We start from the raw sequence: 40,938 nt of genomic DNA, 5'->3' as shown, positions 1-40,938 counted from the left end.
GTTACAGTTCTGTAACGCTTTTTTTATATGCTTACCTTTGCAGTATGATACAGATAGGAGAGTTTAATACACTTGAGATTTTAAGAGACACAGAACCTGGATTGTTTTTAGGTGATGCAGATAATAATGAAGTTTTATTACCAAACAGATACGTACCAGAACATTTTGAAATTGGTGATGATATAGAGGTCTTTATTTATTTAGACAATGAAGAGCGAATGATTGCAACAACTGACGAACCTTATATTATTAAAGGTGAATTTGCGATGTTGCGTTGTAATGCTGTTTCTAAAATAGGTGCCTTTTTAGATTTTGGTTTAGTAAAAGAATTATTTTGTCCTTTTAAAGAGCAAGCTTTTCCAATGAAAAAAGGAGGTTGGTATCTTGTACATTGTTATTTAGACGAAGTTACAGAGCGTTTAGTAGCTTCTAGTAAAACAAATCGTTTTTTAGATAATAAAGAATTGACTGTAGATCAGTTTGATCAAGTAGATTTAATTGTTTCTCATCCAAGTGATTTAGGTATGAATGTTATTGTTAATAATAAGCATATTGGTCTAATATACAAAGACAATATTTTTCAAGATATTAGTGTAGGAGACCGTTTAAAAGGTATTGTAAAAAAAGTACGTCCAGGAAATAAGTTAGATATTAGCTTAGGTGATATTGGTTACAGAAATATAGAGCCTAATGCAGATAAAATCATGCAAGAATTAACAGATGGCAATGGTTTTTTAGCTTTAACAGATAAGTCAAATCCTGAAGCAATCAAAGATCAATTGCAGATGAGTAAAAAAACGTTTAAAAAAGCAATTGGTACATTGTATAAGCAAAAGCTTATAGATTTAAAACCAGATGGCATTTACCTTAAGACGCAAGACTAGTTTTGTTGTTAATAGCTGCGTTTTGTTCCTTAGCCCATTCAATTGCTTTGTAAAGGTTATCAAATCTTATAATATCTGTTTTACAAAATAAGCGTTCCATTAAAGCGTTAAACCAACTGTTTTCGCTTTTTGTAATTACAGCGTATCCATTTAATTGATTACTAGTGTTTCTGAAAAATTTTAACCAATCTGATGGTTTTAAAGAGTAGTTATTAACACGATTTGATAGGTAACAAACACTTATGTTTGGTCCGTAAAAATCATGAGCAGCTTGTATTACTTTTGAAGCTTCATTAAAGGTGTAGGTAATCCCTTCGTTAATTTCAGAAATAACCATACCTTCTAAAAAGTAAAAATTACCTTGTTTAGTTATGTGAATATCTAAAATGGAATCTGCTAGTGTAGAGTCAACTATTTTCATTTGGGAGGATTTTATTACAAATTTAATAGATAGAAAAACGCTATTAATGAACAGAAAATGATATTCGATAACCGTTTTAATAAAACAGTCAAAAGGTTGTGTTTTTTGATGTAAAATCTATCTATTCAGTATTTTATTGTTTTTTTAACTAGACATTATTAAATGTAGTTGTGCTTTTAAGCACTAATATGTTTTTTGTTAAGAAATTGATTTGCAAAGTTGTAGGCTTTGTTTATGGTTGGAAAACTTTTATAAGGTACTTTGCAAAATTGTTTTTCAATATAAATATTCATTTTGTCAAAATGTGAGTAGCTTATAATGGCAAATAATTCTAGGTTAGGAACTATTTGTTTTATTTTGGGATAGTCTAAAACTTCAATTGAGTATTTATTTACTCGATTAGAGATGTAAGCAAACTTTTTATTTTTACCATAATAATTATAAATATAGCTCAAAAGTCCTTGAGCATTTTCGATTGTTAAATGTTCTCCTTCGTTAATTTCAGATATAATAACATCTTCTAAAATGTAAAATGTTCCGAGTTTAGAAATAAAGACATCTTTAACTTGATCTGCTAGTTTACTGTTGATGGTTTTCATAAATTTAATAGCGTTTACACAAATTTATGTTTCTATTGTCTATTTAAATAATTGATAGTCTGTGTGATATGAGTTTTCGATTAAACTCCAATTAGTGTCGATTAAATACAAAATAAGCTATCAAAATAAGGTTAGGGCTTATTAAGATAGCTTATAAGGTTTCTAATTTTGAACTTGGTTAGTATATCAAAGTAATCACGCTATAATTATTTTTAATTAAATTAACACTTTAGGTCTAATATAATTAAAGGCTTCATTTAGACTTTTAAATGTTTTGGACTTTGTATTACCAAAATTGTTTTGTTGAAACTGTTTAGTTTCATTTAAATTAGAATAGTCAACAATACCATAAAAGTGTAAATTTGAAAACAGATTAGTGTACTTGTAACAATCTGAATAATCAATAGTATACACATTAATATTATTAGAAATTAAAGCGAAATTTTGCTGTTTTAGTTCGTAAAACATATAAAGTTCCATCAAAATATCTTCAATTGAATCTTTAGTTATGTGTTGACCTTTATTAACTTGTAAAACAGCTACATCTTGAAGCATATATAAATCTCCTAAGCTGTAATTAATTTCTTTTAATACCAAATGGTAAAATGTTGAGTCAATAATATTCATTACTCATAATATTATAAAAATTTAATAGCGAATTAAAACGTAAATATAATAAAATTTATCAAATAGACAAAAAGCATATTTTATAGATAAAGTGTTTTGTTGTGTTTTGTTATTATAGGCTCAATTTACTGTTATTCAATAAGTATCGATGGATTTGTTGATTTTTTGTCAATTTATTATATAATTAAAATTTTAAATCATTCTATATATTGAAAGTTAATTATTGTTAGTTAAAAACTAATAATTCCGTATTTTTATACTTTAAAAATTAGATAATAATATGAGTGAAATAAAATGGCAAAAAGCCAAGGATTATGAAGATATAACCTATTCTAAAAGCAATGGTGTAGCACGTATAGCATTTAACAGACCAAATGTTAGAAATGCATTTAGACCAAAAACTACTAAAGAGCTATATGACGCATTTTATGATGCAGGTGAGGATACGTCAATTGGTGTTGTTTTATTATCAGCCGAAGGTCCATCTACTAAAGATGGTGTTTATAGTTTTTGTTCAGGAGGAGATCAAAAAGCAAGAGGTCATCAAGGTTATGTAGGAGAGGATGGTTACCACAGACTTAATATACTTGAAGTTCAGCGTTTAATACGTTTTATGCCTAAAGCAGTTATTGCAGTTGTACCTGGTTGGGCTGTTGGTGGAGGACATAGTTTACATGTCGTTTGTGATTTAACATTAGCTAGTAAAGAACACGCTATTTTTAAGCAAACAGATGCAGATGTAACTAGTTTTGATGGTGGATATGGATCTGCTTATTTAGCTAAAATGGTTGGTCAGAAAAAAGCTAGAGAAATTTTCTTTTTAGGAAGAAATTATTCTGCTCAAGAAGCTTATGAAATGGGAATGGTTAATGCTGTTATACCTCATGATGAGCTTGAAAGTACTGCTTATGAATGGGCTCAAGAGATTTTAGAAAAATCGCCAACGTCAATTAAAATGTTAAAATTTGCAATGAATTTAACAGATGATGGTATGGTTGGTCAGCAAGTTTTTGCAGGAGAAGCAACACGTTTAGCCTATATGACAGATGAAGCTAAAGAAGGTAGAGATGCGTTTCTAGAAAAACGTAAACCTAACTTTCCAAAACAATGGATACCATAGTCTATGAATAATACTAAAAAATGGTTGTCAGCAATGCGTTTGCGTACATTACCATTATCAATTTCTGGTATTATTTTAGGATCTTGTTTAGCTAAACTTAATGGTTCTTTTGATATCACAATATTTGTATTTGCAATACTAACAACTTTAAGTTTTCAGATTTTATCAAATCTTGCTAACGATTATGGTGATGGAGTTAAAGGTACAGATAATGACGATAGGATAGGACCAACTCGTGCTTTACAATCTGGAGCAATTACACAAAAACAAATGTATAATGCCATAAGGTTCAATGTAATAGTTAGTATTATTTTGACTATTATACTAATATATGTGTCTTTTGGCGCAGACAGTGTTTTATTAGGAATACTATTTTTAATAATTGCTGGTTTTTCTATCTATGCAGCTATAAAATATACTGTTGGAGACAACGCTTATGGATATAAAGGGAAAGGAGATTTTTTTGTATTCGTGTTTTTTGGTTTAATTAGTGTGATTGGTTCATATATGTTGTATGCTAAACACGTAGATGTAATAACATTGCTACCAGCCATTAGTATTGGCTTATTAAGTACAGCAGTGCTTAATTTAAATAATATGCGTGATATTGTGTCTGATAAAACCTCTAATAAAATTACATTAGCGGTTAAGTTAGGCGCTGTTAAGGCAAAACAATATCATTATGTTTTGATAATTACAGCTATTATTTTAACTGTTGTATTTGGACTTATTTATTATAAAACACCATTTAATTTAATCTATTTTATTGCTTATTTACCTTTATTTTTACATTTAAAAAAGGTAAACGCTGTTACAAATCTTAAAGATTTTGATCCAGAATTAAAAAAATTAGCATTAACCACAGTTTTGTTAAGTATTTTAATAGGTATAGGACAATTATTATAAAACCCATTTTTAAAATGAAAATCACTTTTTACGGTCATGCAAGTTTAGGAATTCAAATAGAGGATACACATCTTTTGGTAGATCCATACATAACAGTTAATCCAAAAGCCAGTCATATAGATATTAACACAATAAAAGCAGATTACATTTTACTAACACATGCACATCAAGACCATATTTTGGATGTTGAGGCTATTGCAAAACTAACAAATGCTGTGATTGTATCTAATTTTGAAATTGTTGCACATTTTCAAAATTTAGGATTTGAAGGTCATCCTATGAATTTTGGTGGAACTTGGGATTTTGATTTTGGTAGCTTAAAATATGTTAATGCTGTACATACATCTTCTTTTCCTGATGGAAGTTATGGTGGACAACCTGGTGGATTTGTTTTGGAAGGAGAACATAAAAATATTTATATAGCTGGTGATACTGCTTTGACTTTTGATATGAAATTAATACCTATGCAAACCAAATTAGATTTGGCTATTTTACCAATAGGAGACAATTTTACAATGGGAATTGATGATGCTATTCTTGCTAGCGATTTTGTAAATTGTGATAAAGTTTTAGGATATCATTTTGATACATTTGGTTACATCGAAATTGATCATGAAGTGGCTAAACGTAAGTTTTTTGATAAAAATAAAGACTTAATGCTTTTAGAAATTGGTGAAAGTATAGATTTATAAAATTTAATTATTTTAATGAAAGCAACTTACCACAAACATATTTTAAACTTCAAAACACCAAGCGGAACGTCAAGAGGCGTTTTAAAAACTAAAGAAACTTGGTTTGTTATAATTGAAAAAGATGGTAAACAAGGCATTGGAGAATGTGGAATTTTAAGAGGCTTAAGTGCAGATGATACTCCAGATTACGAAGCGCAATTACATTATACCTGTCAAAATATTAATTTAGGTTTAGAGGTTTTATATGCCAAAAACCATGAGTATCCAAGTATTCAAATTGGTCTAGAGATGGCTTTTAATAGCCTAAAAAGTCAAGATCCATTTATTTTATATCCTTCACAGTTTACTAATGGTAAAGCTTCAATAGATATAAACGGTTTGATTTGGATGGGTGACCAAGCTTTTATGACAGCTCAAATAAAAGATAAAATTGCGTCTGGCTTCAGTTGTATAAAACTTAAAATTGGTGCTATAGATTTTCAAACGGAACTTGATATTTTAAAAGGTATTAGGCAAAACTTCAGCGAAAGCGATATTGAATTACGTGTCGATGCTAATGGTGCTTTTAATCCAAATGAAGCTTTAGAAAAACTAAAGCAACTTTCAGAGTATAACTTACACTCTATAGAGCAGCCTATCAAAGCTGGTCAATTTGAAGCTATGTCTAATTTATGTCAACAAACGCCTTTACCAATAGCTTTAGATGAAGAGTTAATTGGTGTGTTTGATGATAGTAAAAAAGAAACCTTATTGCAAGCTATTAATCCACAATATATAATATTAAAACCTAGTTTTATTGGTGGTTTTAAAGGTAGTGATACTTGGATTGATTTAGCAGAACAACAAAAAATTGGTTGGTGGATTACTAGTGCTTTAGAAAGTAATGTTGGCTTAAATGCTATTGCACAATATACATTTACTAAACACAGTAAATTACCTCAAGGTTTGGGTACTGGTAGCTTATTTACAAATAATATTAATTCGCCTTTACAGGTTAAAAACGGTACATTGCAGTACAATATTAATACAAATTGGGATTTTAAATTTTAAAATATGGATTTTATAAAACAGGCATTTAAAGTTAAGCACGAATTTTGGCGCTACTTAATTGGGTCTTTAATTATTGCAATATTTGCTGTAATCGGACAAGTGCCTTTTACCATTGCAGCTATTATAAAACATGTTGCTGAAGGTGGTTCTGTTTATGCTGTGGATGAGCAGCGCTTAATGACAATATTAGAGCCAAATTTAAATTTATTTTTACTGTTGTTGTCCTTCGCTTTTGGTTTTTTAGGTTTAATAATAGTTGTTAAATATTTACATAAACAAACCATGTTGTCTGTAACTACAGCTAGATTAAAGGTAGACTGGAAGCGTGTTATGTTTGCGTTTTTGTTTTGGGGTTTAATAAGTTCTGGAATGATTATTATTGATTACTTTGCTTCGCCAGAAAATTATGTATGGAATTTCGAGCTAGAACGTTTTTTAATTTTATTGGTAATAGCTATACTTTTAATACCAATTCAAACCAGTTTAGAAGAATATATTTTCAGAGGTTATCTAATGCAAGGTTTTGGTTTATTAGCAAAAAACAGATGGTTTCCGCTATTAATGACGTCAGTTATTTTTGGAGGAATGCACGTCTTTAATCCTGAGGTTGCAAAACTAGGTTATGGTGTTATGGTCTATTATATTGGTACAGGATTGTTTTTGGGTATTTTAACTTTAATGGACGAAGGTATGGAGTTGGCTTTAGGGTTTCATGCAGCTAATAATTTATTTGGAGCTTTATTGTTAACTAGTGATTGGACTGTTTTACAAACGCACTCTGTTTTAAAAGATGTTGCAGAGCCTGGAGCAGGATTTGGAGACATTATTATACCTGTTTTTGTGGTATTTCCTATTTTGTTATTCATTTTTGCTAAGGTTTATAAATGGACTAATTGGAAGGACAAATTATTTGGGAAAATTGAAGAACCAGTAGAAAACGACTACACAATTTTAGATTAAGTTATGACACCTACCTTTAATAAAATTCATAATAGGTTTAAGCTAAACGGAAACTACTTTTCTTTTGATAGCTTAAAAGAAGTTGCTTATAGTTATATTAAGGAAGGTGAAACTTTTGAACAAGAAATTGGTGTATTTTTATTAGATTGGTTAGATGATAACGAGTTTTTATCAGTCAATACTTCAGGATCAACAGGTCAACCTAAAAGCATTACATTAAGTAAGCAAGCTATGGTTAATTCGGCTATTGCTACAGGAGATTATTTTAATTTAAAACCAGGAAACACAGCATTATTATGCTTGCCAGCAAGTTATATTGCAGGAAAAATGATGTTAGTTCGCGCTTTAATTTTAGGCTTAGAAATAGACAACGTACAGCCAACAACAACACCTAAAATTAATCAGAATAAGCATTATGGTTTTTGTGCAATGATTCCTGCGCAAGCAGAAAAATCTTTAGATCAATTAGATGCTATTAAAACGCTAATTGTTGGAGGAGCTCAAGTATCTAAAGCATTAAAACAACAATTTTCAGGATTAAAAACTCAGGTTTTTGAGACCTACGGAATGACCGAAACTATTACGCATATTGCTGTTAAGCAAATAAATAATACCACAACTAATATTTTTACTACGCTTCCAGGTATTACAATTAGCCAAAACAAAAAAGAGTGTTTAGTTATTGATGCTCCACAATTAACAGCTAATCAAATCATTACTAATGACGTTGTAAAATTGCACAGTAACACTACATTTGAATGGTTAGGTCGCATAGATAATGTTATAAATTCAGGAGGAGTAAAGCTGTTTCCAGAGCAAATAGAAGCAAAACTTCAGTCTAAAATTAAAGGTCGCTTTTTTATAACAGCTCAAAAAGATGATACTTTTGGAGAAGTCCCAGTTTTGGTACTAGAAGCAAAAGATAACCAAGTTAATCCAGACACTTTTACAGATTTATCAAACATACAAACGCCTAAAGTTATATTAGCTATTAACGCTTTCGCGGAAACTTCCTCAGGTAAAGTTAATAGGCTAAAAACAATGCAGTTGCTTAAAAAGTAAAGTTCCCTAACCCAAAATGATACTTCACTCATTATTGGTTTTAAAATCCTAAGTATGGTTATAGGTTTGTTTTAAACAAAAAACAACCATTATGAAAACAGGATTAAACTTACTAGTTGTATTATTTATGATGATGCAAGTACAAGCACAACAAAAAACAATTTCAGGAACAATAAGTGATGAAAACGGTTCACCACTTCCATCAGCCAACGTGCTTATAAAAGGTAGCACTATTGGAGTAAATTCTAATTTTGATGGGTATTATAGCTTACAAGTAAATGTTGGAGACGTACTAGTCTTTAGTTATGTTGGTTATTCAAGTCAAGATATTACTGTAGGATCATCAAATACAATCAATGTGACATTGCAACCAGACAATAGTTTGGATGAAGTAGTGGTTACAGCTTATGCAATTAGAAAGCAAAAAAAGACTTTAAGTAACAGCGTTAGTAAGATTAGTGCAGAATATTTGTCAGTGCCTCAGAGTTATTCTAATCAATTAGCAGGACGAGTGTCTGGTGTTAAAGTAGCAGATTCAAAAACCAAATCAAATAACAATTCTAATATAGTTATTAGAGGTTATACTTCTGCGTCAGGTAATAATACACCTTTATATGTGGTAGATGGTAAAATAGTTTCAAAGTCAAAAATAGACCAAATTAAATCTAAAAAAGTAGAAGAAATACAAGTTGTAAAAAAGTATGCAGGACAAGCATTATATGGTAGTCAAGGTGCTAATGGCGTAATTTTAATAAAGACTAAACGTAGTAATTATCAGTTTCCTAATATTAATAAAATTGAAAATGAATCTTACACTAAAATTCATGAAAATAAATTTAAGTTAGCCAATGCAAACCCATTGTCAACATTCTCAATAGACGTAGATAAAGCAGGCTACAGTAACATTAGACGTATGCTTAATAATGGACAAGCAATACCTTCTAACGCTGTAAAAATTGAAGAGATGGTTAATTATTTTAATTATGATTATCCACAACCTAATGACAAGCATCCTTTTTCAATTAATACTGAAGTGGTTAATACACCATGGAATAAACAAGCGCAATTGGTTAGAATTGGTTTACAAGGTAAAACTTATGAAAACAAAGAGTTACCAGCTGCTAACCTTACGTTTTTGATAGATGTGTCAGGCTCAATGAATAACCAAAACAAATTACCATTATTAAAAAATGCTTTTAAGTTATTAGTCAATCAATTAAGAGATAAAGATAAAGTTGCTATAGTTGTTTATGCAGGAGCAGCAGGAGTAGTTTTAAAGCCAACCTCAGGGAAAAACAAAGAAAAAATTATTGAGGCACTAAATAATTTAAGTGCTGGAGGATCAACAGCTGGTGGAGAAGGTATAGAGTTGGCTTATAAATTAGCACAAGAGAATTTTTCTAAAAAAGGAAATAATAGAGTGATTCTAGCAACTGATGGTGATTTTAATGTTGGCGCATCTACCAATGATGCGATGGAAAAATTGATTGTACAAAAAAGAGAATCTGGTGTGTTTTTATCTGTTTTAGGTTTTGGCTACGGAAACTATAAAGATGATAAGCTAGAAATATTAGCAGATAAAGGAAACGGTAACCATGCCTACATAGATACAATGCAGGAAGCACGACGTATTTTTGAAACAGAATTTGGTGGTACTTTGTTTACAATAGCTAAAGATGTTAAAATTCAAGTTGAATTTAACCCTAATCTTGTTCAGGCTTATCGATTAATTGGTTATGAAAACAGATTATTGGCTAACGAAGACTTTGTTAATGATGCAATTGATGCTGGAGAATTAGGTGCTGGTCATACTGTTACAGCTTTATATGAAGTGATACCTGTTGGAGTGGAAAGTCATTATATTAAAGATCAAATTGATTTAAAATATACAAATACAACTGAAGTAAATACTAATTATAAAGATGAATTATTTACTGTAAAATTTAGATATAAAAAACCAGATCAAGATACAAGTATAGAAATTGTGCATATGCAAAAAAACGAAACAAGTATTGCTAGCCCAGACATGAATTTTGCAAGTGCTGTAGCATTATTTGGTATGCAATTGCGACACTCTCAGTTTTATAATGACTCAACAATTAAAGACGTCATAGCTTTAGCTGAAAAGGGTAGAGGGAACGATCAATCTGGTTACAGAGCTGAGTTTATTAGATTGGTTAAAGCGTTTAAGTAGTAGGTTTAGTGGTTGTTTATTATTTAAACTTAAAAAGGAATGCTAAAAGCATTCCTTTTTTTTGTTTGAAATAGATATTAAAAACGTTTTTTAAAGACTATATTTTCTTTTAAGTCGTAAACACGCCAAGTACCCGATTGTTTATCTTTTTTGTATTTTCCAGATATTTTTAGAGCTCCATTAGGATAAAACTCTTGATATTTTCCATGTTTTAAGCCATCTTTAAGTTCTACAATAAATTTAGTTTTACCATTATTGTGTTTCTTTACAAATTGATTAGCTGTTAAATCTGTTGGATAAATTTCATTAATATTAAATACAGTATTTTTATCAATGGTATCGCTATTTACTTCTGGGTTTGTATTGTTTTTAGCTGTAGTTATTACATTATCATTAAAAGTGTATTTTGCTTTTACATCTTCTGGTGCTTCATAATCAATTACTATTTTGCTTTCAAAAAAGTTTTTTTCAGGTGTTAATTGTACACCAATTAAAGGAAAGCATATAAAATAATCCTTGTTAGATTTTAATTGTTTTTTTGTAGCATAATCAACAAAATTATATGCATTATTATAAACACTTGGTGTGTTTATGTAAGCAAATATACTAGAGCGTCTATCAAAATGATCACTAAAATCATCAAATGCATCAAAAGTATCAAGAGTTTGTTTGTTGGAGTAAGAGTTAATTATGCTTTTAAGTGTATTTGGCTCGTTACTAAATACTACATAATCTTCAATAATTGTAAAATAAGGTTTTTCGATTTCAGAAAATAAATTACCTAATAGTATTTTAAAAAAGCCTTTAATGGATAAAAAATTGATGTCGTATCCTTTATAATTAATAGTTTTAAACTTTACAGGAGAGCGTTTTCTTATTTGTTCTAAAATAAAATCTAGGTTTTCTTTAGCATCATCAACATCGTTTGTTTTTAAAACTAAAGCAACATCTTTAGAAGATTCTGAGACATTAGAATGTAATTGAAGTAAAGTAATCTCATCATCAATCCAACTCATAAAATGCTCTTTGAGATTTATTTTTAAAAAGTTTTCAATCTGTTCTGTACCATCTAAATAACGTTTAAATTGCTCAGGACTTTGTTTTTGAATGCTCTCAAAGTTTTTATAAAACTCTTCAAAACTGCTAAACCCAAAGCTTAAGTAAAGTGCAGTTTCTTTAGGAGCTACTTTAACTATGGTGCGTTTACCTTTTCCAGATTTTTGAAGCGCTTTCAAGTATGATGATGCTTGATCGTTAGTGTTGGTTATACCATTGGCTATTATGGTATTATCATCTAAATCAAAACTAAAACCACTAAACTCTAAACTTTTGCTTAAAGTTTCGGTGGTGTAACCCGGTTTATTTGAGAATACTTTTATGTATTCATCCAAATAGTCGTACTGAAAATACAACCTAAACATATCGTCATGTCCAACTTGTTTTTTAACTTCAATAAAATTTAAATTACGTCCTATTTCAGGTTCAGCATATTGATCTATAGAGGCTTCTACAAGCGTATGGACGTAAGACACAATCATTTGATTTTTTATAAAACTAATGTATAGTGTTTCCCTGCTTTTAGTATCATAAACTTCAGTGATTTCATGTTCATGATATTTACGTTTACTGACTTTGTAACTGCTATTTATTAAGCTGTTAAGGTTGTTTTTTACTAGGTTTAGTTTAGCTATTTTTTGTAAGTCTACGACATATAAAAAACTGTATTTTTTTGGCGCATAAACATGAGCAGAGATTAAAACCTCACGATTACCAATACGGTTAAAAACACCTTGTTTTTGTTTAAAAATTGTGTCTAGCTTGTTTAAGTTTTTTGCTAGAGTATTAAAGTAACTGTTAGTGTTTAAATGTTTCCAGATATCACTTTTACTTACAGCGTCCCAATTGTCAACAGGTTCTTGACTTTCTATTATAAAAACAGCATCTTTAGGAACTAAATATATTGACTGTATGTTATCATTATTATCAAAATAAAACACATATACTTGATACAAACCATAACATACAATTAGGGTAAGTAAAATCGAAATTATTGTACGTTTTTTCATGCTAACTATACCTGTAAAACTCCCATGTTAAACTGCTTTTCAATAGGAGCGTGGTTTGCTGCCTCAATACCCATACTTATCCAAGTTCTAGTATCTAAAGGATCAATAACTGCATCTGTCCAAATTCTAGCTGCTGCATAATATGGTGACACTTGATTGTCATATCTGGCTTTAATTTTGTTAAATAATTCGTCTTCTTTTTCTTTTGTAATGGTTTCACCTTTCTTTTTAAGTGAAGCGGTTTCAATTTGTAATAACACTTTTGCAGCACTATTACCACTCATAACTGCTAATTCAGCACTTGGCCAAGCAGCAATAAGTCTTGGATCGTATGCTTTACCACACATTGCATAATTTCCTGCGCCATAACTGTTACCTAATACAATAGTAAATTTAGGCACCACACTATTACTAACTGCGTTTACCATTTTGGCACCATCTTTTATAATTCCAGAATGCTCACTTTTGCTACCAACCATAAACCCAGTAACATCTTGAAGGAATACTAAGGGGATTTTTTTCTGGTTACAATTAGCTATAAATCTAGTCGATTTATCTGCACTGTCATTATAAATAACACCTCCAAATTGCATTTCGCCTTTTTTAGTTTTAACTAAAGTACGTTGGTTAGCTATAATTCCCACAGCCCAACCATCTATTCTGGCATATGCTGTAATTATAGATTTTCCGTAGTCTTCTTTATATTCATCAAACTCAGAGTTATCAACTAATCGTTTGATAATTTCTTTCATATCATATTGATCAGCTCTAGATCTAGGTAAAATTCCGTAGATATCCTCAGGGTTTTCTTTAGGTTTTTTTGGTTCGTTTCGGTTAAAACCAGCTTTATCATAATCGCCAATTTTATCAACGATACGTTTAATTTTGTCTAAGGCATCTTTATCGTCAGTAGCTTTGTAATCTGTTACACCACTAATTTCACAGTGTGTTGTTGCTCCTCCTAAAGTTTCGTTATCTATACTTTCTCCAATTGCAGCTTTTACAAGATAGCTTCCTGCAAGAAAAATACTTGCTGTTTTATCTACAATAATAGCTTCATCACTCATAATAGGTAAATAGGCTCCACCAGCAACACAGCTTCCCATTATTGCAGAGATTTGTGTTATTCCCATACTACTCATAACCGCATTGTTTCTAAAAATACGACCAAAATGTTCTTTGTCTGGAAAAATTTCGTCTTGCATAGGTAAGTAGACTCCAGCAGAATCTACTAAGTAGATAATTGGTAATTTATTTTCAATTGCAATTTCTTGTGCACGTAAGTTTTTCTTTCCTGTTATAGGAAACCAAGCTCCTGCCTTTACAGTAGCATCATTAGCAACAACAATACATTGTTTACCTTGTATATAACCCATTTTTACTACCACACCACCTGATGGACATCCACCATGTTCAGCATACATGTCTTCCCCTGCAAAAGCACCTATCTCAATGCTTTTCTTTTTAGAATCTAAAAGGTAGTTAACACGCTCTCTGGCAGTCATTTTACCTTTTGCATGGTGCTTTTTTATACGTTTTTCTCCACCTCCTAATTTAACTTTGGCTAATTTATTTTTAAGGTCAGAGACTAGTAATTTATTATGATCTTCGTTTTTATTGAAGTTGATATCCATAGGTTTTAATTTGTTACGAATTTACAAAAACTAAATGCCTTTTAAAACAGGTTTTTTTATTTAGGTTAATAATTTCTTAAAATAGAAGTCATTGTAAATAGTTTCCTTGGAATATATTATTATTTGTTTTATTTTTGAAATAAAATAACAATTATGACTAAAAAAATTATTGCTTTTGCAGGAAGTAACAGTAAAACTTCAATAAATAAACAACTTGCAACCTATGCTTCAAGTTTAATTAAAGACGCAGATGTAAATGTTTTAGATTTAAACGACTATAAACTTCCTATGTACGGAGTAGATTTAGAGACCGAAAATGGTTTTCCTGAAGATGCTTTAAAGTTTTACAAGCTTTTAAGTAATGCTGATGGATTAATTATCTCATTGGCCGAGCATAATGGAGCATATACTACAGCTTTCAAAAATTTAATGGATTGGTTGTCGCGTGTAGATGCTAATATGTTTCAGGCAAAACCTATGTTATTAATGAGTACTTCTCCAGGAGCAAGAGCTGGTCAGTCTGTATTTGAAATTGCTGAAGATAGATTTCCTAGGCATAATGCCAATATTGTAGCTAAGTTTAGTTTACCATCTTTTAACGATAATTTTAAAGATGAAAAAGTGATTGATCCAGAACTTAATAATCGTTTAAAGGATGAAGTTGAGACTTTAGTTAAACACCTGTAATTATATAATGGGAAACTTTGCAGAAGACATAAAGTCTAAATTTGAAAACAACAAAGTAAAGGCGTTGCTTAATGTATTATATACAGCTAATCACATTACTAGTTTGCAAAACGATTTTTTTAAACCTTTTGGTCTTTCACCACAACAATATAATATACTAAGGATTTTAAGAGGAGCTAAAAAACCTATAAAAGTTCAGACTATTAAAGAGCGTATGGTAGAACGTGCTCCAAACTTAACACGTTTAACCGATAAAATGTGTGATAAAAATTTAATCAAACGTATTGCTTATCCTGAAGATAGACGTGTGGTTTTAATTGAAATTACTGAACATGGTTTAGATTTATTAAATAAAATTCAACCAAATAATCCATTACATAATTTGTTAGATAACTTAACCGAAGATGAAGCAGGACAGTTAAGTGATTTATTAGATAAAATGAGATAATATGAAAACCGTTTTACATAAAGCCTCAGACAGAGGATTCGCTAACCATGGATGGTTACAAGCCAATCACAGTTTTAGTTTTGCTAATTTTTTTGATGCCGAAAAGATACAATTTGGAGCATTACGTGTATTGAATGATGATGTTATAGCACCAAGTATGGGTTTTAGTACACATCCTCATGATAATATGGAAATTATAACTATTCCGTTAAAAGGTACTTTAAAACACAAAGATTCCATGGGAAACCAGTGGGAAACAATTAAAGCAGGAGAAGTACAAGTGATGAGTGCTGGAAGTGGTTTATTACATTCTGAAATGAACGCTAATACAGATGAATATTTGAGTTTGTTTCAAATATGGATCATTCCAAACAAAAGAAATGTAGAACCTAGATATGATCAACAGTTTTTTAAAGCTGAAGATAGGCAAGGTCAATTACAAACCTTAGTAACCTCAATAGACACTAATGACCAAGGTTTAAAAATTCATCAAGACGCTAAGCTATCTAGGATAGATTTAAATCAAGAACAAAAATTTACTTATAACACTAAAACGCTTAAACATGGTACATATGTTATGGTTATTTCTGGAGAGGTTGAAATTAATGACAAAACTTTAAAAACAAGAGATGCTATTGGTATTTCTAATACAAAAAGTTTTAATGTAATAACAAATTTAAACAGTCAGTTACTATTTATAGAAGTACCTATGTCTTAGTATTGTGCACCCCATAAATTAAAAAAGCATCCTATTTAGGATGCTTTTTGTGTTAAATAATCGATATTTGTAATTCACATTTTACTAAAAACAGATTATGGCAATGAATAAAAATACTGTGTTAGCTTGGGCTACCACAATAATGATAATAGTAGGATTAGCATTAATAGCACTTGGTGCTTTTAGATATGATGATGTAGCAGGTTGGGGTTTTGCAGCAGTAGGCGTAGGTTTTTTTGCTATAGCATGGGTTTTTTATGCATTAAAAGGACGCGTTTAATTAATATTTAAATTAAAACATTTAAAAAATGTCAGACGATAAAAAAGTAATTTTCTCAATGTCTGGTTTGACCAAGACATTTCAAAGTGCACAAACACCTGTACTTAAAAACATTTATTTAAGCTTTTTTTATGGAGCTAAAATCGGAATCTTAGGTCTTAACGGTTCTGGTAAATCTACCTTATTAAAAATAATTGCAGGAGTAGATAAAAATTATCAAGGTGATGTAGTGTTTTCTCCTGGATATTCTGTTGGATACTTAGAGCAAGAACCACAATTAGACGATGATAAAACAGTAATGGAAGTAGTCCGTGAAGGTGCTGCAGAAACCGTTGCTATTTTAGATGAATATAATAAGATTAACGATCAATTTGGTTTAGAAGAAGTCTACAGCGATGCTGACAAGATGGAAAAACTAATGAACCGTCAAGCAGAATTACAGGATCAAATTGATGCTTCTGGTGCTTGGGAGTTAGATACCAAATTAGAAATTGCTATGGATGCATTACGTACTCCAGATGGTGATAAAAAAATTGGTGTACTTTCTGGAGGAGAAAGACGTCGTGTAGCTTTATGTAGATTACTTTTACAAGAACCAGATGTATTATTGTTAGATGAGCCAACCAACCACTTGGATGCAGAATCTGTACATTGGTTAGAGCATCATTTAGCACAATATAAAGGAACTGTAATAGCAGTGACTCACGATAGATACTTTTTGGATAATGTAGCTGGATGGATTTTAGAGTTAGATAGAGGAGAAGGTATACCTTGGAAGGGTAATTATTCTTCTTGGTTAGACCAAAAATCTAAGCGTATGGCTCAAGAAAGTAAAACAGCGTCTAAGCGTCAAAAAACATTAGAGCGAGAGCTAGAATGGGTTAAACAAGGTGCAAAAGGTCGTCAAACAAAGCAAAAAGCACGTTTGAAAAACTATGACAAATTAATGAGTCAAGACCAAAAGCAATTAGACGAAAAATTAGAAATTTATATACCTAACGGTCCACGTTTAGGTACTAATGTAATTGAAGCAGTTGGAGTAAGTAAAGCGTTTGATGACAAGTTACTGTATGAAGACTTAAACTTTAATTTGCCTCAAGCAGGTATTGTAGGTGTTATTGGACCTAATGGTGCAGGTAAGACAACAATCTTCAGAATGATCATGGGAGAAGAAACTCCTGATAAAGGTGAGTTTAAAACTGGTGAGACCGCAAAAGTATCCTACGTTGATCAAGCCCATTCTAATATTGATCCAGAAAAATCTATTTGGCAAAATTTTAGTGATGAGCAAGAGTTGGTTTTAATGGGAGGAAAAGAAGTTAATTCAAGAGCCTACTTAAGTCGTTTTAACTTTTCAGGAAGCGAACAAAACAAAAAAGTAAAGTTATTATCTGGTGGAGAGCGTAACCGTTTACATTTAGCAATGACGCTAAAAGAAGAAGGAAACGTTTTATTATTAGATGAGCCTACCAATGATTTAGATGTTAATACATTACGTGCTTTAGAAGAAGGTTTAGAAAACTTTGCTGGTTGTGCAGTAGTAATTAGTCACGACAGATGGTTTTTAGACAGAATTTGTACACACATTTTAGCATTTGAAGGCGACTCTCAAGTCTATTTCTTTGAAGGAGGATTTAGTGAGTACGAAGAAAATAAGAAGAAACGTTTGGGTGGAGACTTAATGCCAAAGCGTATTAAATATAAAAAGCTAGTAAGATAAGTTTACTATTTTATATAAATAAAAAAGCTGCAAATTGCAGGCTTTTTTATTTATATATGGTAATCAATCTGATTTATAATTTTATTGAAATCATTTTATATTCACTATTTCTCAGGATACCAATCTAATTGCACCACTTCAATATCAGGATTCGCTTCATTTACTATAGTTTTAAATTTGTCTACATCACTTAGTCCTTCAGTACCTCTGTAATGATAAGGATAGACTTGTTTAGGTTTAAAATCTAATACAGCACTTGCAGCACTGTCAACAGTCATGGTGTAAGGTAAATTCATACATACAAAAGCTTTGTCTATACTTGTAAGTTGTCTCATTTCTGGTATGTCTTCAGTATCACCAGAGATGTAAATACGTTCTTTATTAATCGTTAATATATAACCATTACCACGACCTTTAGAGTGAAATTTTAAAGCTTCTTCACGTAAATTATACATAGGTATAGCTTGTATGGTAACGTTATTAATCATGGTTACATCATCATTAGCTAAAACGCTGTAATTTGGTTTAAAATCATCTGTAAATTTATCAACAACAGCTTGAGGCGCAACAATCATCGCATTGCTTAAATCTAAAGCTTTTAAAGTTTCTAGATTTAAATGGTCACCATGTATATCTGTAATTAATACTAAAGTTGGTGATTTTTGTCCTTCAAAAGCAGCTTTTCCACCTGTTGGATCCACATAAATTATTTCTTTACCATAGTTTAAAACCATAGTAGCATGGCTTATTGGTGTGATTTTTAAAGTATTTTCAACTGGTTTTTCAATTTTAGTTTCTGTTAATTCAGCAACATTAGTTTTTGTTTCTTTTTTACAACTAATTAATATTAAGGTTATTGTAATTAAGGTTAGCGTGATTTTTTTCATTTTAAAAGTTTTGTTTTAAAGGTACTTACTTTTTTTTCTTTTAAATAATTTGTAACAATTTTATAACAAATAATACTGATAATATGAGCAACAAATATTTTCACAACTAATATTTTTTAACGAAATTGCTTTCAATAAATTTATCCAACCTTAAAAACTAAAATATATATGTCTGATGATTTTGATTTATTAGAAACAAACTCTAATGAAAAAACCGAAAAAGTAGATGTCAATTGGGGAAAAGCAATTGATACCATGAAATCTAAACTAGCACAAGAGGACGATCCAGAAAGTCGTCAAAAAATCTTGAATGCGACATTAGATGACGTTGTCGGAATGGCAGAAAAAGATCGTACTACACTTTTAGATGCTATTAAAGATTTAACAGATTACCAAGACGAGGTTGGTATTCTTTTTGAACGTTTTTCATCTTTAAACGAGACTGAACAAAAAGTCATTGACGATGCTCAAAAAGCATTAGAACGTTCTAAAATAGAATTAGAAGATGCACAAAACAAACCAGACACTTGGTGGAATAATCTTTGGGGTCGCAAAAGCAAAATTAAAGCTGCTGAAAAAGCTGTAGAAACTGCCGAAAAAGTAAGAGCAGGAGCAGACAACAAAGCAAAAGCTATGTTTCAAGAGCGTATAGAAAGTGCAGATATCCAAACCTTATTAAGTGAGCTGTCATACAAATCTCAAGCAGCAGTAACACGTCTTAAAAACCGTGAGGTAGAAATCAAAGAAGTAGAAGATAAGCTACAAGTAGCAATAGTAGAAGCCTCTAAAAACCATACCAAAGCCTTAGAGAAAAAAGCAGAGACAGAAACTAAACTAGAAACACAATATGCTTTACTAAAGCAAGCACGTCAAGCCTTAGAAGAAGTTGCAGACAAACAATCTACAGAATACTCTGAAGCATTATCAAAAGTTACAAAACTAGAGCAAGAAGTAGAAGAGTTAGAAGGACTTAAAAATGCTTACACAACACTAGCAGCATCAAAAGATAGCTTTGTGCACAAGCATAATTTAACAATCAAAGTATTAACATCATTACGTAGTAATTTACAAACACATCGTGCAAAATTAAAGTCAGATACAGAAGAGCGTCTTAAATATTACGACGGTTATGTAGTGGCATTAAAAGCACGTACAGATCAAGAGTTTGCTGCTATTTTAGAGCATTTAGGAGTTAAAACAGATGAACATATTGGAGAGACCTTAGCATCAATGCATACCGCAAGTGCAAAAGCACGTCAAGAGATGATGGACAACATTCCAGTACACGAAAAAGTTATGCAAGGTGTATACCGTAGTTATGCAGAAGCGTTACAGGAAATCAGGGCTAAAGATGTAGATATCCAAAAGAACTTTGCAGACCGTTACGGTATTGACATGAAAGAGATTTTTGAAGAATATTACAGCTCTGACAATTCACCTTCAGGAGACGATGCACCAGCAGGAGCTCCAAAACCAGAAGCATCAAACGACGATTTGTTATCTTAAAATTATTATAGCGTTTCCTACTTTAGCTTTTAACTAGCTAAAGTAGGTCAGGCTTTACGTTATATCTTTTGCAAAAAAAAAGCAAAAGGATGCCACTACAATCCTTAACGCGCTTACTCAAAGACTTACTCAGACTATTTAAACCCTAGTTTTAGTCAATAATTACAATTATTATCAAAAAATAAAATGAGTATAAACCACATTGTCACACCATTAGATTCTGCAATACTAGACAGTAAAGAGCAATATGTTTTTTATCATAAAAAAGTAGATTTTGCACTAAAAGAATTAATAGTTGGCGTACAACAAAACGGGTTATGCACACCACAAGAGGTTGTGTTTTTTAAGCAATATTGTGATCTGTTATTATATTCTATAGAAGCCATGCGTGTCAAGTACATGTATGATGAAGAAGATAACATGAAGGTGGATGTTACTGACTCAGGTTTTCCTAATTATCTAGAATTTAGATACCTTTTTAACGACTTGTCATTACGAGATAATTATTTAAACAAACTTAAAGACGTATCAGAACTCCAAGACGAGTTTTTAGATCAATTACTTCGTAAAAAACAACCTGTAAAACGCGATAAATTATACCAAGCAGCATCAATAGTTTATTATACTTCAGTAGAGCAGCAATATATTTTTAACCGTTTTGTACAAGGAAAAATAATAAAAGCACCAGAAAATAGCGAAGCCAAATTTATGACTAGCTGGAGTTTTTATGACGTCTCATTAAACAGACCATTTATCTGCTTTATGTATTTTGATTATGATGGAAATGATCCACTTAAAGAAAAAGATGACATCTATGAGACACTAAAAGCAGTAGCAGATCGTAAAATGAATATGGATACCATGGCTTATGGTATTGATAAACGCCTAAAAAATGTATATCCAAAATATTTTAAGCGTATAGATGTAGGTGCTTTTCATAATGTATTTGCCAAAGATGATAATGATTTAACACATACCATACTAGACGCTATTAGTAAAAAAGAAATTCCGTTAGAAGCTTATGCTTTATCCTTAAAAATACACGAAGTATATACAGGAGGTGAATTTAAAGAAGGTGGATATTTTAAAAAACAAATTCTTCAAAATTGGAGTACACCAATCAAAGAAGGTTACGTGTTTGCACCACATCGTATTATTCAATTATTATACAACAAAAACCCAGAAATTATGAATAAGTTGGCAAAACCACCTTTTCAAGTTTCAGATTTAAAAATCAAATAAATAGACTAAACAGTTTAAGTTTTTAGTATTAAAATTATTAACTGTTAACAGAAAACCCAAAACATGGAACACAATTCAACTTTCCCTATAAAAAAATCAGAATTAGACGTTTTACGTGACGAAGCTTCATCATATTTAAAAAGTATAAGTTGGGAGCAAGGTGGACGTGCTAAAAACAAAGATAAAGAAGCAAAAGACGAGTCTATTTTATTGTACTTATCTAAAGCCAATAATGGGTCTTCAACGTCAATAACTTCGGTTTCTAAAACCATTTTAGCATTAAAAAAACGATTATTACCAGATTCGGTAGCCATACCAATTCTTTTAAATCAAACATTATATGCTGTTCAAGAAGGTTTAACCTTAGGGATTTGGATTAAAGATAGTTATTATGATGCCTCAGGTTTATCTAGTTTAAGCGAGCGTAAATCAGCGTTAGATACTGATGGTAAACGTGAATATGAAAGTAAAATGCAAACCGCAAGTGCTTTTATGTTATTTGCTACAGCGTATAAAATTTTACATTTATTAAAACCTCATGCTTCAGACGATTTAAGTGTAATGAAGCAAAAATTTGCAGGTATACCAGAATTGTCATTACTGTCACCATTAAAAGCTACATCTTGTGCGTTGTTTTATTATGATAAATATTTAGCACATCCTGATATTGTTAAGTCAGATAAAGATGTTGCTGATTTTACAGTAGTGTTTTTTGAAGCTTTAATAGACGAGATTAACTTACGTAAAAGTAGCCTAGATTTTACAGAAACAATTGTTGATAGAACTTATAAATTAGAAAATAGCGATTTTGCTATTTCTGGTTGGGAAAACACATTTCAAGGCACAGCAAAAAGTATTGAATTTAATAAAATTAAATTTGAACAAATTGTTGGTAACAGAGATGCAAAACACTTTTCTAGACGTTTAACAGAGCGTATGTTAAGCTATGATTTTGAAGCAAAGAAAAATCCTTTTCAAGAGCTTGGTGGATTTATGCCAGTTTTTATGGGTTACGGTATTCCTGGTACAGGAAAAAGTATGTTAATTGCTGCAATAGCAACACGTTTAAAAGAGCATTGTGATAATTTAGATATACCGTTTTTATTTCACCCAATGCCTGACACTTTAATTAGTACTTTTCAAGGTGGATCTGCTGAGAAAATGGTAGATTGGATGAAACCAATGCAAGATCCTACAAAATTAATTTTTGCACCTATTGATGATGCTGAAAACAATCTACAAGAGCGTACAGCTCAAGGTGTGTCTGCAGGTGTAAAGGAAGTTATTGGTGTATTTTTAAGATATACAGAAGGTGCTTATGCGGTAAATTACGGTAATAGCTCGATTGGTTTATTTACTAACCTTCCAGAAATGTTAGATAAAGCAGTTATTTCTCGTGTTCAAGGTCGTTTTAAAATTGATGGAGCAAGAACAGAGCATGATTTTTTAGACCAAGATCATTTATGGTGGAGTAAGTTAGATAAGACTATGCCAGACTTTGTTAATATGCAAGGTCCTGCAGATTATAAATATTTACAAGATCAAGGTTTAGCAACTAATATGGGAGAAATCTTAAAAGTATCTGAAAAACCTACTGAACTTCGTGTGTTAGAAGCGTATGACAAAGCCGAAAAACAACATAAAGCTACAGATCATTTATTTTACGCAACCTTATATAAAGAGATTCAAAAAATATTTCCGTTTTTCTCTTCTCGTGATGTTCGTAACATACAAAGTGCAGTATCATTACGATTAACAGATTTTGATTTAGAACAAAGCTGGTTTGATAATCCAGAAACATATTTCAAAAAAGATTACCAAACTAAATTTAACATGTTACAAGAGTTAATGAAGTCTAACATGAAAGGATTAAACTTTTCTGAAATTAGAAGACAAGAAGTAGTGCGTTATTTAGATAATGTTGCCACCATTGCAGATACTGATTTTAAACGTAAAGTAGATGCTAGAATAAACCAATTAAATATTGAGACTAAAGCTAGAGAGCAGTTTGGTGCATAGTTTTAAGTTTTAATACATTAAAGTCAAGTTTTATATATGAATAACAACCGAATTAAAAATCTTAAAACCAATTTACTTTCTGACCATTGGTATACTTTAAACAAGTTAACTTATGATTATTTACAAAGTAATGGTCAATGGGCAGAGGTTGTTAGAGAATGTTATGATAAAGGTGATGGAGCTGTTATTTTATTGTATAATAAAACAAAAAAAACAGTAGTGTTAACCAAACAGTTTCGTATTCCCACTTTTGTTAACGGTAATGAAGATGGTTTTTTAATAGAAGCTTGTGCTGGACTTTTGGATAATGATTTACCTGAGGATTGTATTAAAAAAGAAGTAAAAGAAGAAACAGGTTATAAAATTGAACACGTAGAAAAAGTAATGGAAGCGTATTCTGCACCTGGAGCTGTAACAGAAATTTTACATTATTTTATTGCAGAATACACAGATGATATGAAAATTAATGAAGGAGGTGGTGCAGTCAATGAAACTGAAGATATCGAGGTTTTAGAAATGTCTTTTGAATCTGCAGTAAATATGATAAATACAGGCGAAATTAAAGATATAAAAACCATTTGTTTATTGCAGTATGCACAGATAAATAACATATTTATTAATAGCTAGTATAAAACTTATGAGTAATAAAACAACTGGTAGTAAATTATCACAATTTGGATTACAAGATTATTTGTCAATTGGTTATTTGTTTTTGTTAATTTTAGGTGTTGTATATGAGACTATTTATTATAAGTTTTTAGGGATTAATATTTTAGAATATTCGTCCGTTTTAGATGTGTTAATTAGTCCCATAGCTGTAATGACAGGAAATTTAATCTTAGGATTAGCAGTCATATTTAGCATAATTATGGCTTATGTCATGGTTAAAATTACACCTAAATATTATAAATGGTTAAGCAAAAAGACTAAATATCAATCAGGAAAAAATAAAATTAAGTTAGAAAAAGCACAAGCTAAAATAAACGCTAAAGACGCTGTTATAACCATGATTGCTTTTTATGTCTTTTCAGTTTTTATAGGTTTAGGTATAGGTAGTGGTTATAAAACCAACAAACGAGTAGAAACTAACGATTATAATATAAGTCATAAATTAACCTTTGATAATGGTTTAACTCAAGATATTAAAATGCTAGGTAAAAATAGTTTGTATGTATTTTATGTTCTTAAAGATGATAAAGAAGTAATTATAGCACCTATTGAAGGTAATATAAAAATGATTAAAAAATTGAAGAAAGAAAATAATTAGGTGTAATGCAAAAACTTAAACTAGCAAATCTTTACAGAAGCGAACTTATCCCTATTAGTGGTAAACTGGTAGACCGTTATAATCAATGTCTTCAAAAGTTAGGATTCTCACCAACCAAACTAACAAAGTTTTCAATTGATGGTATTGGTTATAGCCCAGAAATAGCTGAAGAAAAAGGGTCAACAATGTATTTAAATAATGGAGAGGCTAATCCACACGCTATAATTATTTCACCATTACAAAAAGGTAAACCTGTGTACTCACCATTTCATAGTTTTGACAGAGAAATGATTAAACAAGTGTTTCAAGTACATGGTCAAAAAATAAATGATATAACCAGGGATTCAGCTATATGTATTGATTTTGACCAAGATATTGATGCGTTTTACGAGCCTCTTGATGTTTTAAAATATAACAAGGTTTATATTAAATTTCATTTAGTTAATAACCTAGATAAAATACAAAAAGAACAACAACAGTTAATAGATACTTTTAGACATGGTAATAATTTTATTGATGAAGAATTACATGCTAAAATTTTAGCTTCGGCTAAAAAATATGGTGATTTACGTGGTCGTGACTTAAGCCTACATAGTCTTCAATATCAAACAGACTCATTTTACACCAAAGCATTTGGAGGTGTTTATATGTTAAGAGATTTTATAACACCAATTGCAGTTTTTGAAGATAAAAAATGGTACAAAGAAGCCATAAAAGATACCATACAAGACGTAACTATATTTCATATTCAACAACCCGAATTAATGGATAAGTTACGCGATCATGTTATTATTGAGCATGATTTGGAAGAAGCCCTAAATACAGACCGTTATCAGCGCATTAAAAAAATGGAATTTGCAATGGCTTTAAAAGATACACAGCATCCATTACGTGACATTTTAAGTGATCCTGTGTTATTTAAAAGTTATTTAAATAAACTGGATATTACAACGCGTAAACGTGTTATGGGTGTCGAATTGTATTTGGACAAACTAGAAGTAAGTAACCAATATAAAATAGCAGACGTGGTAGATGCTAATTTATTTAACGCATTGCATATTCCGCATAGTTCTTTAACAGCAAGGCATCAAGATCTAATTTGGAAGCTTTTAATAAATGTATCACCTAGAGATGTATTGTTTTTATATTGGTATGATAAAGAAGAGTTTTATAGACAATATAATACATGGGATGACTCATTTAAAGACTGGGTGATTGAAACTATTAGTAACAATATTTAAAAATTATAGACTAATTTAGTAGAGGCTATATAAATAGCTATTATTACTAATCAAAAATAAAACTATGGGTTTAGAAATTATTATATTTTTTGGAGCAATCCTTTTTGGGATTTTCTTGTATTGGACAGAGTCTAAAAGTAATAAGTTATATCGTACTTTTAATAAAATTTTTAATAGCAAAGCATTACAAATGAAATCTACTGATACGAAAGGTTTTATTTATAAACAAGATATTTTGCCAAGAGTTTTAACCGTAGCTGTTTTATTTTTAGTTGTAGCTTTAATCATTCAGTTTTTAACACCAATAGCTATTTTTGGTAGTTATTATGGTATTTCTTCTTTAGCATCAGCTATTTTTGGTACCTTAATTGGTACGTATGTTGCTAATTTTGTTATTAAATCTGGAGAAGTTTTAGAAGAACAAACAGATAGTCTTGAAGACGTTGTTAAAGATGGCTTAAATAAAGGAAAAGAATTTTTAGAAGACCTTAAAACTCAAGATGCAAAAGTTGTACAGGAAGCTAAAAAAGAAATTAAAGAGACACCAAAAGCACCAGAAAAAAGCGCAAGAGAGCGTTTAAAAGACAAAGGATTAATGTAATTTGATTATTAATCAAAACCATCACGATCTAAATGCAAGTTTTCAGCTTAAAGCTGAAAATACTTTAACTAATAAATTATTCGGTTGTAATTATAAATTGTCAACCTAAATATAAAATATATGATTAAAAATTATTGGAATCAAGGCGGAAAACAAAAAACAATAGTTATCATTTTAGGGCTAATTGTATTTGGTTTGTTATTCTTTTTAAGGGATGATTATCAGCCATTATTACTATTTTTCCGTAAGTATATTTTTGTAATTCTAATAAGTGCAATTGTTCTGTTTTTTGGATTGCGTAAATTTCGTAACTCTGCTTCAACAGGAACTAGATTAGGTGTTTTAGGATTACTTTTAGCCTTTTTTGGTTTGTTATATGCTGCTGGTTGGCATTTTCAGTTGTATGATTACATGCGTACATACAATGTATTTAATGACTTAAATAAAATTGAAGTTGATGAGTTACCATTAACGCAAAACGAACGTATCCAACCTTTACGTAACATTTTTTCTATGGCTAATGAAAGTGTAGGAGAAACCAAAGATGTATCGTTACCACATTTAGTACGTATTGATGATCAAAATAAATGGACTATGGCTATTCAACCAACCGAAAAATACGTTTGGCAAGGGATAAGCGATAATACAGAAGAAGTTTTTTCGGTATCAAGTACAACACCTTTTCCTAGATTTTCTAACGAAAACCGAATATCAGCAACATTCTCTATTGGTGAATCATTAAAATTTAGCCGAAACACATACAATGCAGTTGTGCAACGTTTTAATCCTTGGATGTTATTTAATTACGAGCCAAGTGATACTTTTTACATGAAAAACGATTCTGGTCAATGGGTTGAAGTTGTAAGTTTAATTAAATGGAAAGGTTTTTTCTTTCCTTATCCAACTTTTGGTGGTGTTATGGTAATAGATAATGGTGCACACGATTTTAACGATTATATAGAGCGTGTAACTATCGGTAAAGGGACTTTTATAGCGCCTGACCAAATGAAAAATCATCCTTATTTGACGCGTCAAAATACTTTGTCAGAAAAAGTATCTCGTTTGCAAGCCGAATCTTTAAAGTTTTTAGGTGGTTTTAGCGATCCATTACCTTGGAATATGGAAACAGCAGTAAAAATTCCAAACCTTCCTGATGATCAAAACCAGCAACCATTTGTTACAGATTTTGATTTTTCAGATTCAAAGTCAGATGCCTATAGTGGTCTATACCATTGGTTTGGTTTAGAACCAGTAGGAGAGGAGCGTACCAGTTTAACGTTTAGTGTTTTTGTACCTGCAGATGGAACAAATAGGCTATATTATTATGATCATGCATCAAAAAAACAAGGGTATGCAGGTGTATCTGCAATGCCTTTAAAAGTTATTGAATCTAGAAAAGAATACGATTGGTCAGTAAATAAACCAGTAGAATTTAGACCATATATAAAAAATATTGCAGGTCGCAAACGCATGTTTTTTCTAGGTACAATTTCATCTATAAAAGAAGAAGGTTCACAATTTGATGGAAGTGCTACGCCTGATTTAGCTTTAATAGATAGCGAATACAGAGATGTAGTTTGGATTGATGCTAAACACCCAAGTCAATGGGAAAAATCTGTTTACGAGCAATTAAACGAAGCTTGGAGATCTAGTGAAGGTATAGAAGAGTTTTATTTTGACGAAGACAAAGCAACCGAAGCTATTGTTAAAGATTTAAACGATCAATATATGGTTATTGATAGTACAACAACATTGCCTAATGCTACTAAAACCGAATCTTTAGAAGCATTACAACGTAAATATGATTCTATTTTAAAAGAAAAAGAAGCTAGTAAAATTGAAAGTCTAAAACGTAAAATAGACTCGTTAGAAGGTCTTTAATTTAAACGTTTAAATCGTATTCCATTTTAATGTCTGCACGTTGGTAAGGCGAGTCCGCTTCAAGCACAACCTCTTCAAAACCAAATTTGCGATATAAATAAATAGCGTTTTCTAGTTTTGTACTAGAATATAATAGTAACTTTTTAAAGTTTTGCTGTTTTGCAAAAGCAATACAATGGGTTAGTAGTTGTTGACCTATTTTAAATCCTCTATAGTCAGGAGCAACACTCATTTTTGTAAGTTCAAAACCAGGCTCATTTTTTAAAGGCATAAAAGCATAAGTTCCAATAATGTTATGGTTTAATAAACCAAAAAATATAAAACCACCTTTATCAATAATATATTTTTGAGGTTGACTTAATACAGCTCTATCATAATCCTCAATTATAAAATAACGCTCTAACCATTCTATGTTTAAATCGTAAAATTGTTGAGATAATTTTGGGTCAAAAGGAATGATTTTAATTGTGCTATCAATCATTTTTAATTTAAAATTTTAATAGAAAAAAACAATAATGCTATTGAAATAACAGAAATAAAAAAGGTCAAATTAAATATAGATTTATCAGCTACATTTTTTCTTACCAAATCCACAATCATCCACAACGGAATACCAATGCATATTATTAACAATGGTATTGCCATAACTTGAGACAAGCTGTTAAACCAGTTAATAGTAACTTGATTTATATGTAAAAACAAAGGCGTTATAATTAGTACAAATACAATAACCGTAAGTACTAATCTTAAATATTCTAATTGTAATTTAGTCATTTTTTTTGTCGTTTGAGCGTATAAAGTCCGTAATTAAATAGCTAATTAATTTACCTATTTGCGGTCCATTTTTCTTTTTGCCTATAGCTTCGCAAATATGGAAATAATTGGCGTTACTATGTGAAGCAAAATGATGTAAAAATTGTCTTGTTTTTTCAACCGAAAAACCACTTGGTGTTTGTGCACTACTACTAATATTTAAAATGGCATCACAATCAATTTCTATCCCAAAATTAGTTTTTCCAACGTGTTTTGTAGCTTGTTTAAGCGCTTTTTTAAATTTTAACTCTTGTCGTACAGCAATAGCTTCGTAGGTATTATAATCTAAATGTTTATTGTTATTAAATTGACTAAATATAGATGCTGACGTATAGTTTTCGTGTAACCCAAAAGCATAATATCGTTTTAAAAAACCTTCAGCGTAAGCGTAACTAAAGCCATTACCACTGTGTCTGCCTTCTAAAGCTCTAAAATCTGTATGTGCATCAAGATTAATACTATTTATTGGTCGCTTTAAAGCCAAGCTAGTCCCTTTAATCATTCCATAAGCGTTATTGTGTCCTCCACCAATAGCTATTGGTATTTTACCAGCATTAACAATGGTCGAGACCAAATCAACCACATGTTTATCTATTTGAGCTACTAATTTTCTAGCTCTAATGATTTGCTTTGGATTGTCTTGTTTTAATTTGGTAACTTCTTTTTGTTCTTCCGTAAAATCTAAATGTCCTAAAACTAATACTTTACTAGCCTCATTAAAAACATTGTTTTGTGTGTTTAACAAAATTTTAATTACATGCTTCCAGGTATTGCAAGCTCCTGATTTTCCGTGGTTTGCAAAAACGCCAACATCCTCAGGTAATCCAAATAAAACATACTTAACGTCTAAACTTTTAAGTGTGTCGTATATATTGGAAACACTAGTTAATTTAATGGTTTGTTGACCAAATTTAGTTTCGCCAGAACGCGCATTAATTAAGTGGTCTGAAAAGGAATTATTAAATAAAATTAACTTATTCATTTACTTTTTATGTAGATTTGAAAAAATAAAATTACGTTTTTATTATTACAACAATAATAAGATTTTAAAATTAATGTTTAACTCATAAATTAAAAGATTATGGCAAATAACACAGCAAGTACAGGTTTAAAAGTAGCCTTAGGAATCGCTTTAGCATTATTTATTGGTACAGGAATTTACACTTCTACTTTGTACAAAGAAAAAAAACAAAATGAGCAGCAGTTAACACAAGAAAAAAACGATGTGTTAACAGACTTGAACACTATGGCAGCAAAATATGACGTTGCTTTAAGTGAAACTCAAGTAACAAACCAAAATTTAGTTGAAGCTAGAGATCGTATTCAAGATTTAATAGATTCTTTAAAAGTTTCTGAAACTAACGTAAGAAATTTAGGTCGTTATTACAATAAATATAATGCACTTAAAACTGAAATGGATGCGCTTTTAACTGAAAATGATAGATTGAAAGTTGAAAACATGCAGTTAGCTACAACATTAGATAGTACTAATGTTAGATATGAAGAAAGCAGAATGTTTAATGACTCTTTACTTATTCAAAATACTGCTTTAGCTGATGTTGTTGAAAAGGCTGCAGTACTTAATGCTGTTAACTTAAAAGGTTTTGGAGTTATACAACGTAATAATGGTAAGTTAATACCTACTGAAAGAGCGAAACGTAGTGATAAAATTAGAGTATGTTTTACTGTTACTAAAAACAGATTAGTACTGTCTGGTGATAAAGAGTTTTACGTTCAAGTTATTGATCCTAGTAGTAATATTTTAGGAGCTGATGAACAAGTTAAATTTGGAGAACAAGTACTAAATTATAGTCTTATTAGTAAGTTTAATTATGAAAACGGAAACCTAGATATTTGTGAGTTTATAGATGCTAAAGAAGATGAAAAATTTGAGTCAGGACTTTATCAAATCAATGTTTTTAATGCAAATGAATTAATATCAAGTACAGAATTTTCCCTTAAATAGTTACTTGCTTAACATTAATTAACAAATCCATTAAAACCTGAAAGTGTTAAGCTTTCAGGTTTTTTTATACTCTATAGATTACTTTAGAAGACAATTATAATTTCTATTTCCATCTAAATAGCTTAAATAATAGTCCCATTAATAATAACTTGATCTATATGGTTATCCCCAAAGGCATAAGGTAAATAGTGATATCCTGAAATAGGTTTAGTTATAATTATGTTTGCTTTTTTGCCTTTAGTAATACTTCCGTATTGCTTAGATATTCCCATTGCATAAGCACCATTTAATGTTGCTGCGTTTATAGCTTCTTCAGGTGTTAATTTCATTTTAATACAAGCAGTACTTACAACAAAATTCATATTTCCAGAAGGCGTAGAGCCAGGATTATAATCTGTAGCTAAAGCTAGAGGTAAACCAGCGTCAATAAGTTGTCTTCCTGGTGTATATGGAATACTTAAAAAATAGGAACAAGAAGGTAAAGCTACTGGCATTGTATTGCTATCTTTTAAAACTTTTATGTCTTCAGTGTTTAATTCTTCTAAATGATCTACACTAATAGCTCCATATTTTACAGCTAATGCAACACCACCAAAAGCGTTAAATTGATTAACATGTATTTTAGGAATTAAATTATATTTTAAACCAGCTTCTAATATTTGTGCAGTATCGTTTAAATCAAAATACCCTTTTTCGCAAAAGACATCAATATATTGTGCTAAGTTTTCTTTTGCTATTTGTGGTAGCATATCATTAATAATTTGATCTAAATAACCTTGTTTATTTGTTTTAAATTCAAGAGGTAATGCATGAGCACCTAAAAACGTAGCTTTTACTTTTACAGGAAAATCTTTTTTTATTCTCTTAATTACTCGTAACATTTTAAGTTCTGCATCTGGTGTTAAGCCATAACCAGATTTAATCTCAATAGCTCCTGTGCCTAAATGCATTACGTCTTTAACACGTTGTATAGATTGGTTATATAAATCATCTTCAGTTGTGTTTTGAAGGGTTTTGGCACTATTGACAATACCACCACCACGATTTGCAATATCTTCATAACTTAAACCGTTAATACGATCTACAAATTCTTGAGATCTATCTCCAGCATAAACTATATGAGTATGGGAGTCACACCATGTTGGTAATACCACTTTATTTGTAGCATCAATCGTTTTATCGGCCTTTACATTGCTTACGTCTATCATAGATCCAAAATCCACAATTGTATCATCTTCAATTAATAAGTAGGCGTTAGTTATGGATGGTAATTCTTTCATTTGACTTCCAGAAACTTTTAAAGTATTTTCGTCTCTAACTTGTAGTAATTCCTTGATGTTTTTTATTAAAATTGTCATGTAAAGTGTTTCGGTTTTATTTTTAAATATAGATAAATAACATAGTATTGAACGATTTTAGTTAGTTTACTTATTGTTGCTCTTTATTTGCGATACATCGAAAAGATAAATCTTAAATAAATAAAAGGTATACATTTATCTGTGTGTAAATTAAAATTATGGTAGCAGAAAAGCAAACATCTTATGAAGATATATATGCTTATATGTGTTCTTTTTATAAAATGTCTATCCAATCGTTTGATTTGATCTTTAATTGTTCAGTCTTTAAAGCATTACCTGCTGGCACTATATTAGATGATTCTGGAGATATACCTGACAAAATTTATTTAATAGTTAAAGGGGTTATGCGTTCTTATGTTAGATTAGAAAGTGGTAAGGAGGTAACAAAGTCTTTATTTACACCAATGACAATAATTGCGTCTTTTGAGGCATTATTAAATAAGATACCTTCTGAAAGCACTTATGAATGTCTGACTGATAGCGAAATCTACGTATTGGATTTTACTAAATTTAAAGAATTATATAAGTCTAATACTGAAATATTGGGTTTTTATGCTAAATTTTTAGAAGCTTTAGTCTGTGAGAAAGATAAAAAGTATATTGAAGTATTAACAATGAATGCTACTGAACGTTATTTAAATCTAAGAAAAATAATTCCTAATATCGATAACTTAATTCCTCAGTATCAAATCGCTAAATTTTTGAGTATTACTCCTGTTCAATTAAGTAGAGTAAGAGGTAAACTTTAGTTTTATTAACATATGTTAATGTGTGTTATTTAGAATTGTTATAAATTTGAGTGGTTATTTATCCATCCCTATTATTTTTTTATTTAATAACTAACTAAACTAAAAAACCGATAAAGCTTACTTATCGGTTTTTTAAATTTATAAAAGGTTATAAGTGCTTACTTTAAGCTTCCTACCATCTCTTCAGGTTTTACCCATTCGTCATATTCTTCAGCAGTTACATAACCTAAATTAACAGCTTCAACTTTTAGAGTTGTTCCGTTTTTATGAGCAGTATTAGCTATTTCTGCTGCTTTATAGTATCCTATTTTAGTATTTAATGCTGTAACTAGCATTAATGAGTTGTTTAAAAGTTCTTTAATTACTTCGTGATTTGGTTCTATACCTGCAGCACAATTAACATCAAAACTTACACAAGCATCACCAATTAACTGCGCAGATTGTAAGATGTTTGCAGCCATCATTGGTTTAAAGACGTTAAGCTCGTAATGTCCTTGTGTACCACCAACGCTTATAGCAACATCGTTACCCATAACCTGAGCACAAACCATTGTTAATGCTTCACATTGTGTAGGGTTAACTTTTCCTGGCATAATTGAACTTCCTGGCTCATTAGCAGGAATGATGATTTCTCCAATACCTGATCTTGGTCCAGAAGCCATCATACGTATATCATTAGCAATTTTGTTTAAAGAGACAGCTAATTGTTTTAAAGCACCATGACTTTCAACAATAGCATCGTGTGCAGCTAAAGCTTCAAATTTATTAGGAGCTGTAATAAATGGTTGTCCTGTAAATTCAGCTATATATTCTGCAACACGTTTAGAATATCCTTTTGGAGTATTTAGACCTGTACCAACAGCAGTTCCACCTAAAGCTATTTCGCTTAAATGTGGTAGAGTGTTTTCTAAGGCTTTAAGTCCATGCTCTAACTGAGAAACATATCCAGAAAACTCTTGTCCTAAAGTTAATGGTGTAGCATCCATTAAATGTGTACGACCAATTTTTACTACATTTTTAAAAGTTTCAGATTTTTTCTTTAAAGTATCACGTAATTGCTTAACACCAGGAATAGTGTTTTTTACAATTTTTGTGTAAGCAGCAATGTGCATTCCTGTTGGAAAAGTATCGTTTGATGATTGTGATTTATTTACATCATCATTAGGTTGTATTGTTTTATCACCTTCACCAATAGTTTTTCCAGCTAATTGGTGTGCTCTGTTAGCAATAACCTCATTTACATTCATGTTAGACTGAGTTCCTGAACCTGTTTGCCAGATTACTAACGGAAACTGATCATCATGTTCTCCATTTAAGATTTCATCACAAACTGTTGCAATTAAATCTCTTTTTTCAATAGGTAAAACTCCAAGTTCACAGTTGGTATAAGCAGCAGCTTTTTTTAGGTAAGCAAATCCGTAAACCACTTCAAGTGGCATTGATGCAACGTTTCCTATTTTAAAATTATTTCTAGAACGTTCCGTTTGTGCTCCCCAAAGCTTGTCAGCAGGCACTTTAACTTCGCCCATGGTGTCTTTTTCTATTCTATATTCCATCTTGATAATTGATTAAATTATGATTGTAAAATTACAAAATTTTGTGGTTTTAAATTAACACATTTCTACAATAAAAATTAAAAATTAAAGAATATTATTAGTTATTAGTTTCTGCTCAAAAAAAGCTCATTAATTATCGTTAATTCATTTTTAAAAAGATTAAGATATAATAAAAATCAGTTATCTTTATACTCTAAAATGAAGCTATTTTTACAATACTAATGTTTGTATCAAATTCTGTTAAAAATATAAAATATTACCTTATAGCATTAGTGATTTTAATTATTGGTGCTGTATTGTTGAATAGATTATTAAGTGAAAACAATCAACTAGAACAACAAAAAATTGAAGCTGAATTAAAAAAAGCTCATACAGAGGCTATTAATAATGCTAAATCCGGAATACAGGTGTATGCTACTTTAGTCTCTTCAATAAAAAGTTACACTAAAAATTCAGAAACGTTTCCTTCTGAAAAAAATCTTCAAATATATTTAAAAGATTTATTAGGAAACGTAAAGTTTGATGATTCCATACTAGTGAATTATATTGACAAAGACCACGTATTTAAATACGTTGTTACTCCTAATCAAATAGATCCTCAAAAACTAAAAGGAACATCTGGAAAATCTTTTTTATCTCCTGAAAGAACGATTGAGCTAGAGCAACACATGTTGGATGATAAGATTAGATTGTTTACTCCAATTAATTTGCGTGAAGGTTGGACAGGTTTCCCATTTAACTTTTCAGCTAGAAATAATAAAAATGAAATATTAGGTTATTTTTCTCCAGTAATTAATGTCAAGTATCTATTAGATTTTTTTTACACTCATAATCAAGAAAAAATATTTCTTCATAAATTTATAATTAAAGATAGTTTTGATCTTACACGAGAAGGTTATTATAACGACACTAAAATTTATTCTGAACTTAAAGATGAAGAATATTATAAAAACTATAACATAAATGATTCAGATTATATTTATTCTTCAATCGATTTATTTGGTCTAGAACTTAAAGTCGGGAGTGCCTTTAAAATAAAACCACAAACTAGTATTAAAAATAATTGCTTAGCTTTTGGTTGGTATGCCATATTATCTATTTTAGTACTATTATCTTTGAGTCAATATTTGAAAAATAGACGTTTAAATCAAACTTTAAAGGAGGTTAACAATTTGGTTGTTCAAAAAAATGATGAATTAGAAATTAATTTAAGCAAAATTCAAACCTTAATTAAAGAGATACATCATCGTATAAAAAATAACATGCAAATGGTTGCAGGTATCTTATTAATGCAAGAAAATGAATATGAAGATGAAAACATTAAACAAGCATTAAAAGACAGTCAAAATAGAATACGCTCTATGTCTTTGGTACATGAAAAACTATATGGAAATGTAACTTTAAAAGATGTGAAAACCAAAGAATACGTTGAGCAATTATTAGAATATGTTGAAGATACCGTAAAAAATAAATCAATGCATTTACTTAAAGAAATAAATATTGATGATGGTTTGTTTTTTGATGCTGAAACAGCGTCAGACCTTGGTTTAATTTTAAACGAACTAGTAACAAACTCGTTTAAATACAGCTTTAAAGATAATGTAAAAAATAAATTAAGTATTACAATTATTGATAATAGACCTAATTTTAAATTAATCTATAAAGATTATGGAGAAGGCTTATCTGATGATTTTAATTATAAAACCTCAGACTCATTAGGGATGGAATTAATTAATATTTTAACTGAACAATTACAAGGTAAGTTAGAATATAAAAAGTTACCTGAAAGCACTTTTATAATTAATTTTAAACCTCATGAAAAAAGTTTTCATAGTTAATAGTTATAAAGTTTATTAATAATACCATTAATAAATTTTTACTTTATATTGTATTAAAAATAAGATTACTTTATATTTGCAATAATAATAAACACGAAACTAAACACAGTATGTTCGAATTTGACCAATATTTAGGCTTTTTAGCATTTTTAACTATCTTAACCATAGGATTTTGGTTAATGATATTTTTAATAACATTTGTAGTTCCTTATTGGATTGGAGGAAGTTTAATTGAACGTTTAAACGAGATTAAAGAAGAAAAAAAGGCTAAGCGCAATGCTTAATTTTTAAAATATAAATAGTTTTATTTAGTTTAGACTCAATAAAATTCAATTTTAAAAAAAAGGAAATCAATTTTGATTTCCTTTTTTTTTATCATCTATATTTAAAATAACAGGACTTTGGATATAAAAAAAGCTGCTAGAATTTCTAGCAGCTTTTTATTATGGTATTAATATATTATCCCTCAAATTCATCACCACCACCATCACCATAGTTTCCACGTTGAGTACGCTTCTTTTTCTGGTTAAATCTGTATGTAAATGAAAGATTAAAACTACGTTCTCTCCATTGAAATTCGCTGTCGCTAATATAAGTTGGAGTAGTAGTGGTTTGTTGTCTTTTACGGCTATTAAATAAGTCACTAACATTAAATGCTAATGAAGCTCTTTCGTTAAATAAGTCTTTACTAAATGCCATAGATGTTGTGAAAATACCTTCATTATCGTTTTGAGCATCTTGACTTGAACCTCTGTAAAATAAATTTGTTTGCCAATCTATACTAGCAGGTAAAGTAAATTTATTACTTAATCTAGCAAACCAACTTGTGTTTTTATTATCAAGTGACAATCCGTTAGGAGTAGTACCTTCTACTTCAGACTGGAAAAAATTAAAGTTAGTATTTATTCTCCATTTTCTTGATGGGTTATAAGTTAAAGTAAATTCGGCACCAACTCTGTCTTCAGTTGCTAAATTAATAGGAGAACGTTGTATAACGTTAACCTCTTGTCCAGAAATTGTAACGACTTCACCTGTGTCAAAACTTATAAAATTAAAACCATCTGTTGCATGCGAGTAGTAAGTAGAGGCGTTAAATGTAAACTTACCAAAACGTCTTAAATATCCTAAATCGAATTGTCCAGAGTAACTTGGATCTAATTCAGGATTACCTCTAAATACGCTTGTTAAGCTTGAAAAAGAAGGAAAAGGATTGATAAAACGAGAGCGTGGTCTACGTAAACGTCTAGCATAACCTAATGTTACATTTTCTCTGTCACTAATTTCATAACTTAAATTTACTGTTGGGAATAATCCAGTGTAATTACGTTTACTAAAATCTCCACTTGTTGGTTGATCAATAGTTAATCTTGTATTTTCTAACCTTAAACCTAAAAGGTATGAAAAGTTACCAATTTTACTACCAAATTGAGAATATACAGCAATTAAATCCTCACCGTAGTTAAATAAATTAGATTGTGTATTGTCAAGCTCTAAAGTGCCTTCATCATTTACAGATTGCACAATAAAATCTGTAGATTGAGTGTTAAAATTACCTCTAAATCCGGCTTCAAATTGAGAGTTTTCTCCAATTGGAAGTACGTAGTCTGTCTGTAGTAAGATACGTTCTTGTTCTTCAAAACTAGAAATATCATTAGATATTACGTTATCTGAAAGAATGATTGAATTTTCATTTTCATTATTTTCTTCATATTGAAAATCAAAAGTCAAAGTATGACCACTATCATTAAAATTCTTATTGAAGTTTAATGAATATTGTATGGTTTTATCATCTTCTAGTTCAGGATCTATACGAACATTTGTAGAAGTGTTTCCTAAGGCGTCTGTTTGTAAAGTTGTGTTAGTTGTGTTTCTTTCGTTATCACTATCTCTGTATAAGAAAGATGTCGTTAAAGAAGCAGAATCATTAACATACCATTCTACACCAAAATTAGTGTTTAAACCTTTTCTAATACGCTCATAATCTCTAGTTTCTTCAGTATAAGTATCTGGATCATCAGAGATTAAATTTCCGTCGTCATCAAATTCTGTATTTAAATATTGCGTGTAAGCGTATGAATTACCTGGTGATTCTCTGTAACTATAACCAGTAGTATTAAAAATATTAATATTTCCTGTTCTATAGTTTATGTTTCCTGATATTCCTGCAGCAGGATTGTAACCTACGTTTGTGGTTATGGCTCCATTTAAACCTTGTAATTTACTTCTTTTTAGTATAATGTTTAATATACCAGCTGTACCTTCTGATTCATACCTAGCAGATGGAGAAGTAATAACTTCAACTCTTTCAATAGATTCTGCAGGTAATTGTCTTAAGGCATCTGTAGAACTTAAACCAACCAAACCAGATGGTTTTCCATTAATTAATATGCGTACGTTATCATTACCACGTAAAGCCACAGTACCTTCAACATCAACTGAAACCGATGGGACATTATCTAATACATCACTTACAGTTCCACCACGTACAGTTAAATCTTTACCAACGTTGTATATTTTTTTATCTAATCTTATCTCAACAGTAGTTTTTTCAGCAACAATTTCTATTTCGTCTAATGTTTCAGCATCAATTGCTAAATATTGAGTTGGTAATGTTTGATTAGAGTTTATAGATTTATTATTTAATACTTCGGTTTTAAAGCCAATGTATTCAAAACTTACAGTATAATTACCTGTTTTTACTTCAACTGAATAATTACCGTTAGCATCTGTAATTCCTCCTGATACATCATTAGGTGATGAAATACTTTTGAATACTACTGTTGCATATTCTAGAGGTGCGTTTGTGTCTTTTTCAAGAATCTTTCCTTTAATAGTTACTGATTTTTGATTTGCATTTTGCGCAAAAGAAAAATTAGCGCATAGTAGCAGTAAGCAAAAGGAAATAATATTTTTAGTCATAGATTTTGGTTTGTCAATATGACTACAAAAGTACTTTAAGGTTTAAGCGTGTTTGGTTAAAGCTTTGTTAAATAAAAAAGCACAAATCATAAAGTGGAGTTCTGTTTTGGTTTGATATTAAAAATGCGTTTAGCAGGTTTGCCAACGACTGCTTTTCCTCCGTTTATTACAATTGGACGTTCTATAATGTCTTGATATTCAATCATTATGTCAATCAAGCTGTCGTCGTTAAATTGTTGACCTTCATCTACAAGAGGTTTAAAGTTTTCAATCCATACTTTATTGTCTTTTCTGATTAGCTCATCTGGTTTAACATTTAATAGATTTATAATTTTAATTAGTTTTGGTTTATCTAGAGGTCTATCTTGGTATTTTATGACTTCATGATCATGTTTTGAGGTTTCTAAAATTTCAAGGCAAGCGTTTGAGTCTGACGACTCAGGGTTGTGATATATTATTATCATTAGTTTAGTGAGGGAGTTTGATTGTGCTGAAATAATCGTTAATAAACTATAATATTGTTTTTATCAGTTCTGTAGGTCTACCAATAACAGCTAAATTTTTATTGGTAACAATAGGTCTTTCAATTAGTTTAGGATGGGCTTGTAAAGCCTCAATAATTTGATTGTCTGTTAGGGTTTTGTTTTTGTAGTTGTCTTTCCAAATGGCTTCGTTTTTTCTAACTAGTTCAATTGGCTTAATATTAAGAGCAGTAATTATCTCTCTAATTTCTTTTATAGATAATGGATTGTCAAGATACTTGATGATTTCAAACTCTTGGTTTGTGTCTTCTAATAACTGTAAACCTTGTCTAGATTTACTGCATCTTGGATTGTGGTAAATTTTTATCATTGCTTAAAGGTTTTCAGTATCAATATCTTGTTGTCCCATCATCATAAGATAGGCTTTCAAAAAGGGTTCTATATTTCCATCTAAAACAGCGTCTACATTACCTGTTTCATGGCTACTTCTAACATCTTTTATTAGCTTGTATGGATGTAAGACATAGTTTCTTATTTGGCTTCCC

General features: G+C 30.4%; 39 protein-coding genes and 1 pseudogene (1 of these 40 cut by a window edge). 25 read left to right on the top strand and 15 right to left on the bottom strand.

Annotated elements, in window-relative coordinates:
- The first annotated feature begins 44 nt into the window (after positions 1 to 44).
- Positions 45 to 884, top strand: coding sequence for a S1 RNA-binding domain-containing protein (locus ITB9_RS03470; RefSeq protein ID WP_054851162.1), 840 nt, complete (start codon positions 45 to 47; stop codon positions 882 to 884).
- Here ITB9_RS03470 and ITB9_RS03465 read toward each other — a convergent pair.
- The 3 genes from ITB9_RS03465 to ITB9_RS03455 all read right to left on the bottom strand — a co-directional run bounded on the left by ITB9_RS03465 (position 868) and on the right by ITB9_RS03455 (position 2,531).
- The gene (locus ITB9_RS03465; protein ID WP_054851161.1) at positions 868 to 1,305 is read right to left on the bottom strand and encodes a hypothetical protein; all 438 of its coding nucleotides are present in this window, start codon (positions 1,303 to 1,305) and stop codon (positions 868 to 870) included. The genes ITB9_RS03470 and ITB9_RS03465 overlap by 17 nt on opposite strands.
- A 176-nt stretch (positions 1,306 to 1,481) precedes the next feature.
- A complete protein-coding gene (locus ITB9_RS03460) occupies positions 1,482 to 1,904 on the bottom strand; it encodes a hypothetical protein (protein WP_054851160.1) in 423 nt (140 codons plus the stop codon).
- Between the two features lie 216 nt (positions 1,905 to 2,120).
- Positions 2,121 to 2,531 carry a hypothetical protein gene (locus tag ITB9_RS03455; RefSeq protein WP_054851159.1) on the bottom strand — a complete coding sequence of 137 codons (411 nt, stop codon included), beginning with the start codon at positions 2,529 to 2,531 and terminating at the stop codon, positions 2,121 to 2,123.
- A 280-nt stretch (positions 2,532 to 2,811) separates the two neighbouring features.
- Here ITB9_RS03455 and ITB9_RS03450 point away from each other — a divergent pair, with 280 nt between their 5' ends.
- The 7 genes from ITB9_RS03450 (at position 2,812) to ITB9_RS03420 (ending at position 10,515) form a co-directional block, all read left to right on the top strand.
- Positions 2,812 to 3,651: a 1,4-dihydroxy-2-naphthoyl-CoA synthase gene (locus ITB9_RS03450; protein WP_054851158.1), complete on the top strand. Its 840-nt coding sequence runs from the start codon at positions 2,812 to 2,814 to the stop codon at positions 3,649 to 3,651.
- 3 nt (positions 3,652 to 3,654) lie between these two features.
- Positions 3,655 to 4,557 (top strand): 1,4-dihydroxy-2-naphthoate octaprenyltransferase, encoded by a 903-nt coding sequence (gene menA / locus ITB9_RS03445; RefSeq protein ID WP_054851157.1) that lies wholly within the window; start codon positions 3,655 to 3,657, stop codon positions 4,555 to 4,557.
- A 14-nt stretch (positions 4,558 to 4,571) separates the two neighbouring features.
- Positions 4,572 to 5,249: a metal-dependent hydrolase gene (locus ITB9_RS03440; RefSeq protein WP_054851156.1), complete on the top strand. Its 678-nt coding sequence runs from the start codon at positions 4,572 to 4,574 to the stop codon at positions 5,247 to 5,249.
- 15 nt (positions 5,250 to 5,264) lie between these two features.
- On the top strand, positions 5,265 to 6,299 hold the full coding sequence (locus tag ITB9_RS03435; protein WP_054851155.1) for an o-succinylbenzoate synthase: 1,035 nt from the start codon (positions 5,265 to 5,267) through the stop codon (positions 6,297 to 6,299).
- Between the two features lie 3 nt (positions 6,300 to 6,302).
- Positions 6,303 to 7,259, top strand: coding sequence for a CPBP family intramembrane glutamic endopeptidase (locus ITB9_RS03430; RefSeq protein ID WP_054851154.1), 957 nt, complete (start codon positions 6,303 to 6,305; stop codon positions 7,257 to 7,259).
- Positions 7,260 to 7,262: 3 nt separating this feature from the next.
- The gene (locus ITB9_RS03425) at positions 7,263 to 8,321 is read left to right on the top strand and encodes an AMP-binding protein (RefSeq protein ID WP_054851153.1); all 1,059 of its coding nucleotides are present in this window, start codon (positions 7,263 to 7,265) and stop codon (positions 8,319 to 8,321) included.
- A 91-nt stretch (positions 8,322 to 8,412) separates the two neighbouring features.
- Positions 8,413 to 10,515, top strand: a complete 2,103-nt coding sequence (locus ITB9_RS03420) for a VWA domain-containing protein (protein WP_054851152.1) — start codon at positions 8,413 to 8,415, stop codon at positions 10,513 to 10,515.
- Between the two features lie 77 nt (positions 10,516 to 10,592).
- Here the strand turns inward: ITB9_RS03420 and ITB9_RS03415 are convergent, their stop codons facing one another.
- Together ITB9_RS03415 and ITB9_RS03410 are read right to left on the bottom strand one after the other, a co-directional pair.
- The gene (locus ITB9_RS03415) at positions 10,593 to 12,581 is read right to left on the bottom strand and encodes a DUF3352 domain-containing protein (RefSeq protein ID WP_054851151.1); all 1,989 of its coding nucleotides are present in this window, start codon (positions 12,579 to 12,581) and stop codon (positions 10,593 to 10,595) included.
- A gap of 5 nt (positions 12,582 to 12,586) precedes the next feature.
- Positions 12,587 to 14,215 carry an acyl-CoA carboxylase subunit beta gene (locus tag ITB9_RS03410; protein ID WP_054851150.1) on the bottom strand — a complete coding sequence of 543 codons (1,629 nt, stop codon included), beginning with the start codon at positions 14,213 to 14,215 and terminating at the stop codon, positions 12,587 to 12,589.
- 153 nt (positions 14,216 to 14,368) lie between these two features.
- On the opposite strand from ITB9_RS03410, the gene ITB9_RS03405 reads away from it, so the two are divergent.
- The 5 genes from ITB9_RS03405 (at position 14,369) to ettA (ending at position 18,068) form a co-directional block, all read left to right on the top strand.
- Positions 14,369 to 14,902, top strand: a complete 534-nt coding sequence (locus tag ITB9_RS03405; RefSeq protein WP_054851149.1) for an NADPH-dependent FMN reductase — start codon at positions 14,369 to 14,371, stop codon at positions 14,900 to 14,902.
- A 7-nt stretch (positions 14,903 to 14,909) separates the two neighbouring features.
- Positions 14,910 to 15,350, top strand: a complete 441-nt coding sequence (locus ITB9_RS03400; RefSeq protein WP_054851148.1) for a MarR family winged helix-turn-helix transcriptional regulator — start codon at positions 14,910 to 14,912, stop codon at positions 15,348 to 15,350.
- 1 nt (position 15,351) lies between these two features.
- Positions 15,352 to 16,068: a pirin family protein gene (locus ITB9_RS03395; RefSeq protein ID WP_054851147.1), complete on the top strand. Its 717-nt coding sequence runs from the start codon at positions 15,352 to 15,354 to the stop codon at positions 16,066 to 16,068.
- A 97-nt stretch (positions 16,069 to 16,165) separates the two neighbouring features.
- Positions 16,166 to 16,348, top strand: coding sequence for a CAL67264 family membrane protein (locus ITB9_RS03390; RefSeq protein WP_028290877.1), 183 nt, complete (start codon positions 16,166 to 16,168; stop codon positions 16,346 to 16,348).
- 28 nt (positions 16,349 to 16,376) lie between these two features.
- Positions 16,377 to 18,068, top strand: a complete 1,692-nt coding sequence (ettA, locus tag ITB9_RS03385; protein WP_028290876.1) for an energy-dependent translational throttle protein EttA — start codon at positions 16,377 to 16,379, stop codon at positions 18,066 to 18,068.
- A gap of 104 nt (positions 18,069 to 18,172) precedes the next feature.
- Here the strand turns inward: ettA and ITB9_RS03380 are convergent, their stop codons facing one another.
- Positions 18,173 to 18,955, bottom strand: coding sequence for an MBL fold metallo-hydrolase (locus ITB9_RS03380; RefSeq protein WP_054851146.1), 783 nt, complete (start codon positions 18,953 to 18,955; stop codon positions 18,173 to 18,175).
- A gap of 168 nt (positions 18,956 to 19,123) precedes the next feature.
- Here ITB9_RS03380 and ITB9_RS03375 point away from each other — a divergent pair, with 168 nt between their 5' ends.
- The 8 genes from ITB9_RS03375 (at position 19,124) to ITB9_RS03340 (ending at position 28,712) form a co-directional block, all read left to right on the top strand.
- Positions 19,124 to 20,461 (top strand): hypothetical protein, encoded by a 1,338-nt coding sequence (locus tag ITB9_RS03375; RefSeq protein ID WP_054851145.1) that lies wholly within the window; start codon positions 19,124 to 19,126, stop codon positions 20,459 to 20,461.
- Positions 20,462 to 20,647: 186 nt separating this feature from the next.
- Positions 20,648 to 21,703 (top strand): hypothetical protein, encoded by a 1,056-nt coding sequence (locus tag ITB9_RS03370; RefSeq protein ID WP_028606214.1) that lies wholly within the window; start codon positions 20,648 to 20,650, stop codon positions 21,701 to 21,703.
- Positions 21,704 to 21,766: 63 nt separating this feature from the next.
- Positions 21,767 to 23,722, top strand: a complete 1,956-nt coding sequence (locus ITB9_RS03365) for an AAA family ATPase (RefSeq protein ID WP_054851144.1) — start codon at positions 21,767 to 21,769, stop codon at positions 23,720 to 23,722.
- Between the two features lie 36 nt (positions 23,723 to 23,758).
- Complete coding sequence (nudK, locus tag ITB9_RS03360; RefSeq protein WP_054851143.1) at positions 23,759 to 24,349, top strand: GDP-mannose pyrophosphatase NudK; 591 nt, start codon at positions 23,759 to 23,761, stop codon at positions 24,347 to 24,349.
- A 10-nt stretch (positions 24,350 to 24,359) separates the two neighbouring features.
- Positions 24,360 to 24,989, top strand: a complete 630-nt coding sequence (locus ITB9_RS03355) for a hypothetical protein (RefSeq protein ID WP_054851142.1) — start codon at positions 24,360 to 24,362, stop codon at positions 24,987 to 24,989.
- Positions 24,990 to 24,994: 5 nt separating this feature from the next.
- Entirely contained in the window at positions 24,995 to 26,230 is a 1,236-nt protein-coding gene (locus ITB9_RS03350; protein ID WP_054851141.1) for a DUF6638 family protein, read from the top strand.
- A gap of 64 nt (positions 26,231 to 26,294) precedes the next feature.
- Positions 26,295 to 26,831, top strand: coding sequence for a hypothetical protein (locus tag ITB9_RS03345; protein ID WP_054851140.1), 537 nt, complete (start codon positions 26,295 to 26,297; stop codon positions 26,829 to 26,831).
- Positions 26,832 to 26,951: 120 nt separating this feature from the next.
- Positions 26,952 to 28,712 carry a hypothetical protein gene (locus ITB9_RS03340; RefSeq protein WP_054851139.1) on the top strand — a complete coding sequence of 587 codons (1,761 nt, stop codon included), beginning with the start codon at positions 26,952 to 26,954 and terminating at the stop codon, positions 28,710 to 28,712.
- A gap of 1 nt (position 28,713) precedes the next feature.
- On the opposite strand, the gene ITB9_RS03335 is transcribed toward ITB9_RS03340, so the two are convergent.
- The 3 genes from ITB9_RS03335 to ITB9_RS03325 are packed head-to-tail and all read right to left on the bottom strand — an operon-like array spanning position 28,714 to position 30,507.
- Positions 28,714 to 29,193 carry a GNAT family N-acetyltransferase gene (locus ITB9_RS03335; RefSeq protein WP_054851138.1) on the bottom strand — a complete coding sequence of 160 codons (480 nt, stop codon included), beginning with the start codon at positions 29,191 to 29,193 and terminating at the stop codon, positions 28,714 to 28,716.
- A gap of 2 nt (positions 29,194 to 29,195) precedes the next feature.
- The gene (locus ITB9_RS03330; RefSeq protein ID WP_054851137.1) at positions 29,196 to 29,486 is read right to left on the bottom strand and encodes a hypothetical protein; all 291 of its coding nucleotides are present in this window, start codon (positions 29,484 to 29,486) and stop codon (positions 29,196 to 29,198) included.
- A complete protein-coding gene (locus ITB9_RS03325) occupies positions 29,479 to 30,507 on the bottom strand; it encodes a formimidoylglutamase (RefSeq protein WP_054851136.1) in 1,029 nt (342 codons plus the stop codon). The genes ITB9_RS03330 and ITB9_RS03325 overlap by 8 nt, the downstream gene beginning before the upstream one ends.
- Before the next feature lie 99 nt (positions 30,508 to 30,606).
- On the opposite strand from ITB9_RS03325, the gene ITB9_RS03320 reads away from it, so the two are divergent.
- Positions 30,607 to 31,491, top strand: a complete 885-nt coding sequence (locus tag ITB9_RS03320; RefSeq protein WP_054851135.1) for a hypothetical protein — start codon at positions 30,607 to 30,609, stop codon at positions 31,489 to 31,491.
- Positions 31,492 to 31,613: 122 nt separating this feature from the next.
- On the opposite strand, the gene hutI is transcribed toward ITB9_RS03320, so the two are convergent.
- On the bottom strand, positions 31,614 to 32,849 hold the full coding sequence (hutI, locus tag ITB9_RS03315; protein ID WP_054851134.1) for an imidazolonepropionase: 1,236 nt from the start codon (positions 32,847 to 32,849) through the stop codon (positions 31,614 to 31,616).
- 221 nt (positions 32,850 to 33,070) lie between these two features.
- Here hutI and ITB9_RS03310 point away from each other — a divergent pair, with 221 nt between their 5' ends.
- Entirely contained in the window at positions 33,071 to 33,598 is a 528-nt protein-coding gene (locus ITB9_RS03310) for a Crp/Fnr family transcriptional regulator (RefSeq protein ID WP_187294249.1), read from the top strand.
- A 158-nt stretch (positions 33,599 to 33,756) separates the two neighbouring features.
- On the opposite strand, the gene fumC is transcribed toward ITB9_RS03310, so the two are convergent.
- Positions 33,757 to 35,154: a class II fumarate hydratase gene (gene fumC / locus ITB9_RS03305; RefSeq protein ID WP_028290861.1), complete on the bottom strand. Its 1,398-nt coding sequence runs from the start codon at positions 35,152 to 35,154 to the stop codon at positions 33,757 to 33,759.
- A 221-nt stretch (positions 35,155 to 35,375) separates the two neighbouring features.
- Here fumC and ITB9_RS03300 point away from each other — a divergent pair, with 221 nt between their 5' ends.
- Both ITB9_RS03300 and ITB9_RS15560 read left to right on the top strand, forming a co-directional pair.
- Entirely contained in the window at positions 35,376 to 36,992 is a 1,617-nt protein-coding gene (locus ITB9_RS03300; RefSeq protein WP_054851132.1) for a sensor histidine kinase, read from the top strand.
- Positions 36,993 to 37,102: 110 nt separating this feature from the next.
- Positions 37,103 to 37,276 carry a hypothetical protein gene (locus ITB9_RS15560; protein ID WP_162874834.1) on the top strand — a complete coding sequence of 58 codons (174 nt, stop codon included), beginning with the start codon at positions 37,103 to 37,105 and terminating at the stop codon, positions 37,274 to 37,276.
- A gap of 175 nt (positions 37,277 to 37,451) precedes the next feature.
- Here ITB9_RS15560 and ITB9_RS03295 read toward each other — a convergent pair whose 3' ends face one another.
- The 4 genes and pseudogenes from ITB9_RS03295 to prfB form a co-directional block, all read right to left on the bottom strand.
- A complete protein-coding gene (locus ITB9_RS03295; RefSeq protein WP_054851131.1) occupies positions 37,452 to 39,911 on the bottom strand; it encodes an outer membrane beta-barrel family protein in 2,460 nt (819 codons plus the stop codon).
- A gap of 86 nt (positions 39,912 to 39,997) precedes the next feature.
- Entirely contained in the window at positions 39,998 to 40,375 is a 378-nt protein-coding gene (locus ITB9_RS03290) for an ArsC/Spx/MgsR family protein (protein WP_028290858.1), read from the bottom strand.
- Positions 40,376 to 40,421: 46 nt separating this feature from the next.
- Positions 40,422 to 40,763: an arsenate reductase (glutaredoxin) gene (arsC, locus tag ITB9_RS03285; protein ID WP_054851130.1), complete on the bottom strand. Its 342-nt coding sequence runs from the start codon at positions 40,761 to 40,763 to the stop codon at positions 40,422 to 40,424.
- A 3-nt stretch (positions 40,764 to 40,766) separates the two neighbouring features.
- Positions 40,767 to 40,938: pseudogene (gene prfB / locus ITB9_RS03280) on the bottom strand (peptide chain release factor 2); it runs 938 nt beyond the window's last position.

Source organism: Olleya sp. ITB9, assembly GCF_001315805.1.
Taxonomy (GTDB): Bacteria; Bacteroidota; Bacteroidia; order Flavobacteriales; family Flavobacteriaceae; genus Olleya; species Olleya sediminilitoris.
The sequence above is the reverse complement of the archived record's forward strand: the minus strand, read 5'-3'. Positions and strand labels throughout refer to the sequence as shown.

What these genes read in the sequence shown, in the direction of transcription:
- ITB9_RS03470 (WP_054851162.1), top strand. Translation starts at nt 45, where the DNA reads ATGATACAGATAGGAGAGTTTAATACACTTGAGATTTTAAGAGACACA.
- ITB9_RS03465 (WP_054851161.1), bottom strand. Translation starts at nt 1,305, where the DNA reads ATGAAAATAGTTGACTCTACACTAGCAGATTCCATTTTAGATATTCAC.
- ITB9_RS03460 (WP_054851160.1), bottom strand. Translation starts at nt 1,904, where the DNA reads ATGAAAACCATCAACAGTAAACTAGCAGATCAAGTTAAAGATGTCTTT.
- ITB9_RS03455 (WP_054851159.1), bottom strand. Translation starts at nt 2,531, where the DNA reads ATGAATATTATTGACTCAACATTTTACCATTTGGTATTAAAAGAAATT.
- ITB9_RS03450 (WP_054851158.1), top strand. Translation starts at nt 2,812, where the DNA reads ATGAGTGAAATAAAATGGCAAAAAGCCAAGGATTATGAAGATATAACC.
- menA (WP_054851157.1), top strand. Translation starts at nt 3,655, where the DNA reads ATGAATAATACTAAAAAATGGTTGTCAGCAATGCGTTTGCGTACATTA.
- ITB9_RS03440 (WP_054851156.1), top strand. Translation starts at nt 4,572, where the DNA reads ATGAAAATCACTTTTTACGGTCATGCAAGTTTAGGAATTCAAATAGAG.
- ITB9_RS03435 (WP_054851155.1), top strand. Translation starts at nt 5,265, where the DNA reads ATGAAAGCAACTTACCACAAACATATTTTAAACTTCAAAACACCAAGC.
- ITB9_RS03430 (WP_054851154.1), top strand. Translation starts at nt 6,303, where the DNA reads ATGGATTTTATAAAACAGGCATTTAAAGTTAAGCACGAATTTTGGCGC.
- ITB9_RS03425 (WP_054851153.1), top strand. Translation starts at nt 7,263, where the DNA reads ATGACACCTACCTTTAATAAAATTCATAATAGGTTTAAGCTAAACGGA.
- ITB9_RS03420 (WP_054851152.1), top strand. Translation starts at nt 8,413, where the DNA reads ATGAAAACAGGATTAAACTTACTAGTTGTATTATTTATGATGATGCAA.
- ITB9_RS03415 (WP_054851151.1), bottom strand. Translation starts at nt 12,581, where the DNA reads ATGAAAAAACGTACAATAATTTCGATTTTACTTACCCTAATTGTATGT.
- ITB9_RS03410 (WP_054851150.1), bottom strand. Translation starts at nt 14,215, where the DNA reads ATGGATATCAACTTCAATAAAAACGAAGATCATAATAAATTACTAGTC.
- ITB9_RS03405 (WP_054851149.1), top strand. Translation starts at nt 14,369, where the DNA reads ATGACTAAAAAAATTATTGCTTTTGCAGGAAGTAACAGTAAAACTTCA.
- ITB9_RS03400 (WP_054851148.1), top strand. Translation starts at nt 14,910, where the DNA reads ATGGGAAACTTTGCAGAAGACATAAAGTCTAAATTTGAAAACAACAAA.
- ITB9_RS03395 (WP_054851147.1), top strand. Translation starts at nt 15,352, where the DNA reads ATGAAAACCGTTTTACATAAAGCCTCAGACAGAGGATTCGCTAACCAT.
- ITB9_RS03390 (WP_028290877.1), top strand. Translation starts at nt 16,166, where the DNA reads ATGGCAATGAATAAAAATACTGTGTTAGCTTGGGCTACCACAATAATG.
- ettA (WP_028290876.1), top strand. Translation starts at nt 16,377, where the DNA reads ATGTCAGACGATAAAAAAGTAATTTTCTCAATGTCTGGTTTGACCAAG.
- ITB9_RS03380 (WP_054851146.1), bottom strand. Translation starts at nt 18,955, where the DNA reads ATGAAAAAAATCACGCTAACCTTAATTACAATAACCTTAATATTAATT.
- ITB9_RS03375 (WP_054851145.1), top strand. Translation starts at nt 19,124, where the DNA reads ATGTCTGATGATTTTGATTTATTAGAAACAAACTCTAATGAAAAAACC.
- ITB9_RS03370 (WP_028606214.1), top strand. Translation starts at nt 20,648, where the DNA reads ATGAGTATAAACCACATTGTCACACCATTAGATTCTGCAATACTAGAC.
- ITB9_RS03365 (WP_054851144.1), top strand. Translation starts at nt 21,767, where the DNA reads ATGGAACACAATTCAACTTTCCCTATAAAAAAATCAGAATTAGACGTT.
- nudK (WP_054851143.1), top strand. Translation starts at nt 23,759, where the DNA reads ATGAATAACAACCGAATTAAAAATCTTAAAACCAATTTACTTTCTGAC.
- ITB9_RS03355 (WP_054851142.1), top strand. Translation starts at nt 24,360, where the DNA reads ATGAGTAATAAAACAACTGGTAGTAAATTATCACAATTTGGATTACAA.
- ITB9_RS03350 (WP_054851141.1), top strand. Translation starts at nt 24,995, where the DNA reads ATGCAAAAACTTAAACTAGCAAATCTTTACAGAAGCGAACTTATCCCT.
- ITB9_RS03345 (WP_054851140.1), top strand. Translation starts at nt 26,295, where the DNA reads ATGGGTTTAGAAATTATTATATTTTTTGGAGCAATCCTTTTTGGGATT.
- ITB9_RS03340 (WP_054851139.1), top strand. Translation starts at nt 26,952, where the DNA reads ATGATTAAAAATTATTGGAATCAAGGCGGAAAACAAAAAACAATAGTT.
- ITB9_RS03335 (WP_054851138.1), bottom strand. Translation starts at nt 29,193, where the DNA reads ATGATTGATAGCACAATTAAAATCATTCCTTTTGACCCAAAATTATCT.
- ITB9_RS03330 (WP_054851137.1), bottom strand. Translation starts at nt 29,486, where the DNA reads ATGACTAAATTACAATTAGAATATTTAAGATTAGTACTTACGGTTATT.
- ITB9_RS03325 (WP_054851136.1), bottom strand. Translation starts at nt 30,507, where the DNA reads ATGAATAAGTTAATTTTATTTAATAATTCCTTTTCAGACCACTTAATT.
- ITB9_RS03320 (WP_054851135.1), top strand. Translation starts at nt 30,607, where the DNA reads ATGGCAAATAACACAGCAAGTACAGGTTTAAAAGTAGCCTTAGGAATC.
- hutI (WP_054851134.1), bottom strand. Translation starts at nt 32,849, where the DNA reads ATGACAATTTTAATAAAAAACATCAAGGAATTACTACAAGTTAGAGAC.
- ITB9_RS03310 (WP_187294249.1), top strand. Translation starts at nt 33,071, where the DNA reads ATGTCTATCCAATCGTTTGATTTGATCTTTAATTGTTCAGTCTTTAAA.
- fumC (WP_028290861.1), bottom strand. Translation starts at nt 35,154, where the DNA reads ATGGAATATAGAATAGAAAAAGACACCATGGGCGAAGTTAAAGTGCCT.
- ITB9_RS03300 (WP_054851132.1), top strand. Translation starts at nt 35,376, where the DNA reads ATGTTTGTATCAAATTCTGTTAAAAATATAAAATATTACCTTATAGCA.
- ITB9_RS15560 (WP_162874834.1), top strand. Translation starts at nt 37,103, where the DNA reads ATGTTCGAATTTGACCAATATTTAGGCTTTTTAGCATTTTTAACTATC.
- ITB9_RS03295 (WP_054851131.1), bottom strand. Translation starts at nt 39,911, where the DNA reads ATGACTAAAAATATTATTTCCTTTTGCTTACTGCTACTATGCGCTAAT.
- ITB9_RS03290 (WP_028290858.1), bottom strand. Translation starts at nt 40,375, where the DNA reads ATGATAATAATATATCACAACCCTGAGTCGTCAGACTCAAACGCTTGC.
- arsC (WP_054851130.1), bottom strand. Translation starts at nt 40,763, where the DNA reads ATGATAAAAATTTACCACAATCCAAGATGCAGTAAATCTAGACAAGGT.